Source organism: Larkinella sp. (assembly GCF_965227735.1).
GTDB lineage: Bacteria > Bacteroidota > Bacteroidia > Cytophagales > Spirosomataceae > Larkinella.
On sequence record NZ_OZ245776.1, the window covers coordinates 2,594,961 to 2,652,631 of the forward strand.

The window sequence follows — 57,671 nt, forward strand, 5'->3', positions numbered from 1 at the left end:
CCGTGAGTCTGCCTCTGAAGAAGGCTGACTCAGGAACACCAGCCCTGAAAACGATAGCTGGCCCAACTAACCAATATGCTCAGGTAGCTCCCGTTCGGTTGGCAGTCCCCGCAACAGCTTCTCTGGTGCTGGTGGTGGAAGACAACGACGAACTGCGGGAATTCATCGCGAGGGAACTGGCAGGCCACTACCGGGTAATTACCGCAGCGGACGGGCAGGAAGGCTGGCAGCTTTGCCTGAGTGAGTTGCCTGAACTGGTTATCTCGGATGTGATGATGCCCAAGGTAGATGGCTTTACGCTGGTGGAGCGAATTAAAACAACTCCGCTGACGGCCCATATTGCCGTGATCCTGCTGACGGCTAAAACCATGACCGATTCGCGCATCCAGGGTTTAACGGTGGGGGCCAACGATTATCTGACCAAACCCTTCAATGTTCAGGAACTGAATTTACGAATTAGCAATTTGCTCCGCCATCAACTGCAGTTGCGCCAGCGTTGGCAGCAACAGATGAGTCAGGTAGCTAAAGAACAAACAATAATTGCGGAGGTTCCGCTTCCAGTTGATGACCCATTTCTGCAAAAACTGTACGATGTACTGGATACTCAACTAGCCAACTCGGCCTTCGGGGTTGACCAGTTGGCCGACGAACTGGCCGTCAGTCCGCGAACCCTGCTTCGCAAACTAGATGTCCTGACCGGCACCAATGCAAACGAATTAATCCGGGCCTTCCGGTTACGGAAGGCCGCCAGTTTGTTAGACCAGGGTTGTTCCGTGGCCGAAGCCGCTGAGAAAACGGGCTTCGAAGGGCAGTCTTATTTCGCAAAATTGTTTAAAGGCCAGTTTGGTCTCTCTCCTTCAGCCTATAAGCTCGCCCAAAACCGCTCCTAGGACGCCCTACTCCTGTACTACTTATTCTTCCTGTTGTCTTATTTTTTCGCTTTTGGCCCGATCTGAAGCGAGCAGCAGCGCATATTGTCTGATTTTTACTAGTCGATTGTCGGTTTTTTGCTACTCTCCAGGGGGCTGCGCCAGCTAGTTTTGCTCCGCCATTGAACGGAATTATCTGAACTCAAACATCTTTCTCAATCAAGTTAAACACTAGAAGATATGTCTTCACAATTAGGATTATATAATCGCCGACAATTTCTGGAACGCTCAGCCTGGGGCTTCGGCAGTTTATTAGTTTCCTCATCGCTGCTGCAAAGCTGTATAAACGATCACAATATTCCTCAGATCATTCCTCCGGGTTTAGGTGATGACGTTGATTGGAATAACGATGCAAAATTAGCAGTCGCCACTGCGCTCGGTTATATCCCCGAAGTTGGTGTATTCGTTAGCGCTCTGGTAACCATCATTTGGCCTTTCTCAGGTAGCAGCCCCTGGGACGGGGTCAAAGCCCAGGTCGAAGCACTCGTGGATCAAAAACTCGCTGATGATGACTACAATCGGGTAACGGCTAACCTGGCGGGCCTGCGTGGTGTGATAGGCGATTACAAGCAGGCAATCACAAACAATGCTGATATCAAAACGTATTGGATAATTGCCTTTACGGATTGTGATCTGTATCAACCCAGTTTCCAACAAAAAGGGGACGAGGTGCTCCTGTTGCCCTTATTTGCGCAGTTTGCCAACCTCTACATGGGTTTATTACGCGATGTGGTACTATTTGGTAAAAGCTGGGGGATGACCGATACCGAGATCCAGACATACACTCAGAAATTTGACGATAAGTTCACTGAATTTACGAACTATGCCTATACCACGTATAGTAACGGCAGAGCACCTAAACTAAACATCCCGCGGGACGATAAGGCGATGGAACCGTTTCGATCCACCAACACCTATGACCGCTTTATGACGATGCTGGTCCTTGATTATATGGATGCCTGGGGCTATTTTAATCCTAGACTATACCCGAATGGAGCGGTTAATCCGGACGGAACGAAAATACGCATATTTACCCGCGAAATCTATTCGGACCCGTATGGCAACCGGGTAAATTTCGATCGCAAAACCCCACCCTTCGCTTTACCGTCGGAACCTGCCTACGATTTTCCGACTCAGATAACTGTATGGGCGGGGCATCGAATTGATGCAGTTCAGCTAACCTACCCAGCCGGTGATGGACCCAATAACGTTACCACAACGCCCCGGATGGGTGACAGTAATGGGGGTAGTCCTTATACATTTGACACAGGGTCTGCCATCCCGATTACCAAGGTTGTGGTATCCTATGACTGGACAGCCGGGATGACTGCCACTCAGGTGATTGACTCGCTTCAGTTCACATTTAACAATGGCTACCAAACGGGTACGATGGGCACAACACAGGGACAATTTACCCCTAGTGCCGGGTATAATGGTTACGGGCTGTCAAGTATTTACATTGATGGCGTCGATGAAACGTTAAGCTACGCTGCCAACTGCATCGTGTTTGGATTTCTTCCCTGGCCAAAGTAAATGCGATTCGTGATCGTTCTGGCATGCGCCCCCGCCACCACTTTCATTACCAACGAGTTAAAGGCGACTCGTAAGGCCACTGGGCAGCTTTAGACGTGTGCACTAATGCACTTAACTAGCACGCTTACTACTATAACCTAATTGTCCAGCTAATTCATGGCCGTGATAGCCTATGTATTGGCTGGACAGCCCGGAATGTATGAAAAAGGACTATCATGTTGTTGCCCTGATTCTGCTGGGCGTCATGGCACTCGCTTCCTGTAACGACCATCTGCTGCCGCCGGGCATTGGTGAACCTAACGCCCTAACCGATACCCACAAACGAATTGCCCTGCTGTGTATGCTCGCCGATATCAACTATGATCTGGTGGCTGCATCCGAGCAGGAATTAAGCCTCAACACGCTAAAAATTAATGAGACGCTGCAAACCAACGCTGATGCGCGCGCCTATTTGGGTGCCGATTGGCAGGTCGTTTGGGGGCCCGCCATTGCCAATAGCAAAAAGAAATCCAGCACCAGCCCCGTCGACAGTTTCGTTACCGACAATACGATGTATGTAGCCAGAGGAACCGACCTGACAACGGGCAAACTAATCCATGTGGTGGCCATTGCGGGGACGAATGTCGTTTCGCAAAAAGGAGCGATCGCCGAAGATGTGAATGTGGTCAGCGAAACTGACTGGGGAATACCGGGTAGTGGTAGAATCAGCGCGGGTAGCCATGTAGGTTTCACCATCCTCAACTCGATGACCGATGCTACTACGGGAAAAACCCTGCTCCAGTTTTTGAGCACGCTCAACGCGCCTGGCCCCTCTGAAATCGCCTTTACGGGCCATAGTCTGGGCGGAGCCCTCTGCCCCTTGATGGCCCTCAAATTTATTGAGTGGAAGCAACAGATGGGGTATTCGAACCTGACGGTCAGTATTTATCCGATTGCTGGACCGACGCCAGGCAATGCAGAGTTTGCCCTGTATGCCGCCCGGCAATTTGGTGCCAATTATCACTCAGTTATCAATGCCAATGATATGGTTCCCCATGCCTGGCAGAAAGATAGGTTCGCCCAAATTCCCTCGCTCTATAAAAATACCCCTCCGTTCAATCCGGGTGGTACAGCGGGGTTTACCTTACCACTCAAGGAGCAGCTTGACTATGATGCGCTGAAAGTGGTGATCGATAGTAAAACCTACCAGCGTATCGCACCTGAGCAGGAGTATGTCTTTCAGGGTGGGGCAAATAGTTATCCCGATGGGTCGGGGACTTATTTTAAAGAGGCTAAGTATCAACATACTATCGCTTATTACAAGGATGCGTTCGGGTTTCCCCAACCCATTATTGATGCGCTCGCCAACTAATACTGCCTGAACTAGCTATGCTTTATTTCAAATCCCACCAGTTACTCCTCCTTATTCTATTCCACCATCTGCTTTTGTTGGCGGCCTTACCTGGCCTCTCCCAAACCGTTCCGTTAGGCGTTGAATCGCGTCGACACATCGAACACATCACCCCAACGGCTAGAAAGCAAAGCATGACCTATGCGACCAAAGAGTCAATCCCGCTGAAGCTGGATGTCTACACCACGGGTGACAGTGTATCGACACAAAAAAAAGCGTGTGTCCTGTTTGTTTTCGGGGGAGCCTTTATGACCGGAAGAAGGGATGATAGTCTCTACAACAACTATTTCAATAGCCTGCTAGCCCACAACTACGTAGTAATTTCCATGTCCTACCGGCTGGGGCTAAAAGGGGTAAAGAACCTGTCAAAATTTAACATTACCCCTCTGGAGAAAGCCATTGGTATGGCTGTAGACGATGTCTATGACGCCACCAACTGGATCATTAATCACGCGGGAAAGCTTGAGGTTGATACCTCTCAGATCGTTCTGTCGGGATCCAGTTCGGGAGCGATTACCGTGCTGGAAGCCGATTTTAATCGACGAAACCGCCAGCCGGTAGCCCAGAAATTACCCGCCAATTTTAACTATGCGGGCATTGTGGCCTTTTCGGGGGCCATCTTCAGCGTGGATGGACGGCTCCAATTTAAGGTTCCTCCAGCTCCTGTCCTGTTGTTCCATGGAACGGCCGATAAGATGGTCCCCTATGAGCAGATTCGGTTTCTTAATCGGGGGATGTTTGGCTCGGCCTCAATTGCCCGCACGTTTAAAGAAAAGGGTTATCCGTATTATATCTACCGGGCTGAAGGGTTGGGTCATGAAGTATCGGTATTGCCCATGATCGATCAGTTACCGATTATCCTTGATTTTCTGAGCCAGTTTGTGGCTAACCGCAAGCGGTATCAGATCGACCTGTCGGTCAACGACCCAGCGGCCAAACCCACGATGGTTTTAACTCCCAGGGAACTCTTCCGGAAATTACAACAAACGAATCCATAAAAACGCCTACTAAACTGGGTTTACCAACAACCAAGAATGTGTATCTCCAAGTCAATCAATACAAGACCATCCACCTCGGAAAATGAGCGAAATGTCGCCGTCAGGAGACGTGGTCAGACCGCTCTTTTTTATCGATCAACCGATTCTGTACGAAGAGTTGGCAGTGACACGGTTTCACTTATCCGAGAAGCCAGGTCTGTCAACCGAAGGATAGTCTCGACGGGCATTATGGCCAACCTGGAAAGCTTTCGCCAGGTTCATCGGCGAAAAGCCACCGACTTTCTTACGTCTTATCAGCAGACGGATCAGTTCGCTATAGAGCGGGAGTTGGCCTTGTCGACCTGGTTTACCCTGCTGGCTACCCGCGTCAGCGAATCCCGGATTTAGTTCTTTTTCTTTCTCAACGTATGGTCTTTGCTATTTGCCATCCTTTCAGGCGGATCACTACCCTGGATGTGCTGGGAGGCCTGGCGTTGCTGGGGCTGTTGATCGCTCAGGCTTATGGGCAACTGGCCGGTGCTCAACCGGCCAATCCGTTAACGGTGGCTCATTCCCCCGCCGAGCTGCCTGCTCAATTTATGGTGCAACTTCTGGTGGCAGGCCAATTCGAGCGAATGGGCAGCTTTTTGGTTGGACTAGGATTTTACCGGTGCTTCCAACCTGCCGGACTGGATGGTCCCCGACTGGCAAGGTTGGCGATCGACCGCATAGTCCGGAGGCAATTGCTGCTGGTACTGGGGATAGGGCTTGGCCTGAGTCTACTGTTAGGGTCGGCTGATCTACTCGTTGGGTATGGGTTGCTCGGCTTGACGCTAGTTTACTTTCGTAACCAGTCGGTGGCCAGTCTGCTTGGCTGGATGATGGGCTTATCCGGGCTGGCCATTGGGATACCCTGTTGTCTGTTTCTCCTGCATTCCGCCGGGGTGAACGCTCAGACCCTAACCGATTCCCCCATTGAGTCGCTGCTACTGCTGTTTGTTCAACAGGGAAAATTCGGGGAGGGAATCGGCTGGCAACCCATTCGGGAGTGGGTACTTTCCAGCGAATCGGTGAGCCAGGGCTTTTCGACAGTTATTTCATACGAACTAATGATGTTGGGTGGCTTGCTGGCGGGCAAGCTGGGGAGGTTGAGACGAGATCTGAGGTTGAAAGTGCGGTTATCGTTGGTCGAATTACTGGTCTTACCAGCCGCTTTACTTTTCAAAGGCGTACGGGTGTTGATGGCGCTGGGGCTTGTGGTACTGCCGAAGCAGGTTGTCACCTATCAACCCATGCTGTTAGCCCTCAGTGATTTTTTGGGTCCCTTATTGTTGACAGGGGTATATGTGCTTGATGTAGGAGTAAACGTCCGATTGACACCCACAGGCTGGGCCAGCTGGCTGGGCCGGGTGGGCCAGATGAGCTTATCGAACTATGTCTTCCAATCGATCCTGTGTAGACTTCTGCTAGATGGGTTTGAGTTCGTGGTGCCAGGCCCAATCCCTGTATGGGCAAGAGCAGGCATCGTCGGGGGCATTTTTGCCTGTCAGGTTGTCTTCAGTTGGGTATGGGGTCGGCGCAATTGGCCGGGGCCACTCGAATGGATTTGCTGCCGATGGATCTACCCTAGAAAGGGCCGGTTGAAATCATCTATCCGGACTGAGCAGTTGTGAATAATTGGTTAGACTGAATGCAGAATTGGTCTGCTTGTCTCATCCCGGAATAGGCCTGTTGAAGGTCGAAATCAGGTTTGGTCGACCGCCGGGCGGCCCCGCGATATAACCTACATCCCAATGACTAACGGGTTTCTCTATCTATGCGCCATTATGGATTGGTACAGCCGCTTTGTGTTGAGTTGGCGATGTCTTTTGCCTACCCACCCATGACCAATCTGTGGTTCCATTGGATATGAATAAAGTTACCGTTTCAAACAAAGCGGTAACTTTCCGGCTTTCAACCGACTCGATCGTTGTATCCCGGACGTATGATTGGCCGAATTCCGTTTTCCCAGAAGCAGTCTATCCATCTAATATGGATCGTGTTGCTGCTCATCGCGGTGGGAATGACCCTCAAAACCATCTGGATCCCGCTCACGAACGACCAGCTGGGCTATACTCTGGCGGAAACCCTGATGAACTACGGCTTCGGTTTTAACCGGCGGGCACTGGTGGGTAATTTTTTCCTTCTTTTTCAAAACCGGACCCTTCTTCTGGCCCTCATCACGCTGGCCTACAGCCTGTGTCTGCTGTCTCCCCTGGTGTTGTTTTTTTTGCTCCGATCCGGGAAAGAAGCGGCCTGGAGCCTGATCGGTGCTTATCTGATTTTCTTCTCCCCGTTCGGAATCGCCCTTTATCTGAAAGACCCGCTGGCGATTCGCAAAGAGCTGTTTTTTTACCTGTTCTTTCTCGGTCTGGTTGCCTATGACGTCAGAAGCTGGCCCGGCAATGTCGCCTTTATCATCGTCGGTGCCTTGGTTCACGACAGCTTCTTTTTCCTCTTTCTACCGTTTTTGCTGGGTTACCACTGGTTGAACCAAACCGCCACCCGGCAGCAACTGGGGCTGTATTTTGCCGTAGGTACAATCGTCACGCTCCTCCTGTCGACCCTGAGTGGCAACTCCCGGACCATTACGGAACAGTTTGTCGAGCAGTATGTCGCCCTGGGTTTTAACCGACACCAGTTCGCTGCATTTGCTTATTTTCAGAAATTACCCTTCTGGACCAATATCAACAACGCCCGGGTGCATCTGACCGGTATGAATCCTTTTCTCTATCTACTCCTGTATGTCGGTCAGTTTGGGGCTTTGTACGGGCTGCTCCGCCTGTTCAACATCACCCTGACGTATCAAAACCGCCGTCGGCTCCTGGTTGCCATTTGCGGTATTGGATTGATGGCGGTATTGCTGTCCCTGATTGCCATGGACTACGGGCGTTGGCTGGCGATGGCTTTCGGATGCTCCCTGCTGTTGATTTCCAGCCAGATCCAATCCGTTGACATCCCGGCCTACCACAAATCGATGGGGGTTCGGGTTGCGGTGGGCTTTTTGTCGGTTCTGCTGCTTTTGGTCATTCGTATTCCCCATTTTACCGACCTGGCGTTCAACCCGACGGAGTGGTTTACCGTTCAGAAAGCCTTCATCCTGGCGGGCCTGGTTCTGGCCGCGCTGCTGATTGTGCTCACTTCTGCCTGGGGCAGGGCATTTTCCGAAAAAGGCAGTTCTGTTGGCGAGAAAATGTCTTAAACACCGAAAACCGGACCGAATAATCGTTTTTCGCCTTTTTTTCTCATCCCAGAACCCGTAATTGGGGTTACTAAATCAGCGAACGGCCATCCCGAAACATCCGGGATGACCGGCGTGCAGAATCATCCCGTACCCCGGACACTTATGGAAGAACAGCAAACGAAACCTCTGTGGTGGCAGGAAGGCGTCATTTACCAGATTTACCCCCGCTCCTTTCAGGATAGCAACGGCGACGGCATCGGCGACCTGCCGGGCATTCTCAAACGCCTGGACTACCTGAAAGAACTGGGTATCACCGCCGTCTGGCTTTCGCCGATTTATCCGTCACCGATGGCCGACTTCGGCTACGACATTGCTGATTATCAAAATATTCACCCTTTGTTTGGCACCCTGGCCGACTTCGACACCCTGCTGACGGAAGTACACCAGCGGGGTCTCAAATTGATTCTGGATCTGGTTCCCAATCATACCTCCGACCAGCACCCCTGGTTTCTGGAATCCCGGTCGTCGCGCACCAGCCCAAAGCGTGACTGGTACCTCTGGCGGGATGCCCTCCCCGACGGCTCCGTTCCCAACAACTGGCTCAGCGTGTTTGGCGGCAGCGGCTGGGAATGGGACGAAACCACACAACAGTATTATTACCACGCATTTCTGAAAGAACAACCCGATCTGAACTGGCGGAATCCGGAAGTGCAGCAGGCGATGTTCGACGTCATGCGGTTCTGGCTCGACAAAGGCGTCGACGGTTTTCGGGTAGATGTGATGTGGCATATGATCAAGGACGATCTGTTTCGCAACAACCCGCCGAATCCGGACTACCAGCCGCACCTGGCAACCTATGAGCAGCTTTTACCGGTTTTCTCCACCGACCAGCCCGATGTGCACGACTTGGTTTTGAAAATGCGGGAAGTCCTTGATCGGTATCCCGAACGCATGATGATCGGCGAGATTTATCTCCCCATTCACCGGCTGATGACCTACTACGGAACCGACGGCAAAGGCGCGCATCTCCCCTTCAATTTCCTGCTGCTGCAACTCCCCTGGAACGCCCGCCAGATTGCCACGGCCATCGATCAGTACGAAGGGCTGCTACCGGCGGGCGGCTGGCCCAACTGGGTGCTGGGCAACCACGACCAGCCCCGGATTACGAGCCGGGTCGGCCGCGATCAGGCGCGGGTGGCGGCCCTGCTGCTGCTGACCCTGCGCGGCACTCCCACGCTCTATTACGGCGACGAAATTGGAATGCGGGATGTTCCCATTCCGCTGGAAGAAGTGCAGGACCCGCAGGGGCTGAACATGCCGGACAAAAACCTGAGCCGCGACCCCGCCCGAACGCCCATGCAGTGGGATTGGCAGCCCAATGCCGGTTTTACCACCGGAAAACCCTGGCTCCGGCTGGCCGGAAACCATGCCCGCCAAAACGTGCAGGTGCAAAACGAAGACCCCGATTCGATGCTTTCGCTGCACAAACGCCTGCTGGCGTTGCGGCAACGGGAGCCTTCGCTCAGGGTGGGCGATTACGCGCCGGTGTATGCCGACACCAATCTGATGGCCTACATTCGGCAGGCAAACGGGCATCCCCGGTTTTTGGTGGTGCTGAACCTGAGCCACCGACCGGCTTATTTTAAACCGACAGATCCTTCGCTGAAAGGCGTTATTGCGCTGGCTACTTCCCGCGAACGGGAAGGAAATACGGTAAGCGAAACCATCACCCTCAGCGGTGACGAAGGAATGATCATTCGACTTGACTAAACGATTATGAAAACCATTGGTGCAAATTATACCGGTAACGGTTCCTGTATGTTTACCGTTTGGGCGCCGGAGAAAGAATCCATGACGCTCCTGCTTCTCGATCCTGCCGAACGCCAAATCCCCATGCAACGCGTGGAATGGGGGTATTTTTGCGTGGAAGTAACAGATGTTCAGCCAGGTACGCGGTATTTTTTCAAACCGGACGGCGGAAAAGCCTACTCCGATCCGGCCTCCCATTTCCAGCCCGAAGGCGTCCACGGCCCCTCGGCGGTGGTCGACCATGCTGCCCATGCCTGGCAGGATCAGAATTGGCGGGGCCTCCCCTTCTGCGATCTGATTCTGTATGAACTGCACGTCGGCACGTTTACGCCCGAAGGCACGTTCGAAGCCATCATTCCCCGGCTCGATGCGTTGATGGAAACCGGCATTAACGCGCTGGAAATCCTGCCTGTCGGCCAGTTTCCCGGCACCCGCAACTGGGGCTACGACGGCGTTTACCTATACTCGGTTCAGAATTCTTACGGCGGTCCGGACGGGCTGAAAAAGCTGGTGGATGCCTGCCACGCCCGCGGCATGGCGGTTTTTCTGGACGTGGTCTACAACCACATGGGCCCCGAAGGCAATTATTTCAGCCAGTTTGGACCTTATTTCAATGCCAAATACCACACGCCCTGGGGCGACGCCATCAATTTCGACGACGAATGGTCGGATGGTGTGCGGGATTATTTCGCCAACAATCCGCTTCACTGGTTTGAGCATTACCACCTCGACGGGCTTCGCTTCGATGCCATTCATGCCGTGTTCGACATGGGCGCTTTCCACATCTGGGAACAGGTTCATCACGAAGTCAAGATACTGGAAAAACGCTTGGGACGTTCGTTGCACCTGGTGGCCGAATCGGACCTGAACGACCCGCGCGTCATCAAATCACCCGAGATGGGCGGTTTCGGTTTCGATGCCCAGTGGCTCGACGATTTTCACCACGCACTATACGTTTTGATCCATAAAGAAGGCAAAGATCGGTACGGCGATTTCGGCCAGATGGAGCAACTGGCCAAAGCCTATACCGACGGTTTTGTGGTTAGCGGGGAATATGCTTCTTTCCGAAAACGAAAGTTCGGCGCTTCGTCGGCAGGTCTGCCGGGCGACCAGTTTGTGGTATTTAACCTGAACCACGATCAGGTCGGCAACCGCGTGGGGGGCGAACGGCTGTCGGTTCTGGTTGATTTCGAGCGACAAAAAGTGGCCGCGGCCGCTGTGTTGCTGTCGCCTTATGTGCCATTGTTGTTTATGGGGGAAGAATACGCCGAAGATGCGCCCTTCTATTATTTTGTCGACCACTCCGAAGAAACGCTAATCCGGGCGGTGCAGGAAGGCCGCCGGGATGAGTTTGCTTCTTTTGGCTGGACCGACGACCCGAAAGACCCCTTCGATAAAGCGACTTTTACTGACTCCATCCTGCAGTGGGAAAAGCGCAAAGAAGGCAAATATGGGATAATGCTCGAATGGCACCGGACACTGATCGAATTGCGCCGGACTGAGCCGGTGTTGCAGAACGTCGCCAAAAATGACCTCCGCGTCACGGTTTTGGGCCAATCCGGTTTTGTTCTGAATCGTCAAACCGCCGACGGCCAATCGCATATCCTCAGCCTGTTTAATCTGTCCGATGAAACGGTTTCGTATGCACTACCCACCTGGGCATCGTCCTGGGACAAGATTCTGGACTCGAAAGACCCTAAGTGGCAGGAAGTGGTCGCTTCAGAAACCGCCCTGTTGCCCGCTCAGGCCGAACCGGGCCAGCCAATCAGCCTGCCGCCCTGTAGTGTCACTTTGTATCGCACCCACAAACCAGTCACGAATCCTTTTTAGCTTAAAAACCGAAACCGCACCGCCCGGACCACAATCCGGACGTGGTTCCACAAGGCCGTTGCCACGCCGAAATGATCGGCCAGCACGGTGAACCGATCCCGGAGCGACTGCCGGTGCCGCTGAACCGACAAACCGCCCACCAGATATTTACACAAGACAAAATCGAGCATAACAACTTTCTGAGCGGTTTTCAGACAGCGAATTTCCCAATCGACATCCGCGCTGAGGTTGTCGACCAGAAAGGGCGGAGCCAGCTTTCGGCGGGCAATAAACGCCTGATGACAGACTTTCATCCCCAGGGCCATGTCGCGCCAGTTCAGATGGCGGGGCAGGACGTGGGGCGTAACCTGGCTTCGTAGCCCCAGGGCTTTGCCGTGGTCGTCCACAAACAGGGCGTCGCTGTAATAAACATCGGCGGGATTGTTCCGAATCTGGTTCAGAAGCTTCGGCAATACCGTTTCGTCGTGGAGTTCATCACCGGCATTCATAAACCAGACATAGTCGCCCGTGGCCCGTTGCTGGCCTTTGTTCATGGCGTCGTACAACCCGCGATCGGGTTCCGAAATCCAGTGGGTGATGTATTTTTCGTACTGCCGCACGATGTCCAGCGTCCCGTCTTTGGAATTACCGTCGATGATCAGGTACTCCACCTCGGCGCCCGGCTGGTTGGCCAACAGGCTCTGAATGGTGCGCTCCAGAAAGCGTTCGGCGTTGTAGGTGATGGTGATGATGGAAAGTAAGGGCATAGAGTGATCGCGGCAATTCACAAAAAAACGGTAATTTTACGTGCTAACCAACGGCTGAATGGAAACGAATTCAACAACCTCATCGGCACTTCAGGACGCATACCGATCGCAATACGCTGATTCTGACCGCACCTGGCGGAATATGGGCGCCCGGATGAAAGCCGAAACCATTCGCCGTCTGTGCCAATCCTATAACTTTCCGAAGATGCTCGACGTGGGTTCCGGCGATGGGGCGGTTTTGCAGCAACTCGACCAGAACCGGTTTTCGCCGGCCATGTATTCCCTCGAAATCTCGGAAAGTGGGGCCAGCCGAATCCGGGAGCGGGGTCTGTCGTCGTTGCAGAACGTGCAGCTATTCGATGGCTACAAAATACCGTATGGCCCGAAAGAATTCCCGCTGGCGACCTGCTCACACGTCATCGAACACGTGGAACACCCCCGGCTGTTGTTGCGTGAAATTGCCCGGGTTTCGGAGTACCAGTTTTTTGAAGTACCGATCGACTTCAGCTTTTTTGTCGACAAAAAAACCGATCACTTCCTGTCGTACGGTCACATCAATATTTTCACGCCCTCGCTGTTCAAGTTTCTGCTCAAATCCGAAGGGTTCGAAATTCTGGCCGAGCACAGCGTTTTCTACGACACGGCCGCCATTCGCCATTCGGCTCCCAACACATTGGCTTTCTGGGCCATCTGGCTGAAAACCCAAATCCTGAAATCCGTTCCCGCTCTGCGAAAAATCAAACCGAGCGCGTTTGCGGTGTTGTGCCGGAAGAAAAGCGATTTGGCGATTTTTTAATTGCCCCTAAATCCCCTAAAGGGGACTTTCAGATCCGGAATCAGATGCGTCCAAGTTCCCTTTAGGGGATTTAGGGGCAATTTTTTGTTCGTACAGGCGAATATACTTCTGAGCCACCACGGTTTCGTCGTAATGCGTGACCACATGGTTTCGGGCGTTTGCCGACAGTTGCTGAAAAGCGGTTTCGGATTGTTCCAGCACCCACTGAATGCCGTTGGCCAGATCCTCCACCGAGCGGTAGTTGACCAGATAACCCGTCTGCTGATGCTGAACCATTTCGGGAATACCGCCCACCTCAAAACCGACCACGGGCGTTCCGCAGGCCATCGACTCCATGATGGTGTTGGGCAGATTTTCTTCCAGCGACGGAATGACGAACAGATCGGCGGCACTGTAGGCCGTGACGATCTGCTGCACACTTTTCAGCGAACCGAGAAAGTGGTAGCGGAACGGTAATTCCTGCAACACACTTTCGTCGCCCGCTCCAAAAATCAGCAGTTCCACATCGTCGGGCTGCGCCAGTTGCTGCCGCAACAACCCCAGGGCTTTCTGGAAATACGAAAAGCCTTTGCCCACCGCCGATACTTTCGTAGCGGCAAAAAGAATAAACCGTTTGTGATCCGGCAGTTTCAATTCCCACCGGGCAACGGCTTTCGGAACCGGAACGAACACCTGGGTATCCAGTGGATTCGGGATCGATTGAACCCCTAATTTACCAAACAAACTGCTTTGCCGCGCCCGGTTGGCCAGCCACTGGCTGCACCCTACGGGCGTCAACCGGGCGTTTTGATACGCCGTTTGCTTGCGGAGCCAGCCGCTGTGGGAGAGGTCGTCGGGCGCAGCAGTGCGCAGGAACGGGCAGTTGCCGCAGTGGTGCTGGTAGCCCTCGCAGTTGCCGCTGTGGTGGCAGCCGCCTGTGAAAGCCCACATGTCGTGCATCGTCCAGACGACCGGTTTTTGCAACGCAAACAGCTTGCTCAGCGACCTGGTTGACAGAAAACCAAACGAAGTCCAGTGAAGATGCAGAATGTCAGCCTGTTGGACGAGCGGATGCTGGCTGATGTCGGTGCCGATCAGCGCAGGCGAAAAGGCAAACCGCAGGTCGCGGCTGCGTTCGAAGGGCATAAAGGTCAGGCGGTCGAGCGCAAACCGGGCGGTGTTCCGGCGTTTTTGCCAGGGCGTTTGGGCGAGCGATGTCACAAACGGTTCGGCCACCGACGTGTTGGCCACCAGCATATCGGACGAAAAACCGGCCCGGTTCAGCGCCTGATTGATGCGATTGGCCGCAATGGCCGCCCCGCCAAACTGATGAAACGTACTCAGGTGCAGAACCTTCATTTGGTAGCCGTCAGAACGATGTAGGGCGAAAAGGCTTTGGTTTCGACCGGAACCAGTTTGAAAAACACTTTCAGTGGAAGCCACAGGACCTTTCGGAGCAGGCGACCCAGCAGCGGTTTTTCGGATTCTCGCTCAAACCAGAGCATAAACCGCCCGTCGTAATAGACCTTGATATTTTTCAGACCCAGCCGTTCGCTGGTGGTTCGCAGCAACTCCAGATCCATCGACCGGATGTTGTGTTTGGCGTAGTTTTCCGGATCGAAGGTCTTCTGAAACCAGCCGTTTAGCCCCCGGAAGTTGGGCAGGGTCACGAGCAACAAACCGCCCGGATTCAGCGATTCGACGTGTTTTTCGAGAATAACCGCCGTATCGTCGAAGTGTTCGATGAGGCCGTTCGAGGTCACCATATCGAAACCGCGTTGGGGTGAATACTGAAACAGATCGGTTTCGATCACCCCGACGGAATGTTCCGGCAACCCGTTCGCTTTTTCCAGTTCATGCAGAATTTTCGGATGAACAACGTAGTCGAGCAGCGTGGCGTCGGTGTTCAGGTGCTTTTTCATCCAGACCGAATAATAACCCGGAAAACCGCCCAGTTCCAGCACCGACTGGATGGGGTGAGCCGCCACCAGTTGCCGGATCAGGGGCAGAAACGGGTATTTGTTCGGAATCTGGAAAATGAGCCCCTCTTTTGATTCCCAGTAATTGAGCCAGAAGGCGCGGTCGGTTAAAGTCAAGTTGGTAAGGATTGAACGGGTGACAGCCCCGCGTGTGGCAAAAATAGACACCCGTACGACGGATTCAAAGCCGCGCGCCCGAATCCCGGCGCTTGCCGGCCTTAAAACGATTCAACCGGCGGCAGGGTCCAAAAAAAGCCCCGGCCGGGTGGGGCTGGGGCTTGTCGAAAGAAGTTGGTGAGTACGTTAGTAGTTCCAGCGGACAAAGGCTTCCATCGCTTCGTATTCGGCCAGACCGAGCTGGTTATACAAGCCGGCCGTGGCCCGGTTGCGTTCTTCGGCGCGTTGCCAGAACTCCCGCGAATCGGACCCCTGATAGACCACGCCGTCTTTCTGCGACTGGTGTTTGAAAATACCGAGCCGTTTGCGCATCACCTGATCGGGCGACATCGGAACCGCCATTTCGATTTCGTGGATATCCCACTCGGCCCAGGCACCGCGGTAGAGCCACACCCAGCAATCCTGCATGAAGTCTTCATTTTTCAACCGGCGAACGGCTTCCATGATGGCGTCCAGGCAAACTTTGTGGGTTCCGTGCGGATCGGCGAGGTCACCGGCGGCATAAATCTGGTGCGGTTTTATCTGTTTAATGACGTCCATCACCACCTGAATGTCGGCTTCGCTCAGCGCACTCTTCTCCACCTTACCGGTTTCGTAGAACGGCATGTTCAGGAAGTGGGCGTTTTCAACCGGAATCCCGACAAACCGGCAGGTCGATTTGGCTTCACCTTTCCGGATCAATCCTTTGATATACCGCACTTCCATCGAGTCCATTTCACTGTCTTTCTTGGCGCGCAGGAACTCGGCCGCATCGCGGAAAATCTGGGTTGCTTCGGGGCTGTCGATTCCGAATTTCTCGTTAAAGTCTACCACATAATCCGCAAACCGCAGGGCTTCATCATCGGCCACGGCAATGTTGCCGGACGTCTGATACCCCACGTGTACCTCGTGGCCCTGATCGACCAGGCGCTGGAAGGTTCCTCCCATCGAAATGATGTCGTCGTCGGGGTGCGGGCTGAAAATCAGGCAGCGTTTGCTGGCGGGCAGCGCGCGTTCGGGGCGCTTCGTGTCGTCGGCATTGGGTTTGCCACCCGGCCAGCCCGTAATCGTATGTTGCAGTTGATTGAAAACGTCGATGTTCAGATCGTATGCCTGGCCTACCTGCGCCAGCAAATCGCTCATCCCGTTGTCGTTGTAATCTTTGTTGGTCAGTTTCAGCACCGGTTTTTTCAGCGAGCGTGACAGGTACGTCACGGCCTTTTTAACCATGCTGTTGTCCCACTCGACCGTATCGACGAGCCAGGGCGTTTGCATCCGGGTCAGGTCCGACGCTGCCGCCTGATCGATCACGAACAGCGCGTTGGGGTGGGTTTGGAGGTACGAAGCCGGAATGGATTCGGTAACGGTACCTTCCAGAGCGGCCCGGATCACCGGCGCTTTGCGTTCACCCCAGGCCAGCAGAACCACCCGCCGGGCACTTAGAATGGCAGCAACACCCATCGTGATGGCCTTTTTCGGGGTTCGTACCAGACTTCCGAAATCCATGGCCGCAGCCGCCCGCGTCGAGTGATCGAGCATCATCAGGCGGGTGTGTGAATTGATCAGCGAACCCGGTTCGTTAAAACCGATGTGACCATTGCCCCCGATGCCGAGCAGTTGAAAATCCAGTCCACCGTACGATTGCATTTTTTCTTCGTACGACCGGCTGAATTCGGCCACTTTGTTGACCGGAACGGTTCCGTCGGGAATGTGATAATTGCCCTCCGGAATATCGACGTGGTCGAACAACTGCTCCTTCATGAACCGCACGTAGCTTTGCAGCGAATCGGGCTCCATCGGATAATATTCGTCCAGGTTGAAAGTCACCACGTTATGGAAACTCAGGCCTTCTTCGCGGTGTTGCCGGATGAGTTCGGCGTACACGGTTTTGGGAGAAGAACCGGTGGCCAGACCCAGCACACACAATTTGCCCTGTTGCTGTTTGGCGCGGATCAGATCCGCAATTTCGTGGGCGACGGCGCGGGACGCATCTTTCGCATCGGCGTAGATGTGCGTCGGAATTTTTTCGTACGTGATGGCCGATTGCACCGGCTCACCCGGTTTACGACCCGACGCATTTTCGACAATGGAAGGTTCAGAAATCATAACGAATGGTAGATTGTGGTTCGTGCGGTGCGGCAAAATTCGGTATACTTATTCGTAACACCAATAAAAATATTTTAAAATTTTTTAAAAATGCCGAATGCGATCTAAATTAAGGAATCGCGTTGTATTCTGTTTTATCTTGTTACTCTTTTTACCGCAATTCTTACTACTCGTTTCCGTCCCATGTCGTTTTCCCGCCGAAACTTTTTGCAAACGCTCACCGCTGCTGCGGCCATCCCGGCTTTTCGTCCACCGCTTTCGGTGATCAAACCACCCCGGCTCAAACCGGGCGACACGGTGGCGCTGGTAGGCCCGGCGGCTCCGGCTTTCACGCACGAAACGGTGCAGGTCGCGATGGAATCATTGCAGGCGCTGGGATTCAAAACCGTCATCGCCAAACACGTTTTCGACCGCTACGGCTACCTCGCCGGTACCGACGCCGACCGGGCCGCCGATCTCAACGCGATGTTTGCCGATTCGGGTGTGAATGCCATCATGGCCATGCACGGCGGCTGGGGTTGCGCCCGGCTGTTGCCACTGCTCGATTACAACCTGATCCGGCGGAATCCGAAAATTCTGGTCGGCTACAGCGACATCACGGCCTTGCTGCTGGGCATTTACGCCCAAACCGGTTTGGTGACGATGCATGGCCCGGTGGGGTCGGCAACGTTCAATCCATTCACAGTGAACTATTTCCGCCAGACGCTGATGGAAGGTCAGGCGGTTTTGATGGAAAATCCGCACGACAAAGGCGATTTGTTGACGCAGGTCAAAGACCGGATCGACACGCTGCACCCCGGCAAAGCCCGCGGTCGACTTGTGGGCGGAAACCTGACGGTTTTGAGCCACATGATGGGATCAAAATACCTGCCGGACTGGAAAGACAGCCTCCTGTTTCTGGAAGACATTGGCGAGGATGTCTACCGGATGGACCGGATGATTACGCAACTCAAACTGGCGGGCGTTCTGGATCAGATCAGCGGTTTTGTTTTCGGGAAATGCACCGACTGCGAGCCCGGCAAAGGCTACGGTTCGCTGACGCTGGAAGACGTTTTCCGGGATCACATTATTCCGCTGAAAAAACCGGCCTATTCGGGCGCCATGATCGGCCACATTACGCACAAATTCACCGTTCCGCTCGGCATTGAAGCCGAAATGGACGCCAATGCCGGAACGATCCGGCTGCTGGAACCGGCGGTACGGTAACAGTTTGAATGCCTGTCCGTCTGCGGTCAGCCAAACCGTCCATTTGCGGACAATAAACAAACCGAAGAGCCCTGCATATAGTGAAAACAGGGGTATTCGTCCTTTGGTACGGCTTTTGGATGAACCAGAACAGCCTGACTTCGTTTCCATCCCAGGTGATCATTTCCCGGCTTTAACCTTCAACACGGTGTTAACTATGCTACACAATTACCTAAAAATCACGATTCGGACCTTCTGGAAAAATAAGCTGTTCAGCGGTCTCAATGTAGTCGGGCTGGGAGTTGGTATGGCTGCGGTAGGCTTGATGGCGCTGTACGTTCTGGATGAATGGAGTTACGACCGGTTTCATACCCAGGCCGACCGCATTGTCCGGGTGGTTCATTATGCCCAGTGGCCCGGCGGGAACCTCAAACTAGCCCCGACCTCTGCGCCGTTTGGACCAGCCCTGAAGAACGAATACCCGGAAGTTGAAAAGGCTGTTCGGTTCAGTACGGAAGGTGGTGGACAGATTACGTTCAACGACAAAAAAATTGAGGTCGGCAACATCTTTTTCAGCGACCCGACGGTATTTGAGGTGTTTACGTTTCCGTTTCTGTACGGCGATCCGGCTTCGGCGCTGAGCAAACCGCAAAGCATCGTTCTGACGAAGAGCGTTGCCGAAAACCTGTTCGGTGATGCCCGGAAAGCGGTTGGAAAAGTCGTCGAGTTCAGCAACCGTTTTCCCAATACTGTGACGGGGGTGATCGAGGATGTACCGGCCAATTCCCACTTGCAATTCAAGGCATTGCGCTCGCTACCAGCCAATTATACCAGCGGCTGGCAGAGTTTCGAACTCTATACCTATCTGCTGTTGACCGAAGGAAGCAACTTCAAAACACTGGAGGCCAAGCTGCCCGGTTTCTACCAGAAATACCTGAAAAAAGAACTGGGGGAAGGGGTGAATTACCGCATGGAACTCCAGCCGCTCAGGTCGATTCACCTGCACTCGCAGCTTGACTACGAAATCAGCCCGAACGGCAACGCGCGGACGGTGTCCATATTTGCGGTCGTGGCGGCTCTGATTCTCCTGATTGCCTGCATCAACTACGTGAATTTATATACGGCCCGTTCCCTGAAACGGACCCGCGAAGTGGGCGTTCGGAAAGCGATCGGCTCATTTCGGCAGCAGCTCATCGGGCAATTTCTGACGGAGTCGATGCTCATGACGTTCCTGGCGGGTTTGGTCGGTACAGCATTGGTGGTCGTAGCCTTGCCTTTTTTCAATCAGTTAGCCGATAAGTCGCTGTCGATTCCCGATGGACCGACTACGGTCCTGGTGGTTGGTGGCCTTTCGCTCACTCTGGGTGCGTTGAGCGGTCTCTATCCCGCCCTGATGCTGTCGGGTTTTCGGCCTACAGCGGCTCTGCGGGGGCAGGTTGGGTCCCAATCGGGCAACAACTTTTTTAAGCAGTCGCTGGTCGTGTTTCAGTTTGTGGCCACCATTGCGCTGATTGCGTGCTCGGGCATCGTGTACCGGCAGATGGAATTTGTGATGCACAAGGATTTAGGATTTAATAAAGAGCAGGTGCTCACCTTTCACATCAGCAGTGACGAAACCCGCCAGCGCGTCGAGGCACTCAAAGAAGCGCTGCTACGGAACCCGTTGATACAGAGTGCGTCGGCCGCCAGTAATCCGATTGGCAACAATAACATCGGCGGCAACGGGATGTTCTTTGAGCAAAACGGGGCGATTTCAGAAGGTACGCAGGTTGTCCAGAAGTTTTCGGTCGATTCAGATTACCTCAAGACTCTGGAAATTAAGCTATTGAGCGGACGAAACTTTTCCGAATCGTTCAAAAGCGACCTGTTCGGTGCGGTTTTGGTCAACGAAACCCTGGTGAAGCAACTCGGCTGGAAAGAGCCCGTCGGCAAGCGGGTGAAATATTACATCGATCAGGAAAAGCACACCGCTGAAGCCCGCGTGGTGGGTGTCGTCAAAGATTTTCATACCTATTCGCTGCAGCACAAAATCGAGCCGCTGGTGTTGCAGATGCCCGCTCCTTTCGAGAAAGACAATGTCTATGTTCGAATTCAACCTGCGAAAGTGACCGAAGCCCTGGCCTACATTCGGTCGGTCTACCAAACCTTCGATCCGGCCAACACGCTCGATTTCCATTTTCTGGATGAAAACTTTTCGCATCAGTACAAAGCGGAACAGAAACAGGGCCAAATCCTGCTGACCTTCACGGTTCTGGCGGTGTTGATTGCCTGTCTGGGGCTATTTGGGCTGACGGCCTTTGCGGCTGAGCAACGCACCAAAGAAATTGGCGTTCGCAAAGTACTGGGCGCATCGGTCGCCAGCATTGTGCTGTTGCTGTCGAAAGACTTTTTGAAACTGATCGTCATCGCCATCGTCCTGGCTTCGCCCCTTGCCTGGTATGCAATGAGCCAGTGGCTGCAAAATTTTGAATACAAGCTTGAACCGGCGTGGTGGGTGTTTGCGCTGGCGGGATTGCTGGCCATCGCTATTGCCTTCCTGACCGTGTGTTTCCAGAGTGTGAAAGCCGCCCTGACCAACCCGGTGAAAAGTTTGCGCAGCGAGTAATTCATCAGAATCAATGACGGATTTGCCCCGGAGGGGCTTCCTGTTAATAGAAAATAAGTGTAAAATAACGATAAGCTCCGGAAGAGCGGCCTGTAAAAGAACGCTCCTCCGGAGCTTATTCCTGATCTGATCGCTACCAGTCTATTAACAGCAGGCTCCGCTGGAGCCGGACTACCTATGCGGCACCTGTAAGGATCTCGAAGCTTTATTAACAGCAGGCTCCCTCCACTGTAGCCGAACTAACCTTGGCGATCATCGAAAACGCAGGGAGTTGAAGAAGCCCGATCGGACATACCGGTCGGGCTTCTTGCTATTAGGATCCCAATTATTATCCAGTTTTAACGCGGAAAAGTGCGGAAATTTTCTAATTTTTGTAGTAGATTTCAGCACATTCCCTTTTTCAACTCTTTATAAGGAGTCGAAACCCAGAAACCTGAACCTTTACTTATGAAACCTCAACTCCTGGTGGTTGGCGGGTTGGCCGTGGTGGTTGCGCTTACGCTTTCTTCGTTCCTCGGAATCTTCGAGGATAAGGTGGATTTTAATACCCAGATTAAACCGCTGCTCAATAAAAACTGCATTGCCTGCCACGGGGGCGTCAAAAAGGCGTCGAACTATAGTTTACTCTTCAAACACGAAGCCCTCGCACCCGCCAAATCCGGGAAACTGGCCATTGTGCCGGGCGATGCCGATGCCAGCGAACTGATCCGCCGGTTGACGCTCACCGACCACGACGAACGGATGCCGCTGGAAGCGCCCCCGTTGAAACCGGAAGAAATCGAACTACTGCGGAAATGGATCGACCAGGGCGCGGAATGGGGCGATCACTGGGCGTACCAAACCGTCGAAAAACCGGACGTTCCGAAAATTGGTACGTTCTGGTCGCGACTCGGCATCGTTGAAAACGACGAACTGAACTGGGCGAAAAATGAAATCGACCATTTTGTACTGGAAAAACTCAAACCGGAAGGCCTGAAACCGTCGCCCGAAGCCGACAAAGCCACGCTGATCCGCCGGGTTTCGCTCGATCTGACCGGTTTGCCGCCGACTGAAAAAGAGGTAGCGGATTTCATGGCTGATCAGTCCCCGAATGCCTACGAAAAGGTGGTCGACCGGCTGCTGGCTTCTCCGGCCTACGGCGAACGCTGGACGGGCATGTGGCTCGATCTGGCCCGCTACGCCGACACGAAAGGCTACGAACGTGATCCGGGACGAACCATCTGGCGGTACCGCGACTGGCTCATCAAAGCCTTCAATCAGGACAAACCGTTCGACCAGTTTACCGTCGAACAGTTAGCCGGTGATTTGTTGCCAAGCCCGACGGATGATCAACTGGTTGCGACCGGTTTTCACCGCAACACGATGACCAACGACGAAGGCGGAACGCAGGACGAAGAGTTTCGGGTGGCCGCCGTGATGGACCGCGTCAATACGACCTGGGATGTCTGGCAGGGAACGACCTTTGGCTGTGTGCAATGCCATACCCACCCCTATGATCCGTTTGTCCACGAAGAATATTACAAATACCTGGCGTTTTTCAACAACGCCCGCGACGAGGATGTAACGACCGAAACCCCGACCCTGCGGTTTTATAAAAAGGACGATTCGCTGAAAGTTCAGGCGCTCCATAGCTGGCTGAAAGGGCATGTGAAACAGCCCCGGCAGGCGCAGGAGGTGATGAAGTTTGTCCGGATTACCGAACCCAAAATTAACTCGCACGATTTCGATCAGTACGTCAATGCGTCGCTAATTGATGCCAAATTTTTCGGGGTGCAGGATGGCGGTTCGGGGCGGATCAAAAACATCGACCTGACGGGCAAAAACCGTCTGATTATGCAATGGGGAACAAAGGCCAAAAACGCCGTTCTGACCCTGCACCAGGATAGCCCGACCGGCCCGGTTTTGATGAGCTCGCCGACGCCCACCGGCCGCGATACGACCATAATTTTTGCACTTCCGGCGGTTTCGGGTCGCCATGATCTTTACCTGACGCTGAGCAGCCCGGAAACGCCGAAAGATTGGGTGCAGATCAGATGGGTGTCGTTTCAACCCGCACTGCCCAATCAACCCGCGACGGCATTGGGCGAAATGGATCTGAAACTGGCGGAAATTCTGAATACCCGGCCCGAATCGACGCCCATCATGCAGGACGGAACCGGCGATCTGGCCCGGAAAACCCACATTTTTGAGCGGGGTAACTGGCTGGTGAAAGGCAAGGAGGTGAAGCCCGACGTGCCGAAATCGTTGCCGCCAATGGCGAAGGAGTTGCCCAAAAACCGCCTGGGTCTGGCCAAATGGATGGTGAGCCGCGAACATCCGCTGACGGCGCGGGTAGCCGTCAACCGGTTTTGGGAACAGTTGTTCGGAACCGGTATTGTGGAAACCGTCGAAGACGTTGGTACGCAGGGCATTCAGCCGACGCACCGCGAACTGCTGGATTGGCTCGCCGTCGATTTCATGGAAACCGATCACTGGAGCGTCAAGAAATTACTGAAGAAAATCGTGGTTTCGGCCACCTACCGCCAACATTCCGAAGTCTCGCCCGCGTTGCTGGCGAAAGATCCTTACAACAAAATGCTGGCGCGTGGTCCCCGCGTCCGGCTGGCAGCCGAGCAGGTGCGCGATCAGGCACTGGCAGTTACCGGCCTGTTGAGCAAGAAGTTATACGGCCCCAGTGTGATGCCGCCCCAGCCCGATGGCATCTGGCAATCGCCCTACAGTGGCGAATCCTGGAAGCTGAGCGAAGGCGAAGACCGCTATCGCCGGGCCTTGTATACGTACTGGAAACGAACCGCGCCCTATCCGTCGATGATTACGTTCGACAGCCCCAGCCGGGAATTCTGCCAGCTCCGGCGGTTGCGCACCAACACACCCTTGCAGGCCCTGGTGACGCTCAACGATCCGGTGTATGTGGAATCGGCCCAGCGACTGGCCGAGACGATGACTTTGCGCGGAAAAACGCCGGAACAACAGATTCAGGCCGGTTTTCGGCTGGTCATGCTGCGGGATCTGACACCAAAAAAACTGGCCGTTCTGACGAAATTGTACCGAAATACCGAAACCTATTATCGGCAACATCCGGAAGAAGCTCACCAGCTCTTGTCCTGCGAGGAAGCGACGCCCCAACTGGCAGCTCTGACCGTGACGGCCAATACGATGCTGAACCTGGACGAAGTGATTACGAAAGAATAAAATCCGATGAACAAACTCCTCAAAGAACTCCAGGAAGCGGCTTTGCAACGCGAAACCCGACGGCATTTTCTGCACACCTGCACCACCGGTCTGGGTGCGATGGCCCTGGGGTCGACCCTGACCAGTTGCGGTTTTTTCGGTGGCAAGGAAGAGAAAACTGCCCTGACTGCGACATCCGCTTCGGGTGAGCCGATGACGCCACGTCCGTCGCAGTTTTCGCCGAAAGCCAAGCGGGTGATTTACATCCACATGGCCGGGTCGCCGTCGCAACTGGAGTTGTTCGATTACAAACCCGAACTGGTGAAATACCACGGCAAAGACTGTCCGCAGGAGTTGCTTGAGGGCAAGAAATTCGCCTTTATCCGGGGCGTTCCGAAGATGCTCGGGCCGCAGGGCAAGTTTGCGCAACACGGGCAGTCGGGCGCGTGGATTTCTGATTATCTGCCGCATTTGCAAACCGTGGCCGATGAGATCACCTTCATCAAATCGATGCACACCGACCAGTTCAACCACGCCCCGGCGCAGTTGCTGATGCACACCGGCGCGGCCCGGCTGGGGCGGCCCAGCATTGGCTCGTGGGTGACCTACGGCCTGGGTTCCGAAAATGATAACTTGCCGGGATTCATCGTGCTGGCATCGGGCGGAAAACAGCCGGATGCGGGCAAATCGGTCTGGGGCAGCGGTTTTCTGCCAACGGTGTACCAGGGTGTTCAGTGCCGCACCGACGGCGACCCGGTTTTGTACGTTTCCGACCCGAAGGGCATGAACCGCGACATTCGGAAGCAAACCATCGAAGCGATCAACGACATCAACCAGCAGCAGTACGACGACGTGAAAGATCCGGAAATTCTGACCCGGATTTCACAGTACGAAATGGCGTTCAAGATGCAGATGTCGGTGCCCGATGCGATGGACATCAAGAGCGAACCCGAATACATTCTGAATGCCTACGGGGTTGACCCGAACAAAGGGTCTTTTGCCCGGAACTGTCTGTTGTCAAGACGATTGATTGAGCGTGGTGTGCGGTTTGTCCAGCTTTTCGACTGGGGCTGGGACACGCACGGAACCAGCAAGGACGGTTCGATCGAAACCGGTTTGCGGGATAAATGTACGACCTCGGATCAGGCCGTAACCGCCTTGCTGAACGATTTGAAACAGCGCGGTTTGCTCGACGAAACGCTGGTGGTCTGGGGCGGAGAATTTGGCCGCACCCCCATGCAGGAAAACCGTGACGGTCAGACGTTGCCGTTCATGGGCCGCGATCATCACCTCGATGCGTTCACCGTCTGGATGGCGGGGGGCGGGGTCAAACGCGGTTTTAGTTACGGCGAAACCGACCCGATTGGCTACTATGCCGTGAAAGATAAAGTTCACGTCCACGACCTGCAGGCCACGATTCTACACCTGCTCGGCTTCGACCATTCCAAGCTGACCTACCAGTTTCAGGGGCGTCCCTTCCGGCTGACGGATGTGGCCGGAAAGGTGGTCAAGTCGGTTTTAGCGTAATCACAAAAGGTATAGGAACGCGGATTGAACAGATCAAAACGGATTAAATCTGTGTAAATCCGTTCGATCCGTTGAATCCGCGTTCCTATCAATCTGGACTCCATACTGAAAAAATTAAATTATTTATAGGGATAAGATAGACACAAAGCCAAAACGCGGTATCATTGTGTTGAAAATACACATTAAGATTACGCCAGATACTTCAACCAATCGTCTATTTTATCGGAATCAACATGAATCGCAGAAACTTTCTCGGAACCTCCTTAGGACTCAGCGCGCTCACCGTGCTTGGCCTGAACGCCTGTTCGGCAAAAGCCAAAACCATAGGCTTGCAACTGTATACCCTCCGGGACGACATTCAGAAACAGGGAATCGAAACCGTACTGGCGGAGGTGGCCAAATTGGGATATAAAGAAGTGGAAAACTTCGGCTATGGCGGTGGAAAATTCTTCGGGAAAACTCCGGCTGAGTATCTTAAAATTTTGAAGGACAACGGTTTGTCGGCACCCAGCGGCCATACCCTGACGGCGCGTTCAACCCAAATGGGGCCGATGGACGGCCTGACTAAAAACTGGCAGCAGGTGGTGGACGATGCGGCCGCTGTGGGTCAGGAATACATCATCATTGCGTATCTGGCCGCCGACGAGCGCAAACCGGAGGACTACAAACAACTGGTCGATCTGCTATCGGCGGGGCAGGAAACGGCGAAAAAAGCCGGGCTGACGCTGGGCTACCACAACCACGATTTTGAGTTTACGGAGCGCGTGGACGGACAGATGCCGTATGAACTGATTCTGAAAAACACGACGGTGCAGATGGAAATGGATTTGTACTGGATTTCGAAAACCGGTCAGAAACCGACTGATTATTTCGCCAAATACCCCGGTCGTTTTCCGCTCTGGCACGTGAAGGACATGGCGAAAACACCGGAGCAGGAATTTGCGGAAGTAGGCACAGGTTCCATCGACTTTGCCGCTATTTTTGAAAAAGCCGGAGAAGCTGGAATGAAGCATTATTTTGTGGAGCAGGACATCTGCAAACGCCCTCCGCTGGAAAGCATCAAAATCAGCATCGACAACATTCAGAAAGCAAGCTGGGGTTGAAAACATCAACTTACCGTTCTGGTCGCGTAGCGATTGAATGTTTGTAGAAAATCGACGGGGTCAATCCCGCACTGGTCGCGTAGCGACCGAACAAAACATGAGCCGTTGTTTGATCGCTACGCGACCAGTGGACATCATAAGGCCATTTTAAGCTACAAACATTCGGTCGCTATGCGACCCAAAAAATATTCAAACCGTTTCTAAACCTTGATCGGTTCATGAATGAACCCCACTGCACATGATCCGTCATACCGTTGTCTTCAAACTCAAACATCCGGCTGGTTCGGAAGAGGAGAAGCATTTTTTGAACGAAGCCCGGAAGCTGGTCACGATTCCCGGGGTGCAACAGTTCGAATGTCTGAAACAAATCAGCCCGAAAAACCCGTACGACTTTGGTTTGTCCATGGAGTTTGCCGGTCAGGAACAATACGACGCGTACAATATCCATCCGGATCATGTCCGCTTTGTGGAGCAGTTTTGGCTGAACAACGTTGCGGAGTTCCTGGAAATCGACTATCTGATTTAATTCCTGCTCCAAAAGTACGGTTCAAAACAAAAAAAGCCCGGACGATTCGTCCGGGCGGTCGTTAATAGAGATGGTAAAATGGAACCGGTTTGTTCAGGCACTGTGCGCAAAACACGTCGTAATCTGTACAGAACCCGCAGCACATAAAGAGCCGGGGGGGCATTTCCTACTGACCGGAACTAAAAAACCGGGAACGTTTTGGATCAGGTGGGAGGAATAGGGGTCAACTCCAACGGTTTTTGAATCGGATGAGCCAGCCTATGGCGTCCGCATAGCCAGTATTTTTCCATTCCCTTCATCGAAGTATTTGCAAATTCAACGATTTATCCCAAGTTTGCAGTCAGAAGCCAGCGTCACCACACTGGCTCTGTTTTTGCAGGGTAAGCCTATTTATTACATAGAATTGATAGACTGAATGAAGAGTTATCAAACCACTTTTTTTATTCACATTTATCTTTCAAATTGCATTAAAAGAAGGTCAATCGATTGACGATGCAACATACCGACGCTGAACTCTGGGAATTGTTTCGTACGGGCCGTCCGGAAGCCTTCGAACTGTTATACCGGCGGTTCTATGCGGTTTTGTTTCGGTATGGACGAACGTTCACCCACGACGACAAACTGGTCGAGGATTGCATTCAGGATTTGTTTCTGAACCTGCACCGGTATGGCAACACCCTGAAACCCATGACCGACGGGGTTGCTTTTTATCTGCTGGCTTCATTACGGAACATGCTATTCCGCCAGTTGACCCTGCTGAACCGCCTGCGGGATGCTTACCCCCTGCCCGAAACCGGGGCGCAGGTCGAACTGTCGGTAGAAGATGCCCTGATCATCCGGCAACTGTCGGATCAGCAGATTCAGCAACTCAACCAGGCTCTGGAGCAGCTTCCCGAGCGCCAGCGCGAAGCCATTGTCCTCAAATTTTATTCCGGTCTGTCTCTTGAACAAATTGCGCAAGTGATGGGCGTCAACCACCAGTCGGCCAAAAACTTCATTCAGAAAGGGTTGCAGGCACTGCGCCAACGCATTGGCCCGGCCATTCGCATTACGCAAATTCTCTATGGAAGCCTGATTCCGATTCTGCCGTATTTTTTTAAAAAAATGTTCAAACGATAGGGTACTTTTTGCCCGGATCAGACTGTATTCCAAAAAAGCAGGAAAGCTTTGGCAACGGAATACGAATTGTTCACCCCCGACGACTGGATTTTTGATACCGCCTTCCGGCGTTGGGTGTTGCATCCATCGGCCTCGGAAGACCGGTTCTGGCAGCAATACATCGCTGCGAATCCGGCCCAGCGGGAAGCCATTGCCCACGCCCGAATCCTCATCCTGTATAGCCAGCAGCCGCCTGCCGTGCCGGCCGAACAACTCGACCGCTCGTGGCAGTCTTTGCAAAACCGTCTGCCTGAGCCGGTTGTCCGTCCGCTGTGGTCGCGCTCGTGGCTTTCGGTGGCGGCTTCCGTAGCCGTTATCCTGTTGTCTGGTCTGGCCTGGTGGCTGTACCAGAACACGCCCGAAACCTACCGGACGGCGTACGGCGAAACCCGGCAGCTTACGTTACCCGACGGAAGCCGCGTGATGCTCAACGCCAACTCCAGCCTGCGACTCGCCCGAAACTGGAAACCGGCGGCCACGCGCGAAGTCTGGCTGGAAGGCGAAGCTTTTTTCTCCGTGACCCACCAGCAAAACCACCAGAAATTTGTTGTCCACGCCCGCCAGCTCGATGTGCAGGTGCTGGGAACGGAGTTCAACGTTTTTACCCGCCCCAAAGCCGTCAAGGTGGTGCTGGAGTCGGGCAGTGTGAAACTCAGCCAGCCCGACAAAGCGCCGGATCAAGGCATTACGATGAAACCGGGCCAGTTTTTTGAAGTAAAAGCCGACGGTACCCAGCAGTGGCGAACCATCCGGCCCGAACCATATTCGGCCTGGAAGGAAAAACGGCTGGTGCTGGATCAAACCACCCTGGCCGATCTGATCGAAATCCTGCAGGACAACTACGGTTTGACCGTTCAGGTGCAACAGGAAGACCTGCTACGGCTACGGGCGTCGGGATCAATGCCGCTCACCGATGCCGACGATGTGCTCGTCCAGATTGAAAGACTTTTCTCGCTGACTATCAAACGTTCCGGAACCACCGTCACGCTCCATAAGCTCTAATTCCTAACCCTTATCGTATGAACCTAATACGCACTACTCCTAAACTCTATTTTATGGATAGAACAACTCTATTTTGTTTGGTTGTATTTGGGCTATTCATCCGGCAACCGGTCAGCGGTCAGGTGCTGGCGTGGAACCCCAACCGGCAACTGCCGGAAAAACCAGCCAGCCAGGCCCAACGGCGTCTGCTGACCTCGGTGCTGAAAGACATCGAAAACCGGTTTCAGATTTCCATTGCCTATCGGTCGGATTTGCTGGATAACCGCACCGTAGAATTCAAAACCGACCGGTTTTCGAGTGCCGAAAAGGCGTTAAAAAAAGTACTGGAAGGGCAACCGCTGCGCTATGAGAAAGTGAACGACGGTTTTTACCTGATTGCGCCCCTGTCGACCGAGAAGAAGGAGAAACCCCAAACCCCGGCTCCGGCTGCCAGCCCCGTCAACGGAAACGATCGTTCCGGCGAAGCCTCTCAACTGGGAGGAAGCGGTTTTTTCGCTCCGATCAGTCAAAAAATAGCGGCTGCACTGGTGCCAATTACCGGTCGGGTGATCGACCAGAACGGGCAAGCCATTCCGGGAGCCACCGTGCTCTACAAGGAAAATCCGAACCTGGGCACGTCCACCAACGCCGAGGGCCAGTTTAGTCTGAACCTGCCGGAAGTTCGGGGGAGTCTGGTCGTTTCCTCGATTGGTTTTCTGAGTCAGGAAATTGCGTTGGGGCAGCAAACGACTTTTACGATTACGCTGGAAGCCGATACCAAGGCGTTGCAGGAAGTGGTTGTAGTGGGCTACGGTTCGCAACGGTCGCAGGACTTGACGGGTTCGGTGGCGGTGGTGGATCAGAAAGCCATTCGCAGCCTGCCGGTTTCGACCATTGACCAGAAAATGATCGGGCAGGTGGCCGGGGTGCAGATTCAGCAGCCGTCGGGTGCGCCGGGGGGCGGAACGTCCATCAAAATCCGGGGCAGCGGTTCGCTGGGCGCGGGCAACGAGCCTTTGTATGTGGTGGACGGAATGCCGTATTCGGCGGGTATGAACCAGACGCTCAACCCGTTGCTGTTTATCAATCCAAACGACATCGAATCCGTCAGTATCCTGAAAGACGCATCTTCGACCGCCATTTACGGTTCGCGCGGGGCCAATGGCGTGATTCTGATTACGACCAAAAAAGGAAAATTCGACCGGACCGAAGTCAGTGTGTCGTCCATGCGCGGGGTGCAACAGGTTCCGCAAAAAGGCCGCCCCGAAATGCTGAACGAACGCGAGTTTGCGGAATTGCAGCGGGATAAAATCGGTATTGTGGTTCGGCAACGCGAACGACGGGCGGCAACGATCGACGACTATCCGCAGGAATACCGCAACCTCGACAACCTGACCGGCGACGGCACCGACTGGTACGGTTTGCTGCTTCGGCCAGCCGCCATCGAAGACCACAACGTCAGCATTCAGAAAGGCTCCAAAGAGTCCCGGCTGAGTTTTAGCATGGGCTATTTCAAACAGGACGGGGTTCTGAAACACACGGGTGTGGAGCGATATAGCAGCAAACTGGGCATCGAATCCAACCTCGGCAAACACGTCAAGGTCAGTGCGATTCTCCAGCCTACGTTCATTACCCAGAAACGAACCAACACCAATTCCAGCCGGGAGGATATTCTGGGCGTCAGTCTGTGGGCCAATCCGTTGCGGACGCCGTATGATCAGAATGGCAACCTGATTCCGTACATCGTTTCTCCGCAGAGCAAATACCATTCGGCCTGGAGCTTTGCCAATCCGCTGTTTACGTTGCAGGAAACCATCCAGACCGAGAAGGATTTCCAGAACCTTGGATCGGCTTTTGTGGAATGGGAAATCATTCCGGGTCTGAAGGCGAAAACATCGCTGAACACCATCTGGTCGACGGCCAAATACCAGCAGTATATTCCGGCCACGGTCGGCGCTTCCAACACGCCCCCGACGGTGGGAACCGGTCGGTCGAACAACAGCCGCAGCGAGCGGTTCGACTGGCTGATCGAAAACACGCTGACCTACGACAAGACGATTGGCAACCACCGCTTCGATGCGCTGTTGGGCTACACGACCCAGAAAAGCACGTCGACGGGCGTTAACCTCACGGCCAATCCATATACGAACGATCTGATTCAGACCATCAATGCCGCGCAGACCATCAGCGCCTGGGGCGAAACCGTCAACCAGTGGGCCATGATTTCGTACCTGGGCCGCATGAACTATGCCTTCAAAGACCGGTATTTGCTGACGGCCACTTTCCGGTCCGACGGTTCGTCGCGGTTTGGAAGCCGGAATCGCTACGCCCTGTTTCCGTCGGTCGCGGCCGCCTGGCGGGTTTCGGAAGAGGATTTTCTGAAAGGCAACCGCATCATCAACGACCTGAAACTGCGGGCAAGCTATGGACGAAGCGGCAACAACAACATCGGTAATTATTCCCACCTGGCGTCGATCAACGCCGAATCGTATGTCTTCGGAACGACGCAGGTGACGGCTTCCAGCGTGGGCCTGTCCAACCCGTACCTGAGCTGGGAAGTTTCGAACCAGGTGGACGTTGGCGCGGATTTTGAATTCCTGCAAAACCGCCTGTCGCTCTCGCTGGATTATTACTACCGGAAAAGCACGAACATGCTGCTCAACGACGTGATTCCGGCCATCACCGGCTACAACGCGCAGACGGTGAACAAGGGAAATGTGCGGAATACCGGGGTCGAAATTGCGCTGGGCGGCACTCCGGTTTCGGGCGCTTTCAACTGGGATGTCAACCTGAACATGGCCTTTAACCGCAACAAGGTGCTTTCGCTCAACGACAACGGCGACCGGATTCTGGCGGGCAGCAACGACAATAATCCCACGCACGTTTCGGTGGTTGGCAAACCCATCAGTCAGTTCTTCGGGTATATTTTCGACGGCTTGTATACGGCCGCCGACATTGCCAATCCGGCCATTATTAAAACTCCGCAGGTCTACGAAGGTAACGTCAAGTACAAGGATGTGAACGGCGATGGCGTGATTACCGATCTGCTGGATTATACAATGATCGGCAGCCCGCACCCCAAGTTCATCTTTGGCGTTACGAACCGGTTTTCCTACAACCGCTTCGATCTGAACGTCATCGTGAGCGGGCAGTATGGCGGGCAGGTCATGAACGGCTTGCGGCAGACCGTCGACAACCTCCAGGGCTTTTTCAACGTCAGCAAGGAGTGGACGGCCCGCTGGCGAAACGCTGATACGCCGGGCGACGGCCAACACTACGGTATTCCCATTCTGACACCCAGTCTGGGCCACCGGGTTTCGAGTCTGTGGGTCGAGGATGCGAGCTACCTCCGGATTGGCAACCTGACGCTGGGGTATTCGCTGCCCGATAGCTGGGTGAAGAAAACCGGGTTTGTCAACAACTGCCGGTTTTACCTGACCAGCCAGAATCTGGCGACGTTCACCCGCTACAAAGGGGCCAATCCCGAAGGGCAGTCGGTGACGGTCAACAACACGCTGGCTCCCGGCTTCGACATGTCGTCGTATCCGCTGTCCCGGACAACCTCCATCGGCATCAACCTGACATTCTAAAAACCAGACCAATCGTATGAAAAAGATAGTTTATGTGCTGGGCCTGTTTTTCCTGTCGGCCTGCTCCAACGATTTTCTGGAAATTTATCCGGAAACCGCCCTCAGTGAAGGGACTTTTTACAAATCAGAAACGGAATACATTCTGTTGGCCAACGGCTGTTATGTTCCGATGCAGACGTACGAAAAAGTTGAACACTGGGTGATGGCCGAACTCATTTCCGACAACGGCAGCTTCCAGTACAGCACCGTAACGGGCGAAGCGTCGAAGGGCGTTATCGACCAGTTTATTCTGGCCTCCAACAACGTCGCCTACGCCAACTTCTGGAATTTTTCGTACAACGGCATCACCCGCTGCAACAAACTGCTGGCCGAAATCGACCGGACGGGCGTAACCTGGTCGAAGGAGTCGTTTAAAAAGCGCTGCGCCGGAGAGGCCCAGTTTCTGCGGGCGCTGTATTACTTCAACCTGGTGCGGCAATTCGGGGGCGTTCCGCTGGTGCTGACCCCCATCGAATCGCGGGAAGCCGTCGGCATCAAACGGTCGACGGAAGAACAGGTGTACGAGAACATCATCAGCGATCTGAAAGCCGCCGTCGAGAATTTCAATGGGGCTACCGACGTCAAGGAAAACGGACGCGCCAACGAGGGAGCGGCCCTGGCGTTGCTGGGAAAAGTGTATCTGACCCAGCGCAAATATGCCGAAGCTGCTGCGGCCCTGAAAACCGTGATCGAGTCTGGCAAATATAGTTTGCTGCCCAATTACGCGGACGTTTTCAATCCGTCGAGCAAAGATTTTAAGGAGACGATTTTTGCGGTTCAGTATTCCGAAAACAGCGCGGCATTGTCCAACCGGTTTCTCTTCTGGTTTGCCCCCTGGACCTCGGCAGGAGCCATTACCGGGCGACCCAGCATCAGCCTGGTCGGCGGGGGCTGGAACCAACCCACCGACGATCTGATCAATGCGTTCGAAGCGGGGGACAAACGCAAGGAGGTGTCGATCAAATTCTGGAATGGCGCGGACTGGGACGGCGTCGTGCGGCCCATTCCGTATTGCGCCAAGTACAAGGCCCCGCTTTCGTCGCCCGTCGACCGGAGCAGCGACAACATGCCGGTGTTGCGGTATTCGGACGTGTTGCTACTGTATGCCGAAGCGTTGAATCAGCAGGGCAATACGGCCGAAGCAATTCCGTATGTGCAGCAGGTTCGGAACCGGGCCGGGTTGACGCAGTCGCTGGCGGGTTCCAGCAAAACCGCCCTGGAAACGCTGATTGCCAAAGAACGTCAGGTCGAGTTCTGTTTTGAAAACCAGCGCTGGTACGATTTGAAACGGACGGGTAAAGCAGTGGAAGTGATGACGGCACACGGCCAGCGCGAGAAAGCGAAGAAGTCGTTTCTTTACAATACCGCCTACGAAGTGACACCGACCAAACTGCTGGCTCCGATTCCGGAAGAGCAGGTACTGGTCAATAAAATCAACCAGAATCCGGGGTATTAATCGCTGATCGGGATTTGCAATCCCGATCCCATCTGTCGCGAATCGCCGGGCGACCCCGTTGCAATTCGCAGTCCGTTCACAGGAATAAGCATAAACCGTTCATTAGATACAAAACTGCCAATCTTGATTCCTTCTGTCACGAATCGCAGAGCGACCCCATTGCCATTCGTATCTTTCGCGTAGGAAAAAAAGTAGGTATGACATCAACATCAGGTCAAAAGCATGTTAACTAAAAGAATGAAAAGAACCCTGCAATTCCTTGGTTTCCTTCTGGTTGGCGCAAGCCTGCTCTACTGCACGACCCGGCCGAAAACCGCCGTGAAAACCGAAAAACCCAATGTGATCTTCATCTTTTCGGATCAGTGGCGGGCGGATGCCGTGGGCTACGCGGGCAATCCGGATGTGAAAACGCCCTATGCCGACCAACTGGCGAAGGAAAGCGTCAACTTCAAAACCGCCATTGCCACCATGCCCGTCTGCACACCCTACCGGGCGACCTTGCTGACGGGGCAGTATCCGCTCAAACACGGCGTTTTTTACAACGACAAACCGCTGCCGAACGAAGCCCTGACGATGGCCGAAATCTTCAAGGACAATGGCTACCAGACCGGCTACATCGGCAAATGGCACATCAATGGACACAAAAACGGCGAACACCCGTTTAGCGCCCGCGACAAGCCGATTACCCGTGACCGGCGGCAGGGGTTCGATTACTGGAAAGTCCGGGAAGTGTCGCACGATTACAACGACTCGTTTTATTTCGATGAGAACGATCAGAAGCACCAGTGGCCGGGCTACGACGCGTTTCCGCAGACCGACAGTGCCATCGGGTTTATCAAGCAAGCCAAAGAGAAGCCGTTTTTGCTGGTGTTGTCCTGGGGGCCGCCCCACAATCCGTACCACACGGCTCCCGAAAAATACCGGGTCATGTATGATCCGAAGACGCTGAAGATCCGGCCCAATGTGCCGAAAGCCATGCAGGACAGCGCCCGGCGGATTTATGCAGACTACTACGCCCACTGCACCGCCCTGGACGATGCGCTCGGAAAACTGCTCAAAACCCTGGACGAGCAGGGCATTGCCGACAACACAATTCTGGTCTGGACCTCCGACCACGGCGACATGCTGCTGACCCAGGGTGTTTTGCGGAAACAACGCCCCTGGGACGAATCCATCCGGGTGCCGATGCTGGTGCGGTATCCGGCCCAATTTGGAAAGAAAAGCATTGAGGTTACCAAACCAATCAACACGCCGGATATTCTGCCGACGCTACTGGGCATGGCGGGGTTGAAGATCCCCTCAACCATCGACGGCAAGGACGTTTCGAAGGGCATTCTGAACCCGGCGGTTTACCCCGTCGATGCCGCGCTGGTGGTGTTGCCGGTTCCGTTTCACGAATACAATTTCCAGAACGGGGGGCGCGAATACCGGGCCGTTCGCACCGAGCGGTATACCTACGCCCGGCGGCTGGCCGGTCCCTGGCTGTTGTATGACAACCAGACCGATCCGTATCAGTTGAATAATCTGGTGAATAAACCCGAATACGCTGCGTTGCAAAAGCAGTTGAATACCGTGCTGGATCAGAAACTGAAGGAAACCAACGATCAATTTTTGCCCGCCGACGAGTATATGAAGCGCTATAACTACACCTACGATAACAAGGATAGTTTGCGACCGCCGTCGTATTATGCAGAAATTCGTCCCAAGTAAAGGTCTTAAGTCCTTAGGACTTTCTGCCCCTAAATCCCCTAAAGGACGGTCGGCCGCTGCCGGACTTGGACACCGCTTAAACCGGATGCTAAAAGTCCGACAGCGGCCGACCGTCCCCTTTAGGGGATTTAGGGGCAGAAAGCGAAAGTGCAATAGAATTATCAGACATAAAACCTAATCCCGTTTCGATGAATAAAACAACGTCAATAGTCGCCGGAGTGCTTGGAATGGCCGGTGTGGTCCTGATGGCCGCGTCCTTTGCTCCTCATCTATCCGAGCATGTGAAGGCAAAACCGCCCGAAAAGCCCAACATCATTTTCCTGCTGACGGACGACCACCGCTGGGATGCGCTGGGCGTGATGGGGAATCCGATCATCCGGACGCCGAACCTGGATGCGCTGGCGAAGGGCGGTGTGCTGTTTCCCAACGCCTACGTCACCACGGCGATCTGCTGCGTCAGCCGGGCCAGTATTCTGAGTGGGCAGTATGAATCGCGCCATAAGATCAATGATTTTGTGACGGATTTTTCGCCGGAAGCCGTTGCCAACACTTACCCGTTGCTGCTCAAAAAAGCCGGGTATAAAATCGGTTTTGTCGGTAAGTACGGGGTCGGCGATAACCCACCCGAAGACCAGTACGACTTCTGGGCCTGTAACCGCAAAGGCCAGCCGCCGTATGAATACACCAACCAGAGCGGGAAGAAGATTCACCATACCGACAGCGTGGCGAATGGCGTGCAGAACTTTCTGAACGATTTTGCCGGCCAAGGGCCGTTCTGTCTGTCGGTGAGCTTCAAGGCCCCGCACGAACTGGATGGCAACCCGCCAACGTACCCGGTTCAGGAGCGGTTCAAGGCGTTGTATGAAGACGCCAAAATCCCGGTGCCGGAAACCGCCGACCCGAAATACTGGGCCAGCTTCCCGGACTTTTTCCGAACCGACCAAAACATTGGCCGCGAACGCTGGAAACCGCTGTTCTCCACCCCCGAACTGCACCAGAAAACCGTCAAGGATTATTACCGGCTGATCACGGGCGTCGATGAGGTGGTTGGCAAGCTGATGGCGCAGTTGAAGCAACTGAAACTGGATAAAAACACGATCATCGTTTTCATGGGCGACAACGGTTTTTACCTCGGTGAACACGGCATGGAAGGCAAGTGGTTTGGCCACGAAGAATCCATCCGGGTGCCGCTGATTATCTATAACCCGGTTTTACCCGCCAGCCGGAAAGGAACCAGACCGGCCCGGATTGCACTCAACATCGACGTGGCGCCCACCATCCTGTCGTTCGCCGGGGTTCCGGTTCCGAAAACCATGCAGGGCGTGGATTTGATGCAGGCGAATGCGCCCGCCCGACCGGATTTTTTCTACGAACACACGTTTATGGGCAGTCCGCGGTTGCCGAAAGTGGAGGGCGTGGTCACGCCGGATTTCAAATACATGAAATTCATCGAGCACGGTTATGAGGAGTTGTATTCCATCAAAGCCGATCCGCACGAAACGAAAAACCGGGCGACGGACCCGGCTTTCCGCAAAAAACTGGACGAGCTGCGAAACCGCTACCGGGTGCTGAAAGAAACCGTTCAGTGAACACGCGTGGCCTGGGCCTTTACTGGGCTTTCCAGTGAAGGCCCAGGCGAATGCGGAACAGGGTGCCTTCACCTGCTTTGGTCTCAATTTCCAGGCTGGCCCGCAGGAGTTCACACAATCGTTTGACAATCGACAGGCCGATGCCTTCGCCTTTGGTCGTTTTTGGAGCCTGAACAACGGCTTTCTCCCGGGCGTCGGCTTCCGGGGTTGGCACCCCAAAAGCCGCGCTTGATTCGGGAATGGGAGCCAGCACCTGCGAATAGGAACCGGCCTCCTGATTGGGAAGGCCCGGGCCGGAATCCTGAATGCCGATGAGCCAGCGGTAATCGCTTTCGCGAACCCACGACACCGATATCCAACCGGATCGGGTGTGTTTCAGGGCGTTCAATACCAGATTCTGCACGATACGCTGCAACTGGAGGGGATCACTTTCGACCAGCAACTCCGCCGGGCCGTCGGCTTTCAGCATCAAACCCGCTTCCTCGGCCATCGGCTGGTAGCTGTCGATCAGTTGATGCAGCAGTTGGCCCGCGTTGAACGACTGAATGTTGAGGGATTCCTGACCAGCTTCCAGCCGGGCCAGATCCATCAATCGAATGACCATCTCCCGCACCGTCGTCAGGTTGCGATTCAGCATTTCGAGCATCTGCTTCCGTTCCGGTTCATCCGCTTCCACCAGATTGAGAAACGAAGCGGCTCCCTCGATGATGCCAAAACTGCCCCGCAGGTCGTGGGAGGCCGTTCTCAGCAGATCACCCCGTTGACGCGTCAGTTCGTTCAGGTCGTCGAGGGCTTGCTGCAGGAGTTGAACCCGGTTGCTGGCGTCCAGGCGTTGCAAGTCTGTATATTGCTCTACACTGCCACTGATGCTAAGCGTTTTGAACCAGGACAGGTATTCGTAGGATTGCGAAATCAGATCAATTTCCGGAGTAGGATCGTGTTGCCAGTATTGCCGAAACTCATCCAGCAAAACCTGATTGAGGTGATGGATTTCGGTCAGCAGTTCCTGCAACGTATACCCTTTTTGCCAGCGGTGCAGGCCATGCTCCTCCGACAGCAGCTTAATATCCGCGTCCAGAGCGATTTGCCGCAACCTATGGTCGAAAACATTGAGAATAAAAGGAACCTTGTTGTTGAACTCTTCCCGGCTCAAACTGGCGATGGTGTTGCAGGCCGGGTCATTTTGACAGGCTGTTCGCCAGGTGTTCAGGATGGCCTCCCGCCGGGCGGCCAGATAGGTCGCCAAAGCGGCTAGCGAAGGATCGATCGGTGCATGCATAAAGTCGCCATTCAGGTTGAAATTCAAGATACGTTGCCAGAATAACCAGATTAGGAAGGAATGGTTGAAAAACGGTTTTCCGGGATCGGGGCACCGGATAAACCGGCGGAAACGTTGCTAACTTTTTGAAAACAACTCCAGCCCGCTTCTGTTGATACGCCAACGAGTCGGGCTGTTGAAGCGGTTTCTTTCAGAACCGACCGTTTGTAAATCTTAACAAAACAACGTTTAAAATCATGGCAAAGGAAAAAGGAAACGGAGAAAGCGAATTGAAGGAATTGTTTGTCGATGAGTTGAAAGACATCTACTGGGCAGAAAAACATTTGACGAAAGCACTGACCAAAATGGCCAAATCAGCCACGTCGGACGAATTGCAAACCGCCTTTGAAAAACACCTGACCGAAACGGAAAAGCATGTGACCCGGCTGGAGCAGGTCTTTGAGGTGGTGGGCGAAAAAGCATCGGCCAAAAAGTGTGATGCGATGGCGGGGTTGATCGAGGAAGCAGAAGGCTTGATGGAAGACACCAAAGAGGGAACGCTCACCCGGGATGTGGCCCTGATTTCGGCGGCCCAGAAAGTGGAGCATTACGAAATTGCTTCCTACGGAACGCTGAAAACCCTGGCCGGTGTGCTGGGCTATCCGAAGGCCGCTCAACTGCTGGAAGAAACGCTGGCCGAAGAAAAGAAAACCGATTCTCTGCTGACGGAAATTGCCGAAGGCTCTATCAACGAATCGGCGAAAAGTGAATAATTGATTTTTCGAAAACTTGCAGACAGGACTGGTAGTAAGCCGTTATTGTAAACCGGCTTACTACCGGTTTTTTTGTTCCGGAAAAACCGGGTATCCTCCCAAACAGCGCATGGATGAATACTTAGACAGCACTGGGCCGTTATGAACTCCCATTTAAAGATCTAAACATTCTATTCCGGTCATTGCTTACTATAGAGGTGCTCACCCGGCACGTCCGTTTGTCGACCAGCCTGGCGGTTGACAAACGGTTCCTGGAACATACTTTATCCGCAGGCTTTATCTGATACTCATGAATAATCCGGTTGCTACCTATCGTATCCAATTTCATAGTGGATTTACCTTTAGCGATTTTGAAAAAATACTGCCTTATCTGAAGAAACTGGGGGTCGGCACGCTCTACGCTTCGCCCGTTTTCGAATCCGTGCCGGGCAGCCAGCACGGCTACGATGGGGTCAATCCGCACCGCATCGACCCGGAAATCGGCACGGAAAAGCAACTGAAAGCACTTAGCAAAAAACTCCGGAAGGAAGGCATCGGCTGGTTGCAGGACATCGTTCCCAACCACATGGCCTTTCATCCCAACAATCCGTGGCTGATGGACGTGCTGGAAAAAGGCCCTCTGTCGCGGTTTGTGCCCTTCTTCGATACCGTCTGGACGAGCCAGCTTTTTCACGGTCGGCTAACGGTTCCTTTTCTGGACGCACCCCTCGACGAGGTCATCAAAAACCGGGAACTCAAGGTCGCTTACCAGGACGGAAGGCTGGTACTGCGGTATTTCGACACGGCTTATCCGTTGCGCCTGCGGTCGTACCCAACGGTTTTGCAGGCTCTCGACAATCAGCCGATACTGGAATCGGTTCAGCAACTGCTCGACCAGATCCGCCCCCTTCAACTGGTGGAAGAACCCGAAGCCTATGCACTGGGTATGAACGAATTCCGGCAGCAGCTTGCGTCCTTACAGAAAAACCCGGTCGTTAAGGCCTACATCAAGTCGTGTCTGAGCGCGCTCAACCGCGACCCGCAGCGACTCCGCCAACTGGCAGACGAGCAGGTGTATCAGTTGAGCCACCATCAGGAAACCGACCGGCGGATCAATTTCCGGCGGTTTTTTACGGTGAGTAGCCTGATTGGCCTGAATGTGCAGAATGACGCGGTTTTTTCCTCCGTTCATCAGGGCATCAAGGATCTGGTGATCGAGGGCGTATTTACCGGATTGCGCGTCGATCACATCGACGGATTGTATGACCCCGGCCCGTATCTGGAACGGCTGCGGGAACTGGCGGGGGAAGAAACGTACCTCATCGTTGAAAAAATTCTCGAACCCGGCGAACCACTGGAAACCGCCTGGCCCATTCAGGGAACCACCGGCTACGAGTTTCTGGCGCAGGTCAATAACCTGTTTACGCACCCGGCCAGCGAGCCGGTTCTGACGCATTTCTACCAGCAGCTTGTTTCCGATACCACGCCCATTCACCAGCAAATCCTGAACAAAAAGGCGTTCATTCTGGCCCGGCACATGAAGGGAGAACTGGACAATCTGTACCGGTTTTTCCTGGAACTGAATCTGGTGGATGAGAATGCGATGGCTGTTCTGCCGCCCGACAGTCTGCAGGCGGCCCTCGGCGCATTTCTGGTATACTGCCCGGTTTACCGGTATTATGGTAACGCGTTTCCGCTGGAGGAACGGGAAGCTACCGCCGTGCAGACGATCCTGACCGAAATAAAAAACCAGAAACCGGAACTGGCCACGGCGGCCGATGTGCTGGAAGAGATTCTGTTGCAAAAACCGGCCGATGGCGACGATGCCTACAACCAGCGGGTTTCTCATTTTTACCGGCGGTGCATGCAGTTTACCGGCCCGCTGATGGCCAAAGGGGTGGAAGACACGCTGATGTATACCTACAACCGGCTGATTGCACACAACGAAGTGGGCGATTCGCCGGAAACGTTTGGGTTGTCGCCGGCCGATTTTCACCGGGCCATGCAGGAACGCCGGGAGCAGTGGCCGCTGGCCCTCAATGCCACCTCGACACACGACACCAAGCGCGGAGAAGACGTCCGGGCGCGGCTGAACGTGCTGACGGATTTGCCCGACGAATGGCTGAAAACCGTGCAGGAATGGCAGCAGCTAAACGCCGGTTTGAAACAGAAGGGCGCGCCGGATGCCAACGACGAATACTTTATTTATCAGACACTGACTGGGGCCTACCCCATGCCGGACCAGGACGACGACGACTTTGAAAACCGGCTTCAGGACTATCTGGAAAAAGCCTTGCGGGAGGCCAAACGGCATTCGAGCTGGAACGCGCCCGACGCTGCCTATGAGGAAGCCACCCGGAATTTCGTTGCGCAGTTGCTGAACCGGAAACGACCTTTCTGGAAAAGCTTTCAAAAGTTTCACCGGCAACTGGCTGATTTCGGGATCGTTAACTCTCTGGCGCAGGTTGTTCTCAAAGCCACCTGCCCCGGTGTTCCCGATGTCTATCAGGGCTGTGAGTTGTGGGACCTGAGTCTGGTCGATCCCGACAACCGCCGACCCGTCGATTATGACCAGCGCCAGCAGTGGCTGGACGAGTTGACCAATCCCGATTCGGCACCCTCGGATGCGCTGTTGAGCGATCTGTGGGAAAACCGGTATGACGCCCGAATCAAGCTCTGGTTGACCCACACCTTACTCACCGCCCGCAATCAGGAGTCGACCGAACTCTTTGCCGAAGGGCAGTATATTCCGCTGGCGGTGGAAGGTCGCTACCGGGAGCATGTGCTGGCGTTTGCGCGTCGGCACCGGCAAACCTGGCTGGTGGTTGCTGTTCCGCTGCACCTGGCCGGGCTGTGCCGCCAGCAAAACAGAAGCGTTTCGGCCCTCGACTGGAAAGACACCCGGATCGTTCTGCCGCCGGATGCGCCGGACGAATGGAAGCACCTGCTGCTTCCGACCAGTGGCAAAACAACGGACGGCATCGCACTGAAAGAGGTTTTTAAAACACTGCCGCTGGCGGTTTTGAAACTACAACCGGCTTTTACCGACCGGAGCGCGGGCCTATTGCTGCCCGTCACCTCGCTGCCCTCGGCTTTCGGCATTGGTGATTTGGGGCCGGAAGCGCGGGCTTTTGCCGATTTTCTGAGCCGCAGCCGACAACATTACTGGCAAATTCTGCCGCTCAATCCCACGGAACCGGGCGCGGGCCATTCGCCCTACAGCACCTATTCCAGCATGGCGGGCAACACCCTGCTGCTAAGTCCGGAAGCCCTGGCGCAGGACGGTTTGCTGGATTGGGATACGTTGCGCACCCACCAGCTTCCGACCACCGGGCAGGTAGACTATGCCGGTGCCGAGCGGGTTCGGACGGTTCTTTTGGAGAAAGCCTACCGGAAGTTTTCCCAATTGAAAGCCAGCCCTTTGCAAAACCAGTTTCGGGCGTTTTGTCAGCGCGAAGCCCACTGGCTCACCGATTTTGTGCTGTATATGGGCCTGAAACAGAAATTTCAGGGGCAGCCGTGGTATGAATGGCCGACAGAATATCGCCTGCGCCAGCCGGATGCGTTGCAGACGTTTGCGGAAGCCCACCATGACGAACTGGAAAAGGTACGGTGGTTGCAGTTTAGTTTCGACCGGCAGTGGCAGAGCCTCAAAACAGATTGTAACCAGCGGGGCATTCACCTGCTGGGCGATTTGCCTTTTTACGTGAGCTATGATTCGGCGGATGTGTGGTCGCACCCGGATCTGTTCAGTCTGGATGAATCGGGGAAACTCCTGACGGTGGCCGGGGTACCGCCGGATTATTTCAACGCTGACGGTCAGCTTTGGGGCATGCCGGTTTTTCGCTGGGACCGGCTCAAAGAGCGCGGCTACGACTGGTGGATTCGGCGCATCCGGAAAAATACGGCCTTGTTCGACCTGGTGCGCATCGACCATTTTCGCGCGCTGTCGGAATACTGGGAAATTCCGGCCGGGGAGAAAACCGCCATCCGGGGCGAGTGGAAACCGGGGCCGGGCGCCGATTTTTTCCGGGTTCTGCACCAGGAATTAGGCACCTTACCCCTGGTGGCCGAGGATTTGGGCGACATCAGCGAAGCGGTTTATCAGCTACGCGATGCGTTTCAGTTGCCGGGTATGAAGGTCGTTCAGTTTGCTTTTCAGGAAGCGTTGCCGCTCTCTCCGCACATTCCCCATCAGTATACGCCCAACTTCATTGCCTACACCGGCACGCACGACAACAATACCACCCGGGGCTGGTACCGGCAAAACCTGAGCCCGGCTGAGCAGAAAACCGTAGCGGAATACGTCGGGAAGCCGGTTTCCGAAAAAACCGTGCATCTGGCGTTGGGGCAACTGGTGTATGCCTCGGTGGCCAGAACGGTAATTCTGCCGGTGCAGGACGTGCTGGGGCTGGACGAAACCGCCCGGGTCAATACCCCGGCGGCCACCGCCAACAACTGGCTCTGGCGGCTGTTACCGGGGCAGTTGACCGATGAAGCCGAAAACCGGCTCCGGTCGTGGGCAACGCTCTACAACCGCTGGTAGACCTGTATCTACCAGCGGTTGAGTGGTTTGGACATTACGGGGAATATGACCTCATGACCACAACGGACACGAACGTTTCCATTATTTTCAATTCAACTCCGCAGGAATGCTTTTTTACAGCTTTTCGAGTAAGTTTGTGCGTAGGCATCGGTGACGATTGATCTTCGCTTTCACCCTTAAAAGTTCATCCACGGTGTCTTTTAGATGGGCCTTCAATAGTTTCTTACATTAAATAACTGCCGAATTACTCTCTACAGGGGCAGGAATCGAAAGTGCAACCGAGTTATCTATCAGATACAAGTCCTCTACCATTGAAATGACGCATAAAACCCTGATTTCCTTATTCCTCTGGCTTGCTTATCTTCCGCTTTTTGCCCAAACAGCCGGTGATTCCATTCCCACCGAACGACGGTTTCCGCTAACATCTTTTATTGTGCCGGCCACGCTGGCAGGGGGCGGAACGGCACTGCTCGGCCACCCCACCCGGGAGCCCTTTCGCTCGACGGGTCACGTCAGTTCGGCGGATGACTACCTGCGTTTCGGGCCGTATGGCCTGCGGGTCGCGCTGCAACTGGCGGGCGTGAAACCGGCGATCGGGCTGGGCGACGAAATTGCCGTAACGGTTTTGTCGAACGTGGCCATGGGCGGTGTCACCGAGGTCCTTAAACGCACGATCAATTCCACCCGTCCCGACGGTTCCGACCGCCGATCGTTTCCTTCCGGTCATACAGCGGTAGCTTTTACGGGAGCTGAATTACTGCACCAGGCGTATAAACACAAAAGTCCGTGGATCAGCATCGCGGGCTATGCCATGGCGAGTGCCACGGCGGTGCTGCGGGTGGCCAACGAAAAGCACCATTGGGCCGATGTTCTGACCGGCGCCGGCATCGGTATTGCGTCCGTAAAGATAACGTATGCGGTTTATCCCGTTATTAAACGCAAGTTACAACGCCACCGCAAGCACCCGACAAGCTAAATACAATCACCTGTCAATCAGTTAATTGATTAAGTATTTTAAATGAGTAACCACCTGTCAATCACCGGTTTTCAGCATTACGTCCGTATTAAATTCGTTTTTCGTTGAACACATTTGTCGGTTTGTCCAAAAATGAAAATAAATTTGCGGTTCGCGAGCAAAAGGCAGACGAATATTTTTTTGCACATAGGAAATTTAAAATAGACTTTTAATATGAAGCGCTTAGCTGTTTTTACTTCCGGCGGTGACGCACCTGGCATGAATGCCTGTATTCGGGCGGTTGTCAGGGGAGCGGTTTACCACGGCGTCGAAGTTTTCGGCATCCGTCGGGGGTACAACGGAATGATCAACGGCGATATTTTTCCCATGACGTCCCACTCCGTGAGCAACATTGTTCAACGCGGTGGAACCATCCTCAAGTCCGCCCGCAGCAAAGAGTTCATGACTCCCGAAGGCCGTCAGAAAGCGCACGATCAACTGATTAAACACGGTATCGAGGGCCTGGTGGCCATCGGTGGAAACGGGACGTTTACCGGAGCCTTAAAGTTTTTTGAAGAATACCAGATTCCCACCGTTGGCGCACCGGGCACCATCGACAACGATCTGTACGGTACCGACTATACCATCGGTTTCGATACCGCCGTCAATACCGCCCTGGAAGCCATCGACAAAATTCGCGATACCGCCGATTCACACGACCGGATTTTCTTCATCGAAGTGATGGGCCGCGACTCGGGCTACATTGCCATTCAGTCGGGCATTGCCGGGGGCGCCGAAATGGTAATGGTTCCGGAAGTGCTGACGCCGATTTCGGAAGTAGTCGAAACGCTGAAACAGGGCTGGAGTCGTTCCAAATCCTCCTCCATCATCATTGTGGCCGAAGGCGACGAAGAAGGCAATGCCGCCGAAGTAGCCGAAAAAATCCGCTCGCAGGTGGGCGTCGACGTCGACATGCGCGTGACGACCCTGGGCCATATCCAGCGCGGAGGCATTCCAACGGCCTACGACCGCATTCTGGCCAGCCGCCTGGGTTTGGGAGCCCTGGAAGGCTTGTTAAACGGAGAGAAAAACGTCATGGCCGGTGTTGTCAACAACCAACTTCTCTACACACCCTTCATTGACACGATCAAACTGCCCAAACCGATCAACGAGGATTTGCTGCGAATGGTACGGATTCTGAGCGTTTAGAGGTAGCCCGCAACCCGGTATGCCGTGTAGCCCACCAGTTCGTGGATCAGCCAATAGGAGCTAAACAGGGCTTTTTCGGACGGCAGCAGCAGGTGGTTGGGCGCAAACTCGCGTGGTCCGCCAATGAAAGCTGCCGGGTAAGGTGTTACGGTAATGTGCTGTTTCTCAAAACACCCGATCGCCCGGCGCATGTGCCAGGCCGACGTGATCAGCACATATTCATACCCATTGAACCGTTTTTGGAGTATTGGGGCTGAGAAAAGCGCGTTCTCGTGCGTGTTGCGGGACCGGTTTTCGAGCAGAACGTCCTGCGCCGGAACGCCCGCCAGAAGCAGGAATTGCCGCGTTAGCTGGCCTTCGTTGGCGACGTCGCTCCGGAAAAGACCGCCAATGCCTCCGCTAATCAGGATTTTCTGAATCTGCCCGGCTTTATACAACAGCAACGCCTGCCCCATCCGGTCGGCCTGATCGCCCAGATAAATGCGGTTGCGCGGCTCCCCATCGACCTTCACCATGCCGCCCGTCAGCACCACCCCAATGCGCGGACGCGTCGATGCGGGCAGCGTAACCGGCGGAATTTCCCACCAGCGCGCAACCTCATTGGAAATAAACCCATTTCCGGTAATCAGCAGCAACACCACGGCCGAAAGCAGGGCTTTGCGTCGACGGGCATGATTTTTGGTGAGGATCGCTACCAGCAACAAAATCGTCAACAGCCCCAGGGGCATGAGCAGAAAGGAGAATACTTTGGAAAGAAAGTAGAACATCGTGTATGCGAAGGCCAACGCCCCAATCGTTATAACTCGTATCTTTGTATGACAAACTCTGGTCAACCAACCACGCAATTCATGAATCGACGGTTCTGTTTTACGGCGTTCCTGCTGCTCCTCTCTGCCCCGTTTCTGCGGGCGCAATCGTCCGAAGGTCACCTGGTTACGGCCAAAATTAAAGGGCTGGCCAACAAAACCGCCTATCTGGCGCATTTCTATGGTCAGACGCAGTTCACGCCCCGCGACACCGCCACCGCCGACGCGGAAGGACGTCTGGTGTTCGACGGACCGAAAGAACTTCCCGGCGGGTTGTATATGATTGTGGTGGATGCCAAACCGGTTCTCCAACTGGTGATCGGCGAACAGCGGTTTTCGATCGAGGCCGATACGGTGAACGTCATTGAATCCATGAAAGTGACCGGTTCCCGCGAAAATGAGCTTTTTTACGGGTACCAGAAATTTCTGAGCAAAAAGTACGGAGAAATCAGTGCTTTGCAAAAAAGCGGGGGATCGGCCAGCCAGATTGCCGCTGGTCAGAAGGAAGTGGAAGACTACCGCAAAGACTTCATCGCTAAAAACGCCAATACGCTGACCGTTAAACTGTTCCGGGCCGCCGAAGAACCCGAAATTCCGGAAGCGCCGAAGCTGGCGAACGGACGAACGGATTCGAATTTTGTTTTTAATTATTACCGGAATCACTTTCTCGACGGTTTTGATTTTTCGGACGAGCGGCTGATGCGGACGCCTTTTCTTCAAACCAAACTCGACCGCTACCTCAAAGAACTGACCGTGCAAACCGTCGATTCGCTGATTCCGGCGGCTGATTATCTGGTGAAAAAAGCGAAAGCCAACAAAGACATTCTGCAATACACGATCTGGTACATTACCAACCAGTATGAAGAGCAAAAGAAAGTGCTGAACACCGACGGTTTGTTCATTCACATGGCCGAGAAATACTGGTTAACCGGGGTAATGCCCGTCAGCGATACTTCCACGCTTACCAGCATGCGCGACCGGGTCAGGATTCTGAAACCGCTGCTGGCCGGCAAAACGCTGCCCAACGTGAGTTTGAAGGATACGCTCGGGCGGTTTCAGCCGTTACACAACGTCAAAGCGGAGTATACCATTGCATTTTTCTACGATCCCGAGTGCGGCCATTGCCGGGAGTCGGCCCCCGCGCTGAAGAAATTCTATGATAAACACAAAGCCAAAGGTGTGCAGATTTACGCGGTAGCCATTGGCAAAACCGAAGCGATCTGGAAGAAATTTATCCGGGAGTTTAAATTGCAGAGTCTGCTGAACGTCTACGGCCCGAGCGCGCCCGTCGATTACAAAACGAAATACGACGTATACTCCACCCCGACGGTGTATGTGCTCGACAAAGACAAGAAAATCCTGGCCCGCCGATTGCCCGTTGAAGATCTGGAAGGCTACTTCAACTTCCTCCAGCAGCAGAAAATGTCCAAAAAACCGGCCCCGATGAAGGATGCAAAAGCGAGTGCGAAGGGGAAATGAGGTTTACGGTTTTCAGTATACGGTTTACGGTGGCTGACGCGTATAATGCGTGCGTCAGCCACCGTAAACCGTATACTGAAAACCGTAAACCATTATCGCATCTTCGTCCGTTTCACTAAATAGCTCGTCAGGATCTGGTCGAATCCCTGGGCAATATCGGCTTCGATGAAGTCGATCCGGTACTGGCCGCAGCGGAGTTTGAGTTCGTGGTAAAAATTCTTGATGGCCGTCTGGTAGTTGTCGCGCACCTGGTTGGGCTGCACTTTCACTTTTTCACCGGTTTCCAGGTCGATAAATTCGTAAGGCCGTTCGTCAAAACTGAAATCTTCCTCCGTTTTCTTATCGATGACGTGAAAAATCAGCACTTCGTGGAGGTTGTGGCGGAGGTGTTGCAGGGCAGAAAACAGGTGATCGACATCCGAGACATTCTCAAACATATCGCTGAAAATGACCACGAGTGAACGTTTGTTGATTTTTTCGGCCAGTTGGTGAATCACTTCGGCGGCCGACGTTTTCCGCAGCGGGGGCGGTTGTTGCAGCAGCGTGTTGAGTTGCTGGAAGATTTTATGAACGTGTGAAGGCGTCGATTTCGTTTGCGTCTGAATATCAATCCCTTCGGCAAATGTCGTCAGGCTAACGGCGTCTTTCTGGCGTTGAAGCAGGTAGGCGATGCAGGCAGAGGCCAGAATGCTGAACGTAATTTTGCCGTAGCCCGGTTCGGGGTAATACATCGTCGACGAGGTGTCGAGCAGCAGGTGGCAGCGCAGGTTGGTTTCTTCTTCAAACCGCTTGACAAACAGGCGTTCCGATTTGGCAAACACTTTCCAGTCGATGTAGCGGGTGCTTTCGCCGGTATTGTAGAGCCGGTGTTCGGCAAACTCGACCGAAAAACCGTGGAAGGGCGACTTGTGCAAACCGGTAATGAATCCTTCCACCATTTGGCGGGCCAGAAACTCCACATTACCGTACTCCCGGACTTTCAGTAAATCTACTTGCGTTGCCATAGTCGTAAAAATACAGATCGCGGCCGGATCATCAAAGGGATTCGAAGGGTAGTTTAGGCATCCGGCGCATCAAATTTGCCTTGTGTCTGAAATGCGCCCGGCGCAAACTACGCTTTGATTCAGTGATCCAACCGCGATATGAAAACGGATTCCGCGCTTAAATGGTATCGATGGGAGCAAGCAACGGTTCTAAACGGTTCGTAAGCGGAAACAACACGGCGGTGGCAGGCTCGGTTATTTTCCGGTTATGACCGACAACCCGGATGGCCACATTGGCGATGCCGGTTTTAACGATTCCCAGGGTTTTCGCGGCTGCATAGGCCAGATCGATGATGCGGCCTTTGCCGTGCGGCCCCCGGTCGTTAATCCGAACGACAACGGATTGATTATTGGATAAATTGGTCACTTCGACCATGGTGTTCATGGGCAGAGAAATGTGTGCCGCTGTCAGTTTGTCGTTCTGATAACGTTCTCCGCAACTGGTTTTTTTCCCATGAAAGCGTTTTGAATAGAAAGAAGCCTTTCCTTTCTGTATGAGACCCGACTGGGCCTCCGTTGATTTCATGCCGCCAAAAAGCAGCATGATCGTGACGATTATACTCATACAGTTTGAGGTTTGGTGGAAAACAAAAAAAGGCTGAGCGTCAGACACTTGCGCCCCACCTTTAGCAGAAATTTAACAATTCCCTCCTTACAAAGATAACAGCAACTGCTTAAGAAGCAAACTGTTTTCTTTCTTTATTCTAGTGTTCTCTTAAACCTGTCCAGTTTGGACCGTACGCTATGAAAATTAATTTGAGGCAATATTTTTGCTAGTTATACTAATCCGCTTATTTTAGCGTTTAAATCACCTCAAACCACCAGAGATTGTGGAAGAAAAAGAGAAAGAAAAAATCTTTTCCAAGCGCGTCAGAGCTGGAAAACGTACCTACTTCTTTGACGTCAAATCCACCCGCGCCAACGACTATTATCTGACCATTACCGAAAGCCGCCGACATCCGCAGGGCGACGGTTTTATTTACGAGAAACACAAAATGTTTCTCTACAAAGAAGATTTCGACAAGTTCTCTGATGCGTTGCACGATACGATTCAATATATTAAATCCGATTTGATGCCTGAATTCGACTTCTCCCAGTATGCCGTGAAAGACGAACTGGAAGATGTGGGCGGCAGCGAATTGAAGTGGGAATAACCCCTCTATCTCTTCTTCCACAACTTAGCCTCTGATCCCCGGAGGCTTTTTTGTTTTTCGCCCCTGAATGGTTAATTTTGAATGAGTGAATGAGTGAATGAGTGAATAGCTACCGCGATCAGAAGGATGATCTTCGATCCTATTTTATTCACTCATTCTATCATTCTATCATTCAAAATTAAAATTTCATGAGTCTTCAATGCGGTATTGTCGGGCTGCCTAATGTTGGGAAGTCCACCTTGTTTAATGCCATTTCGAGCGGAAAAGCCGAAGCTGCCAATTATCCGTTCTGTACCATAGATCCCAACGTCGGCGTCGTCACGGTGCCTGACGAACGGCTGGACACGCTGGAAAGCCTGGTGAAGCCCCAGAAAGTGGTGCCAACCATCATCGAATTTGTCGACATCGCCGGGCTGGTCAAAGGCGCCAGCCAGGGACAGGGCCTGGGCAACAAATTTCTGGCCAACATCCGGGAAGTCGATGCCATCGTTCACGTCATCCGGTGTTTCGAAGACGACAACATCGTGCACGTCGAAGGGCGCGTCAACCCGATTTTTGACAAAGAAATCATCGACATCGAGCTTCAACTGAAAGACCTGGAGTCCATCGACCGGAAGCTGCAACGCACCGAAAAAGCCGTTCGCGCCGGTAGCGACGCCAAAGCCAAGGCCGAACTGGAAATTCTGATCCGCTACAAAAAAGCCCTGGAAGCCGGACAAAATGCCCGCGCCGTGGATGTGACGCCCGAAGAACGGTTTGCCGCCGTGGGCGAACTCCAGTTGCTGACGGTCAAACCGGTGATCTACGTCGCCAACGTCGACGAGAAATCGCTGCCGGGCGGCAACCAATATTCCGACCAACTGAAAGAAATGGCAAAAGCCGAGGGCGCGGAAGTGGTCATCGTGTGTGCCGCCATCGAGGCCCAGATTGCCGAAATTGAAGACCCCGATGAACGCCAGATGTTCCTGGAAGAATACGGTTTGCAGGAATCCGGTCTGGATTTGCTCATCAAAGCGTCGTACCGCTTGCTCAATTTAATTACTTATTTTACGGCAGGTGTCAAGGAGGTTCGCGCCTGGACGATTCAGCGCGGCTGGAAAGCCCCGCAGGCGGCTGGGGTGATTCACTCGGATTTTGAAAAACACTTCATCCGCGCGCAGGTCATCAAAATTCCGGATTTTGTTCAGTACAAATCCCAGGCCGCCGTTCGGGAAGCGGGCAAACTGTCGGTCGAAGGCAAGGAATACGTCGTGGCCGACGGCGATGTGATGGAATTTCTGCACAGCGCCTAACGAATGAGAAGAGCGGGCTTAAGTCCCGCTCTTCTCATATACATCAAGATCCCCGCTTCCTGCCTGCTGCTACTTCCGCTTGTTGTAGCCAATTCGCCGATAGCCCACCAATTGATCGGCCCGCGACGCCGGAGGGCGGTGGTAGACCAGAATTTCGTAGTCGTTTTCGGTATCCGAATAATTTCCCTCGATCAGGGTTTCGTTGCCCGTGAGGTTCATCCCGGAGCGCGACACCGGCGGGGGAATACCCTTCACGGAATAATTATAGTTATAGACACCCTGCTTCAGTTGAATTTCGGCCCGGTAGGCGCGTAAATCCGGCACGTAGCTCATCCGGTTGAGATCATTTAACTGCCAGAAATTGAACGCACTGTTCACAAACAATTCGGCATTGGGCACCTCGTCCATGCGCAGCGTAAAAACCGTCGTGATGTAGTCGGACTGCGTGGCTCCGGTGCGGGTTTCCAGGTGATCGATCACGTATTGTCCGTTAAAATCGTCGGTCTGGACATACGCGCCCACGCTTCGAATGCCGTCGGCGTTCACGAATGCCGTGTTGCGGTCTTCCCGGCGCTCGATCCGCTCGATGTAATTGCCACGTGACAAAACCGTCCGGGTGTCGAAATACCGGTATTCGTTCCCGCCCGGAAACGTGTTTTTCAGATCGAAAAGCCGGTATTCCAGCAGGTTGTCGAACGCCCGGACGTTGGTTGGCCGCAGGCCCGTGATCACGCGGTCGTCGCGAAAATTCTGGCGGATAACGATTTTCAGGTCGTCCTGGGGCGAAATGAGCGGATAGCCCCGGTAACTGATTTCGAAATTGATCTGCTGGTCGGTAAAGCGCAATTGCGGATCGTTGGCAAACTGCGCCGTGGCCGACACGCCCACCCGGTTGAGGTAGGCACTGAACCGGCGGCTGAAATAAATCTGGTTGGGGTTCCGCTCGTTATAGACCACCAACACATAATTCCCTGGCAATTTGACCTTCGGCACCGGAAACCGGTAGTGGTAATACGGTATTTTGGTGTTCTGCGAAATCTGATAATCCTGAATTGGATAGTCGTTGTATTCGTACGTAAACTCAATATCATTCAGAATCGACCGTTGCCAGTCGGCGTTGCAATGCACGAATTTGGCCCGAAACGGGCGAAAGGTAGCCGTTAGGTCGTCAAATTCCAGCATGAGCTGCGTCTCGACGGATTGATCGATGACGGGCGGGTTGAGCGTCTGCGCCGGGTCGGTGGGGTCGTTGCCGAGCACGGGATATAGCAGCACGGTTTTGATGGCTGGATCGGCAATCCGGTCTTCGGTCGGCAGGTTCTGGGCGGAAGCCTGCACCAGCAGGATGCCGTTCAGCAGCAGGAAAAGTCGGAAGAATGAAAGCATTTAGAATAGATAAATCGGTATAGGTAGGAACGAAATTTTAGTGAAAGGCGGTATAAAAAACATTTCAGGATGTATTTTTGACCTCAGCAAGATGTAACGAAGGCACAAATGGTCAATTACGATACGAAAGATTGGGTGCGGTTTCTGATTAATTTCCCAAAAGCCGATACCGTCCGCAAGTTGATGCCTTTTTTAGGCCTGATGACGCTCTATTCTTTTTTGGTGGCCTTCATTCTCCTGTACGTCTTCAATCTGAAAGACAATTCGGATTTGAGGCATATTTCGGTGATGCACTCTTTACTGGGTTTTGTCATTTCGATGTTGCTGGTTTTCAGAACCAACACCGCCTATGACCGCTGGTGGGAAGGGCGCCGGATGTGGGGAGCGCTCACCAACAACAGCCGCAACCTGGCCCTGAAGCTGGAACCCCTGTTGGACCAGGCTGCCACCGACGACCGGGAGTTTTTCCGTGCGATGATCCCCAACTTTGCCTACGCGATGAAAAACCACCTGCGGGCGCATTTCGTCGAGAAAGAATTCACGGAATGTTCGCTTTTCCCCTTATCTGCACTGAACCGGCACGAGCACATTCCTTCCCAAATTTCGGCGGCTCTTACCCGTAAAGTCTATGAACTTCAGCGAAAGGGCGTCTTTTTACCGGAACATTTGCTGTTTTTGAATGGCGAATTGCAGAGTCTGATGGACATCTGCGGCTCCTGCGAACGGATCAACAAAACACCGATTCCGTTTTCCTACAGCTCGTTTCTAAAAAAATTCATCTTCATTTATTGCATCACGCTCCCGCTCGGCTACGTTTTCAGCCTGCATTACTTCGTTGTCCCGTTTGTCGTATTCATCTTCTACGTTCTGGCCAGTCTGGAGGTCATTGCCGAAGAAATCGAAGACCCCTTCGGGACAGATGCGAACGATTTGCCCGCCGAAACGATCTGCAAGAACATCCGGCTGTCGGTTCGGCAACTCATCCCGGTTTCGGAACCCATCAAAACAACCTCCGATTCCGGTCCGCTTTGAGTTGGGGCTTCCAGACGATTTACCCCAACTTCTTTTCCAATTTTTCCGCTTCCAGCATGACGTCCTCCCACTGCGCCTGAAACGAATCGAGTTGCGTACCAACCCGTTTGTAGTCAGCGGTTTTTGACTGAAAAAGCTTTCCGTCGGCCACCACTTTCGGCTCGGCCATTTCGGTTTCCAGTTGCTTCTTCTGTTTTTCCAGCCGGGCAATCTGCTGCTCAAAATCCTCGGCCTGTTGCGTGGCTTTCTTCAACGCCCGCTGCCATTCCTTGCGCTCTTCGTCACTGGCGATGCTCTTGCCGTTGGCAGATCCGTTGGAGCGGTTTTGCCCATTTTTATCGACCGGTTTGCTGGTTTCGGCCTGTTTACCATTCGAATTCGCGGCCGATTGCGGGGAACTGGCGGGCGTCTCGACCGGGTTCGATTTCCGTTCTTCCATCCACCATTCGTATTCGTCGTAGGTGCCGGGGTATTCCTTGATCTGCTCGTCTTCGATATACCAGATTTTGTTGGCAATCTGCGACACGAAATACCGGTCGTGGGAAACCACCACAAACGTGCCTTCGTACTGATCCAGGGCCTGAATCAGAATATTGACCGATTGCATGTCCAGGTGGTTGGTCGGTTCATCCAACAGCAGAAAGTTGGCCTGTGACAGCAGCACTTTCGCCAGCGCCACCCGCGATTTTTCGCCCCCGGACAACACCTTGATTTTCTTGAAAACATCGTCGCCCGAGAACAGGAAGCAGCCCAAAACCGTCCGCAATTCCGATTCCGATTTGGTCGGATTAGCCGATTTTAGCTCTTCCAGCATGTTATCCTCCACATTCAGCGACTCCAACTGGTGCTGGGCGTAGAAACTGAAGGAGACATTATGACCCAGCCGCCGTTCGCCTTTCGTGGTCGGTTCGGTTCCGGCAATAATCCGCAGCAAGGTCGATTTACCGCGCCCGTTGGCGCCGATCAGCGCCACGTGATCACCCCGTTCGAGTCGGGCGGTGGTGTGCGTCAGGATTTTTTTCTCGCCGTAATTTTTCGTCACCTCATCGAGGTGCAGAATGTGTCGACCGGGTTGCGTCGAAAAGTTGAAACGGAAGTTAACGCGGGCATTTTCATCGATCACCGCATCGACCCGGTCCATTTTTTCGAGCATTTTCACCCGGCTTTGCGCTTGTTTGGCTTTAGTGGCTTTCGCCTTAAACCGCTCGATAAACCGCTCTGTTTGCCGGATTTTGGCCTGCTGATTTTCGTAAGCGCCCTGTTGAATTTCGTTGCGGAGTGCCTTTTCTTCAATGTAGAACGAATAATTTCCCGCGTAGAAATTCAGCTTCGCACCCGACACTTCCACGATGCTATCCACCACATTATCAAGGAATTCACGGTCGTGAGAAACCACAATCACCGCGCCTTCGTAGTTCAGAATATATTTTTCAACCCAGACAATGGACGGTAAGTCCAGGTGGTTGGTCGGTTCATCGAGCATGAGCAGCGACGGTTTTTGCAGCAGCAGTTTTGCCAGCATCACGCGCATCCGCCAGCCCCCGGAAAACAGCCGCAGCGGTTTGTCCAGATCCCCGGTCGAGAAGCCCAGACCTTCCAGAATTTCCTCGGCTTTCGACTGGATCGTGTAGCCGTCCAGGGCCGCAAATTCGTCCTGCGCCCGCGCCAATTTGTCGATCAGTTCGTCGCGGTAATTGACTTCCATCTCGTGCAGCAGGCCGTCGATCCGTTTTTGCAGGTGGTTCTGGCGTTCAAAAGCCTGCATGGCCACCGACAGAATCGAGTCGTCGGTTTGGTAGGAAAGCAAATCCTGGTTCAAAAAGCCGATGGTTACATCGCCCGCTTTGGAGATACTTCCGCCGTCGAGTTGGTATTCACCCATAATCAACCGCAGCAGGGTCGATTTTCCGGTTCCGTTAAGGCCAATGAGACCAATTTTCTGACCGGGCTTGATGTGCATCGACGCATTTTCGTAGAGCGCCCGGCTTCCGAGATAATAAGACAGGTTTGTAAGAGAAATCATACCGGCAAATTTACGCATTTTTGCCGCGTTTGCTTGCATGGTTTGTGAAGAACCCGCTATATTTGCACCGCATCAACGGCCCGGCCACAAAAACGGCGGGTCGTTTTTGCCTCCTTAGCTCAGTTGGTAGAGCGACGCATTCGTAATGCGTAGGTCGCAGGTTCGAGTCCCGTAGGAGGCTCACAAGTCACAAAAAGGCTAATTCGTTGCAGAGCATAAACGCTCCAAATCAACGAATTAGCCTTTTTCATTTATGTATTGACTGAACTTAATTTGATTGCCTGTTTTAGTTGAGCGCGATCAGCCGACCCGTCACAGCAGGTGGCTGGGTAGCAAGCACCAGGTTGTTGACTTTGGTATCAAACCCGTCGGTAACGACTACCTGATAGGCTCCGTCGGGTAATGCGTCGATAGCCATTTTGATCCGGGCTATTCGTTGCCGCCGTCCGACGCGCTGAACGAAAAATTCCTTTCCGGTGCTGTTGACCAGCCGGACTTCTACGATACCGCCGATCATTTTATCGACGGCGACGCGGATTTTACCCTCGGTATCGGTGTAGAGACTGCTTTGATACGATTGCACTTTCCCGGCGGGTTTCGGTTGGCTGGCATTAGTTACTGCGAAAGAAACCGTCAGGCTCGT

Annotated in this window: 41 protein-coding genes and 1 tRNA gene (2 of these 42 cut by a window edge); 31 read left to right on the forward strand and 11 right to left on the reverse strand. The window is 53.7% G+C overall.

Annotated elements, in window-relative coordinates:
• The 9 genes from ACO064_RS10060 to treZ all read left to right on the forward strand — a co-directional run.
• Window positions 1-890, forward strand: the final stretch of a protein-coding gene (locus ACO064_RS10060; RefSeq protein WP_421827246.1) for an ATP-binding protein. Its footprint begins 3,106 nt before the window's first position; 890 of the gene's 3,996 nt are visible here — the last part of the coding sequence; the start codon falls outside the window, past its left edge; the stop codon is at window positions 888-890.
• A 219-nt stretch (window positions 891-1,109) separates the two neighbouring features.
• Window positions 1,110-2,462 carry an insecticidal delta-endotoxin Cry8Ea1 family protein gene (locus tag ACO064_RS10065; RefSeq protein ID WP_421827247.1) on the forward strand — a complete coding sequence of 451 codons (1,353 nt, stop codon included), beginning with the start codon at window positions 1,110-1,112 and terminating at the stop codon, window positions 2,460-2,462.
• A 199-nt stretch (window positions 2,463-2,661) separates the two neighbouring features.
• Complete coding sequence (locus tag ACO064_RS10070) at window positions 2,662-3,813, forward strand: lipase family protein (protein WP_421827248.1); 1,152 nt, start codon at window positions 2,662-2,664, stop codon at window positions 3,811-3,813.
• 17 nt (window positions 3,814-3,830) lie between these two features.
• A complete protein-coding gene (locus tag ACO064_RS10075) occupies window positions 3,831-4,850 on the forward strand; it encodes a carboxylesterase family protein (RefSeq protein ID WP_421827249.1) in 1,020 nt (339 codons plus the stop codon).
• 228 nt (window positions 4,851-5,078) lie between these two features.
• Window positions 5,079-5,237, forward strand: a complete 159-nt coding sequence (locus ACO064_RS10080; RefSeq protein ID WP_421827250.1) for a hypothetical protein — start codon at window positions 5,079-5,081, stop codon at window positions 5,235-5,237.
• Window positions 5,238-5,257: 20 nt separating this feature from the next.
• A complete protein-coding gene (locus tag ACO064_RS10085) occupies window positions 5,258-6,502 on the forward strand; it encodes a DUF418 domain-containing protein (protein ID WP_421827251.1) in 1,245 nt (414 codons plus the stop codon).
• Between the two features lie 311 nt (window positions 6,503-6,813).
• A complete protein-coding gene (locus ACO064_RS10090) occupies window positions 6,814-8,070 on the forward strand; it encodes a hypothetical protein (protein ID WP_421827252.1) in 1,257 nt (418 codons plus the stop codon).
• A 144-nt stretch (window positions 8,071-8,214) separates the two neighbouring features.
• Window positions 8,215-9,822, forward strand: coding sequence for an alpha-amylase family glycosyl hydrolase (locus ACO064_RS10095; protein WP_421827253.1), 1,608 nt, complete (start codon window positions 8,215-8,217; stop codon window positions 9,820-9,822).
• A gap of 6 nt (window positions 9,823-9,828) precedes the next feature.
• Entirely contained in the window at window positions 9,829-11,691 is a 1,863-nt protein-coding gene (treZ, locus tag ACO064_RS10100) for a malto-oligosyltrehalose trehalohydrolase (protein WP_421827254.1), read from the forward strand.
• Here the strand turns inward: treZ and ACO064_RS10105 are convergent.
• Window positions 11,688-12,437 carry a glycosyltransferase family 2 protein gene (locus tag ACO064_RS10105; protein ID WP_421827255.1) on the reverse strand — a complete coding sequence of 250 codons (750 nt, stop codon included), beginning with the start codon at window positions 12,435-12,437 and terminating at the stop codon, window positions 11,688-11,690. The genes treZ and ACO064_RS10105 overlap by 4 nt on opposite strands.
• A 58-nt stretch (window positions 12,438-12,495) precedes the next feature.
• On the opposite strand from ACO064_RS10105, the gene ACO064_RS10110 reads away from it, so the two are divergent.
• Complete coding sequence (locus ACO064_RS10110) at window positions 12,496-13,233, forward strand: class I SAM-dependent methyltransferase (protein WP_421827256.1); 738 nt, start codon at window positions 12,496-12,498, stop codon at window positions 13,231-13,233.
• A 15-nt stretch (window positions 13,234-13,248) separates the two neighbouring features.
• Here ACO064_RS10110 and ACO064_RS10115 read toward each other — a convergent pair whose 3' ends face one another.
• The 3 genes from ACO064_RS10115 to nagB form a co-directional block, all read right to left on the reverse strand.
• On the reverse strand, window positions 13,249-14,571 hold the full coding sequence (locus ACO064_RS10115; protein WP_421827257.1) for a glycosyltransferase family 4 protein: 1,323 nt from the start codon (window positions 14,569-14,571) through the stop codon (window positions 13,249-13,251).
• A complete protein-coding gene (locus ACO064_RS10120) occupies window positions 14,568-15,308 on the reverse strand; it encodes a class I SAM-dependent methyltransferase (RefSeq protein ID WP_421827258.1) in 741 nt (246 codons plus the stop codon). The genes ACO064_RS10115 and ACO064_RS10120 overlap by 4 nt, the downstream gene beginning before the upstream one ends.
• A 186-nt stretch (window positions 15,309-15,494) precedes the next feature.
• Window positions 15,495-17,453: a glucosamine-6-phosphate deaminase gene (gene nagB, locus ACO064_RS10125; protein WP_421827259.1), complete on the reverse strand. Its 1,959-nt coding sequence runs from the start codon at window positions 17,451-17,453 to the stop codon at window positions 15,495-15,497.
• A gap of 183 nt (window positions 17,454-17,636) precedes the next feature.
• On the opposite strand from nagB, the gene ACO064_RS10130 reads away from it, so the two are divergent.
• The 12 genes from ACO064_RS10130 to ACO064_RS10185 all read left to right on the forward strand — a co-directional run bounded on the left by ACO064_RS10130 (window position 17,637) and on the right by ACO064_RS10185 (window position 38,093).
• The gene (locus tag ACO064_RS10130; RefSeq protein WP_421827260.1) at window positions 17,637-18,659 is read left to right on the forward strand and encodes a S66 peptidase family protein; all 1,023 of its coding nucleotides are present in this window, start codon (window positions 17,637-17,639) and stop codon (window positions 18,657-18,659) included.
• Between the two features lie 196 nt (window positions 18,660-18,855).
• Entirely contained in the window at window positions 18,856-21,243 is a 2,388-nt protein-coding gene (locus ACO064_RS10135; protein ID WP_421827261.1) for an ABC transporter permease, read from the forward strand.
• Between the two features lie 447 nt (window positions 21,244-21,690).
• The gene (locus ACO064_RS10140; protein WP_421827262.1) at window positions 21,691-24,435 is read left to right on the forward strand and encodes a DUF1553 domain-containing protein; all 2,745 of its coding nucleotides are present in this window, start codon (window positions 21,691-21,693) and stop codon (window positions 24,433-24,435) included.
• A 6-nt stretch (window positions 24,436-24,441) separates the two neighbouring features.
• A complete protein-coding gene (locus tag ACO064_RS10145; protein WP_421827263.1) occupies window positions 24,442-25,941 on the forward strand; it encodes a DUF1501 domain-containing protein in 1,500 nt (499 codons plus the stop codon).
• Between the two features lie 233 nt (window positions 25,942-26,174).
• Complete coding sequence (locus ACO064_RS10150; RefSeq protein WP_421827264.1) at window positions 26,175-27,044, forward strand: sugar phosphate isomerase/epimerase family protein; 870 nt, start codon at window positions 26,175-26,177, stop codon at window positions 27,042-27,044.
• Between the two features lie 238 nt (window positions 27,045-27,282).
• Window positions 27,283-27,570: a Dabb family protein gene (locus tag ACO064_RS10155; RefSeq protein WP_421827265.1), complete on the forward strand. Its 288-nt coding sequence runs from the start codon at window positions 27,283-27,285 to the stop codon at window positions 27,568-27,570.
• Window positions 27,571-28,062: 492 nt separating this feature from the next.
• Window positions 28,063-28,689, forward strand: coding sequence for an RNA polymerase sigma factor (locus ACO064_RS10160; RefSeq protein ID WP_421827266.1), 627 nt, complete (start codon window positions 28,063-28,065; stop codon window positions 28,687-28,689).
• A 48-nt stretch (window positions 28,690-28,737) separates the two neighbouring features.
• Complete coding sequence (locus tag ACO064_RS10165) at window positions 28,738-29,730, forward strand: FecR family protein (RefSeq protein ID WP_421827267.1); 993 nt, start codon at window positions 28,738-28,740, stop codon at window positions 29,728-29,730.
• 53 nt (window positions 29,731-29,783) lie between these two features.
• The gene (locus ACO064_RS10170; protein WP_421827268.1) at window positions 29,784-33,299 is read left to right on the forward strand and encodes a SusC/RagA family TonB-linked outer membrane protein; all 3,516 of its coding nucleotides are present in this window, start codon (window positions 29,784-29,786) and stop codon (window positions 33,297-33,299) included.
• A 16-nt stretch (window positions 33,300-33,315) separates the two neighbouring features.
• On the forward strand, window positions 33,316-34,794 hold the full coding sequence (locus tag ACO064_RS10175; RefSeq protein ID WP_421827269.1) for a RagB/SusD family nutrient uptake outer membrane protein: 1,479 nt from the start codon (window positions 33,316-33,318) through the stop codon (window positions 34,792-34,794).
• Window positions 34,795-35,031: 237 nt separating this feature from the next.
• On the forward strand, window positions 35,032-36,504 hold the full coding sequence (locus ACO064_RS10180) for a sulfatase (protein WP_421827270.1): 1,473 nt from the start codon (window positions 35,032-35,034) through the stop codon (window positions 36,502-36,504).
• A gap of 188 nt (window positions 36,505-36,692) precedes the next feature.
• Window positions 36,693-38,093 carry a sulfatase gene (locus tag ACO064_RS10185; protein ID WP_421827271.1) on the forward strand — a complete coding sequence of 467 codons (1,401 nt, stop codon included), beginning with the start codon at window positions 36,693-36,695 and terminating at the stop codon, window positions 38,091-38,093.
• A gap of 19 nt (window positions 38,094-38,112) precedes the next feature.
• Here ACO064_RS10185 and ACO064_RS10190 read toward each other — a convergent pair whose 3' ends face one another.
• Window positions 38,113-39,372 (reverse strand): ATP-binding protein, encoded by a 1,260-nt coding sequence (locus ACO064_RS10190; RefSeq protein ID WP_421827272.1) that lies wholly within the window; start codon window positions 39,370-39,372, stop codon window positions 38,113-38,115.
• A gap of 236 nt (window positions 39,373-39,608) precedes the next feature.
• Between ACO064_RS10190 and ACO064_RS10195 the strand changes: the two genes are divergently transcribed.
• The 4 genes from ACO064_RS10195 to pfkA all read left to right on the forward strand — a co-directional run bounded on the left by ACO064_RS10195 (window position 39,609) and on the right by pfkA (window position 46,813).
• On the forward strand, window positions 39,609-40,124 hold the full coding sequence (locus ACO064_RS10195) for a ferritin-like domain-containing protein (RefSeq protein ID WP_421827273.1): 516 nt from the start codon (window positions 39,609-39,611) through the stop codon (window positions 40,122-40,124).
• 289 nt (window positions 40,125-40,413) lie between these two features.
• Window positions 40,414-44,649, forward strand: a complete 4,236-nt coding sequence (gene treY / locus ACO064_RS10200; RefSeq protein WP_421827274.1) for a malto-oligosyltrehalose synthase — start codon at window positions 40,414-40,416, stop codon at window positions 44,647-44,649.
• A gap of 316 nt (window positions 44,650-44,965) precedes the next feature.
• A complete protein-coding gene (locus tag ACO064_RS10205) occupies window positions 44,966-45,625 on the forward strand; it encodes a phosphatase PAP2 family protein (RefSeq protein ID WP_421827275.1) in 660 nt (219 codons plus the stop codon).
• A gap of 213 nt (window positions 45,626-45,838) precedes the next feature.
• Complete coding sequence (gene pfkA / locus ACO064_RS10210; RefSeq protein ID WP_114407978.1) at window positions 45,839-46,813, forward strand: 6-phosphofructokinase; 975 nt, start codon at window positions 45,839-45,841, stop codon at window positions 46,811-46,813.
• Here the strand turns inward: pfkA and ACO064_RS10215 are convergent.
• On the reverse strand, window positions 46,810-47,580 hold the full coding sequence (locus tag ACO064_RS10215) for a YdcF family protein (protein ID WP_421827276.1): 771 nt from the start codon (window positions 47,578-47,580) through the stop codon (window positions 46,810-46,812). The genes pfkA and ACO064_RS10215 overlap by 4 nt on opposite strands.
• Before the next feature lie 81 nt (window positions 47,581-47,661).
• Between ACO064_RS10215 and ACO064_RS10220 the strand changes: the two genes are divergently transcribed.
• Window positions 47,662-49,098 (forward strand): thioredoxin-like domain-containing protein, encoded by a 1,437-nt coding sequence (locus tag ACO064_RS10220; protein WP_421827277.1) that lies wholly within the window; start codon window positions 47,662-47,664, stop codon window positions 49,096-49,098.
• A gap of 92 nt (window positions 49,099-49,190) precedes the next feature.
• Here the strand turns inward: ACO064_RS10220 and ACO064_RS10225 are convergent, their stop codons facing one another.
• Both ACO064_RS10225 and ACO064_RS10230 read right to left on the reverse strand, forming a co-directional pair.
• On the reverse strand, window positions 49,191-50,102 hold the full coding sequence (locus ACO064_RS10225) for a DUF58 domain-containing protein (protein WP_421827278.1): 912 nt from the start codon (window positions 50,100-50,102) through the stop codon (window positions 49,191-49,193).
• Window positions 50,103-50,259: 157 nt separating this feature from the next.
• Window positions 50,260-50,706, reverse strand: a complete 447-nt coding sequence (locus ACO064_RS10230; protein ID WP_114407974.1) for a septal ring lytic transglycosylase RlpA family protein — start codon at window positions 50,704-50,706, stop codon at window positions 50,260-50,262.
• A gap of 265 nt (window positions 50,707-50,971) precedes the next feature.
• Between ACO064_RS10230 and ACO064_RS10235 the strand changes: the two genes are divergently transcribed.
• A complete protein-coding gene (locus ACO064_RS10235; protein WP_114407973.1) occupies window positions 50,972-51,295 on the forward strand; it encodes a DUF3276 family protein in 324 nt (107 codons plus the stop codon).
• A gap of 188 nt (window positions 51,296-51,483) precedes the next feature.
• Window positions 51,484-52,587 (forward strand): redox-regulated ATPase YchF, encoded by a 1,104-nt coding sequence (gene ychF / locus ACO064_RS10240; protein ID WP_421827279.1) that lies wholly within the window; start codon window positions 51,484-51,486, stop codon window positions 52,585-52,587.
• Between the two features lie 69 nt (window positions 52,588-52,656).
• On the opposite strand, the gene ACO064_RS10245 is transcribed toward ychF, so the two are convergent.
• Window positions 52,657-53,973, reverse strand: coding sequence for a DUF5103 domain-containing protein (locus tag ACO064_RS10245; RefSeq protein WP_421827280.1), 1,317 nt, complete (start codon window positions 53,971-53,973; stop codon window positions 52,657-52,659).
• Between the two features lie 108 nt (window positions 53,974-54,081).
• On the opposite strand from ACO064_RS10245, the gene ACO064_RS10250 reads away from it, so the two are divergent.
• Complete coding sequence (locus ACO064_RS10250; protein ID WP_421827281.1) at window positions 54,082-55,005, forward strand: bestrophin family protein; 924 nt, start codon at window positions 54,082-54,084, stop codon at window positions 55,003-55,005.
• A 19-nt stretch (window positions 55,006-55,024) separates the two neighbouring features.
• Here the strand turns inward: ACO064_RS10250 and ACO064_RS10255 are convergent, their stop codons facing one another.
• The gene (locus tag ACO064_RS10255) at window positions 55,025-57,028 is read right to left on the reverse strand and encodes an ABC-F family ATP-binding cassette domain-containing protein (RefSeq protein WP_421827282.1); all 2,004 of its coding nucleotides are present in this window, start codon (window positions 57,026-57,028) and stop codon (window positions 55,025-55,027) included.
• 108 nt (window positions 57,029-57,136) lie between these two features.
• On the opposite strand from ACO064_RS10255, the gene ACO064_RS10260 reads away from it, so the two are divergent.
• Window positions 57,137-57,209: transfer RNA gene (locus tag ACO064_RS10260), tRNA-Thr, on the forward strand.
• Between the two features lie 105 nt (window positions 57,210-57,314).
• Here ACO064_RS10260 and ACO064_RS10265 read toward each other — a convergent pair.
• Window positions 57,315-57,671 carry the 3' portion of a hypothetical protein gene (locus ACO064_RS10265; protein ID WP_421827283.1) on the reverse strand. 42 nt of this gene lie beyond the right edge of the window, so only the last 357 of its 399 coding nucleotides appear in the window; its start codon lies off the right edge, out of view; its stop codon occupies window positions 57,315-57,317.

Bases quoted from the DNA above. Each gene is read 5' to 3' on its own strand.
- treY (WP_421827274.1), top strand. From the start codon at position 40,414: ATGAATAATCCGGTTGCTACCTATCGTATCCAATTTCATAGTGGATTT.
- ACO064_RS10245 (WP_421827280.1), bottom strand. From the start codon at position 53,973: ATGCTTTCATTCTTCCGACTTTTCCTGCTGCTGAACGGCATCCTGCTG.
- ACO064_RS10145 (WP_421827263.1), top strand. From the start codon at position 24,442: ATGAACAAACTCCTCAAAGAACTCCAGGAAGCGGCTTTGCAACGCGAA.
- ACO064_RS10115 (WP_421827257.1), bottom strand. From the start codon at position 14,571: ATGAAGGTTCTGCACCTGAGTACGTTTCATCAGTTTGGCGGGGCGGCC.
- ACO064_RS10075 (WP_421827249.1), top strand. From the start codon at position 3,831: ATGCTTTATTTCAAATCCCACCAGTTACTCCTCCTTATTCTATTCCAC.
- ACO064_RS10160 (WP_421827266.1), top strand. From the start codon at position 28,063: ATGCAACATACCGACGCTGAACTCTGGGAATTGTTTCGTACGGGCCGT.
- ACO064_RS10175 (WP_421827269.1), top strand. From the start codon at position 33,316: ATGAAAAAGATAGTTTATGTGCTGGGCCTGTTTTTCCTGTCGGCCTGC.
- ACO064_RS10090 (WP_421827252.1), top strand. From the start codon at position 6,814: ATGATTGGCCGAATTCCGTTTTCCCAGAAGCAGTCTATCCATCTAATA.
- ACO064_RS10085 (WP_421827251.1), top strand. From the start codon at position 5,258: ATGGTCTTTGCTATTTGCCATCCTTTCAGGCGGATCACTACCCTGGAT.
- ACO064_RS10230 (WP_114407974.1), bottom strand. From the start codon at position 50,706: ATGAGTATAATCGTCACGATCATGCTGCTTTTTGGCGGCATGAAATCA.
- ACO064_RS10215 (WP_421827276.1), bottom strand. From the start codon at position 47,580: ATGTTCTACTTTCTTTCCAAAGTATTCTCCTTTCTGCTCATGCCCCTG.
- ACO064_RS10140 (WP_421827262.1), top strand. From the start codon at position 21,691: ATGAAACCTCAACTCCTGGTGGTTGGCGGGTTGGCCGTGGTGGTTGCG.
- ACO064_RS10080 (WP_421827250.1), top strand. From the start codon at position 5,079: ATGGCCAACCTGGAAAGCTTTCGCCAGGTTCATCGGCGAAAAGCCACC.
- ACO064_RS10250 (WP_421827281.1), top strand. From the start codon at position 54,082: ATGGTCAATTACGATACGAAAGATTGGGTGCGGTTTCTGATTAATTTC.
- ACO064_RS10170 (WP_421827268.1), top strand. From the start codon at position 29,784: ATGGATAGAACAACTCTATTTTGTTTGGTTGTATTTGGGCTATTCATC.
- ACO064_RS10095 (WP_421827253.1), top strand. From the start codon at position 8,215: ATGGAAGAACAGCAAACGAAACCTCTGTGGTGGCAGGAAGGCGTCATT.
- ychF (WP_421827279.1), top strand. From the start codon at position 51,484: ATGAGTCTTCAATGCGGTATTGTCGGGCTGCCTAATGTTGGGAAGTCC.
- ACO064_RS10105 (WP_421827255.1), bottom strand. From the start codon at position 12,437: ATGCCCTTACTTTCCATCATCACCATCACCTACAACGCCGAACGCTTT.
- pfkA (WP_114407978.1), top strand. From the start codon at position 45,839: ATGAAGCGCTTAGCTGTTTTTACTTCCGGCGGTGACGCACCTGGCATG.
- ACO064_RS10110 (WP_421827256.1), top strand. From the start codon at position 12,496: ATGGAAACGAATTCAACAACCTCATCGGCACTTCAGGACGCATACCGA.
- ACO064_RS10070 (WP_421827248.1), top strand. From the start codon at position 2,662: ATGAAAAAGGACTATCATGTTGTTGCCCTGATTCTGCTGGGCGTCATG.
- ACO064_RS10180 (WP_421827270.1), top strand. From the start codon at position 35,032: ATGAAAAGAACCCTGCAATTCCTTGGTTTCCTTCTGGTTGGCGCAAGC.
- ACO064_RS10190 (WP_421827272.1), bottom strand. From the start codon at position 39,372: ATGCATGCACCGATCGATCCTTCGCTAGCCGCTTTGGCGACCTATCTG.
- ACO064_RS10130 (WP_421827260.1), top strand. From the start codon at position 17,637: ATGTCGTTTTCCCGCCGAAACTTTTTGCAAACGCTCACCGCTGCTGCG.
- ACO064_RS10150 (WP_421827264.1), top strand. From the start codon at position 26,175: ATGAATCGCAGAAACTTTCTCGGAACCTCCTTAGGACTCAGCGCGCTC.
- ACO064_RS10155 (WP_421827265.1), top strand. From the start codon at position 27,283: ATGATCCGTCATACCGTTGTCTTCAAACTCAAACATCCGGCTGGTTCG.
- ACO064_RS10065 (WP_421827247.1), top strand. From the start codon at position 1,110: ATGTCTTCACAATTAGGATTATATAATCGCCGACAATTTCTGGAACGC.
- treZ (WP_421827254.1), top strand. From the start codon at position 9,829: ATGAAAACCATTGGTGCAAATTATACCGGTAACGGTTCCTGTATGTTT.
- ACO064_RS10225 (WP_421827278.1), bottom strand. From the start codon at position 50,102: ATGGCAACGCAAGTAGATTTACTGAAAGTCCGGGAGTACGGTAATGTG.
- ACO064_RS10135 (WP_421827261.1), top strand. From the start codon at position 18,856: ATGCTACACAATTACCTAAAAATCACGATTCGGACCTTCTGGAAAAAT.
- ACO064_RS10195 (WP_421827273.1), top strand. From the start codon at position 39,609: ATGGCAAAGGAAAAAGGAAACGGAGAAAGCGAATTGAAGGAATTGTTT.
- ACO064_RS10185 (WP_421827271.1), top strand. From the start codon at position 36,693: ATGAATAAAACAACGTCAATAGTCGCCGGAGTGCTTGGAATGGCCGGT.
- ACO064_RS10255 (WP_421827282.1), bottom strand. From the start codon at position 57,028: ATGATTTCTCTTACAAACCTGTCTTATTATCTCGGAAGCCGGGCGCTC.
- ACO064_RS10220 (WP_421827277.1), top strand. From the start codon at position 47,662: ATGAATCGACGGTTCTGTTTTACGGCGTTCCTGCTGCTCCTCTCTGCC.
- ACO064_RS10205 (WP_421827275.1), top strand. From the start codon at position 44,966: ATGACGCATAAAACCCTGATTTCCTTATTCCTCTGGCTTGCTTATCTT.
- nagB (WP_421827259.1), bottom strand. From the start codon at position 17,453: ATGATTTCTGAACCTTCCATTGTCGAAAATGCGTCGGGTCGTAAACCG.